This is a genomic window from Kitasatospora sp. NPDC127060 (assembly GCF_042724935.1).
In the GTDB taxonomy this organism is placed as follows: Bacteria; Actinomycetota; Actinomycetes; order Streptomycetales; family Streptomycetaceae; genus Kitasatospora.
In genome coordinates this window covers 1-51,849 of sequence record NZ_JBHXEG010000070.1, presented here as the reverse complement: position 1 = coordinate 51,849, position 51,849 = coordinate 1, and the positions used below count along the sequence as shown (strand labels likewise).

The following is a 51,849-nucleotide window of genomic DNA, read 5'->3' as shown; positions in this document are numbered from 1 at the left end:
CCCCTCACCGCCGTCATCCACACCGCCGGCACCCTCGACGACACCACCCTCACCAACCTCACCCCCCACCAACTCCACACCGTCCTCCAACCCAAGATCGACACCGCCTGGCACCTCCACCAACTCACCACCCACACCCCCCTCAAAGCCTTCATCCTCTTCTCCTCCGCCGCCGGCACCCTCGGCACCCCAGGCCAAGCCAACTACGCCGCCGCCAACACCTACCTCGACACCCTCGCCCACCACCGCCACACCCAAGGACTCCCCGCCACCAGCCTCGCCTGGGGACTCTGGACCGACACCAGCACCATGACCAACACCCTCACCGAGACCGACCACCAACGCCTCAACACCACCGGACTCACCCCCCTCACCACCCCCACCGCCCTCACCCTCTTCGACACCACCCTCCACACCCCCCACCCCCACCTCCTCCTCACCCCCACCGACCGAAACGCCCTACGCCGCCACGCACGCAACGGCACGCTCCCGCCGCTCTTCGACCGGCTGGTCCCCGCCCCGGCCCGACAGGCGGCGGCATCCGCCGGCAGCGCGGCGCTGGCCGAACGCCTCAGCGGCCTGGACGAGAACAAGCGGGGACAGGTCCTGCTCGACCTGGTGCGCACGCACGTCGCGACGGTTCTGGGCCACGAATCGGCCGCCGCCGTCGTGCCGGGCCAGGCGCTCAAGGACCTCGGCTTCGACTCGCTCACCGCCGTGAGCCTGCGCAACCAGTTGTCCGCCGCGACGGGCCTCCGACTACCGACCACGCTGGTCTTCGACCACCCCAGCGCGGCGGCCATCGCGAGCCATCTCGGCGAGCAGTTCGACAACGGCGGTGCGGGTCGGCAGGCGCCGGTCCAGGCGGAACTGGAGCGTCTCGAAGCAGCCGTGGCCGCCACGGACCTGGACGACGCGGGCCGGGACCGACTCGGCGCCCGGCTGCAGGCCCTGCTGCTACGGGTCACCGAGACGCGGGGGACGGCGACGGCCGCCGCGGACGGCGACGATCTCGCGTCGGTGACCGACAACGAACTCTTCGACGTCCTCGACCAGGAGCTCGGGCTGGCAGGGCTGGAGGACCGATGACCGGAGGACCTGCCCAGATGGACGCGGTGAAGGAACAGAAGGTCGTCGACTACCTCAGGTGGACGACCGCGGAGCTGCAGGACACCCGGCGGCGGCTCGCCGAGGTCGAGGCCGCCCAGCGCGAACCGATCGCCATCGTGGCGATGGGCTGCCGCTACCCCGGCGGAGTGCGGTCGCCCGAGGACCTGTGGCAGCTGGTGGCGGACGGCGTCGACGCGGTCTCGTCCTTCCCGCGCGACCGCGGCTGGGACCTCGACGCCCTCTACGACCCGGACCCGGAGAAGGCCGGCACCTGCTACACCCAGGAGGGCGGGTTCCTCTACGACGCCGCCGACTTCGACCCCGAGTTCTTCGGAATCAGCCCCCGCGAGGCGATGGCCGTCGACCCGCAACAGCGCCTCCTCCTCGAAACCGCCTGGGAGACCCTGGAGAACGCCGGCATCGACCCCACCACCCTGCGCGGCAGCCGGACCGGTGTCTTCGCCGGCGTCCTGTACGACGACTACGCCGCCCGCCTGATGGAGCGGACGCCGGAGGGCTTCGAGGGCTTCCTCGGGACCGGGAGCGCGAGCAGCGTGGCGTCCGGGCGGATCGCGTACACCCTCGGCCTGGAGGGCCCGGCCGTCACGGTGGACACGGCGTGCTCCTCCTCGCTGGTCGCCCTGCACCTGGCGGCCCGGGCGCTGCGCGCCGGGGACTGCGAGCTGGCGCTGGCGGGCGGGGTGACCGTGATGGCGACGCCCGGCGTCTTCGTGGACTTCAGCCGCCAGCGCGGCCTGTCACCGGACGGGCGCTGCAAGTCGTTCGCGGCCGGTGCGGACGGCACGGGCTGGGGCGAGGGCGTCGGACTGCTGCTGCTGGAGCGCCTCTCCGACGCCCGCCGCAACGGGCACCCGGTCCTCGCCGTGGTGCGCGGCTCCGCCGTCAACCAGGACGGCGCCTCCAACGGGCTCACCGCGCCCAACGGCCCGGCCCAGCAGCGGGTGATCCGCCAGGCCCTCGCCGACGCGCGGCTGGGACCGTCGGACGTGGACGTGGTGGAGGGGCACGGCACCGGCACCGTCCTGGGCGACCCGATCGAGGCGCAGGCCCTGCTGGCCACCTACGGGCAGGACCGGCCCGCCGAACGGCCGCTCTGGCTCGGCTCGGTGAAGTCCAACATCGGCCACACCCAGGGCGCCGCCGGCGTCGCCGGGGTGATCAAGATGGTGCAGGCCATCCGACACGGGGTGCTGCCCAGGACCCTGCACGCCTCCGAGCCGAGCCCGCACGTGGACTGGACGGCCGGCAGCGTCGCGCTGCTGGCCGAGGCCCGCCCCTGGCCGCACGAGAACCGGCCGCACCGCGCCGCCGTCTCCTCCTTCGGGGTCAGCGGCACCAACGCGCACGTCATCGTGGAGGAGGCGCCCGGCCCCGCCGACGCGACGCCGGAGGGCGCCTCGGCGAACGGCACTTCGGCGAACATCACTTCGGCGAACATCACTTCGGCGAACGGCGCCTCGTCGAACGGCACTCCGCTGGACGGCACTTCGCCGAACGGCACTCCTGTGCACGGCACTTCGATGCACGGCACGGCACCGGACGACACCGCGGCCCGGCCGGTCCCGCTGGTGCTGTCGGCCCGGAACGAACCGGCGCTGCGCGATGCCGCCCGCGAGCTGGCCGCCCGGCTCGCCGCCGACCCGGCGCCGCGCCCCGTGGACGTGGCGTTCTCGCTCGCCACCACCCGCACCGCCATGGCGCAGCGCGCGGTGGTCGTCGGCACGGACCGGGCCGAACTGACCCGCGGCCTGGACGCGTTGGCCCGGGGCGACCTGCTGCCCGGCAACGTGGTGGTGGGCCGCGCCGAGCCCGGGCCGGGCGGGCTCGCCTACCTGTTCACCGGCCAGGGCAGCCAGCGCGCCGGCATGGGACGGGCCCTCGCCGCGGCCCACCCGGTGTTCGCCGACGCCCTGGACGAGGTGTGCGCCGAGCTGGACCGGCACCTCGACCGCCCGTTGCGCCCGCTGCTCTTCGGCACCAAGGACCACCCGGACGCCGCGCTGCTGCACCGGACGCAGTACGCGCAGCCGGCGATCTTCGCCGTGGAGACGGCGCTGTTCCGGCTGCTCGGGCACTGGGGGCTGCGGCCCGACTTCCTGTTGGGCCACTCGGTCGGCGAGCTGGCCGCCGCGCATGTGGCCGGGGTCCTCGGCCTGTCCGACGCGGCCGGGCTGGTCGCCGCACGGGCGCGCGCCATGCAGCGGGCCCGGCCGGACGGCGCGATGGTCGCCGTCGAGGCGGCGGAGGAGGAGGTGCTCGCCACCCTGGTCGGCCGGGAGGCCCAGGTGTCGGTGGCGGCCGTCAACGGACCGTCGGCGACAGTGGTCTCCGGGGACGAGGAGGCGGTCCTGGAGGTCGCCGCCCACTGGCGCGCCGAGGGCCGACGGGTCCGGCGGCTCGCTGTCAGCCACGCCTTCCACTCCCCGCACATGGACGGTGTCCTGGCCGAGTTCGGGGAGGCCCTGGCCAGGGTGGCGTTCGCCGAGCCGACCATCCCGCTCGTCTCCAACGTCACCGGCGGGCTCGCTGATCCGGCCGAACTGCGCTCCACCGGCTACTGGTTGGGGCACGCCCGGCAGCCGGTCCGGTTCGCCGACGGCATCCGCACGCTGCGCGCGGCCGGGGTGACCTGCTTCGTCGAACTCGGGCCGGACGCGGTGCTGACCGCACTGGCGCGCGAGTGCCTGCGCGACCGGGGGGACGGCGGGCCGGCGGACACCGCCGGGACGAACGGCGGGCCGACGGCCGGTGGGCAGTCGAGCGGCGGGCCTGCGGGCGGCGGTCGGACGCCCACGCTGGTGCCCGTGCTGAGCGCCCGCCGGCCCGAGCCGCAGACCGCGCTGACGGCGCTGGCCGCGGTCCACGCGACGGGCCGCCCGGTCGACTGGGCGGCCCTTCTCGCCGGCACGGGAGCCGCGCGCGTCCCGCTGCCGACCTACCCGTTCCAGCGCCGGAGCTACTGGCTCAACCCCGTCGCCGACCCGGCCGGGTCAGGCTCCGGGCCGGGGCAGCGATCCCTGGAGTCCCGGTTCTGGGCGGCCGTCGACGAGCAGGACGCCGAGTCGCTCGGCCGGTCCCTGCGGCTGTCGGATGCCCAACTCGCCTCACTGGCCGAGGTCCTGCCCCTGCTGGGCGTTCATCGGCGGCGCGCCGGGTGGCATCACCGGACGCTCTGGCAGCCCGTCGCGGAGGGCCCGGCGGCGGCCGCCCGGCGGCTGCTCCTGCTGGTGCCCGGCGGTCCGGACGACGACGGTCCGGCGGCCCGGCTGGCCGCCGTGCTCGGCGACGCCGCCGACCGCCTCGTGGTGCCCGCCTCGTTCGGGAGCACCGGGGCTGCCGGGGACGCCGACGGCCTCACCGCACTGGTCGGCGCCGCACTGGTGGGCGCCGGACTCGCCGGACGCCCGGAGGGGACGCCCGGCGCGGTCGTGTCGCTGCTCGCCTTCGCACCGGAGCCCGGCCGGGGCCTGGCGCTGACCGCCGCCCTGCCGCAGGCGCTGGACCGGGCCGGGGTGGACGCTCCGCTGTGGGTGCTGACCACCGGCGCGGTCACGGTCGGCCGGCTCGACCCGCCGGTCTCACCGGACCACGCCGCGGTCCGGGGCCTCGGCGAGGCCCTCGTCGGCGCGCACCCGCACCGTACGATCGGCCTGCTCGACCTGGAGGTGCCGCCGGCACGACCCGGACCGCATGCCCCGGCCGCCCCGCACCGCCCGGACGAGGGGGGATCCGACCGGTCCGCACGGCGGCTGGCCGGCCTGCTCTCCGCGCCTCCGGCCGACCCGCGCCTCGCACTGCGCGGTCCCGGGCTCTTCGCCCGGCGGCTGGCCCGGGTCGCCCCGCCCGAGGACGGCCGCGACCTCCCCCGGTGGCCGGAGGGACCGGTCCTGGTCACCGGAGCCGATCCGGTGCTCGGCGGCCACGCCGTCCGCTGGCTCGCCGAGCAGGGCGCCACCCGGTTGGTCCTGGCCGGCCCGGCGGATCCTGCGGCCGGCGCCGCCGGGCCGGCCGATCTCATCGGGACGGCGGAGGAGTCGGGCGCCGAGGTGACGGTGGCGCACTGCCCGGCCGGCGACCGCGAGGCGCTCGCCCGGGTGGTCGCGCAGTGGCCGCCCACGGCCGTGGTGCACCTCGCCCACGCCGGCGGCGCCTCCCCGTGGGCGGCGGTCGACGCCGCGCTCGCGGTCGACGCCGCGACCGCGCACCTCGACCTGGCGGCGTTCGTGGTGTGCTCCTCGGGGCCGGGCGCGCTCGCCGCCCCCGGCGAGGACGGGCCGGCCCCCGTGCACGCCGCCCTGGCGGCGGTGGCCCGGCGACGGCGGGAACGCGGGGGGCGCGCGCTGTCCCTCGCGTTCGGACCGCTCGCCCCCGACCCCGCCGACACCCCCGGCACCATCGACGCCCCCGATCCCTCCTCCCCCGCCGGCCTCCGGCCGCTGCCGGCGGCCCTCGCCGTCGAGGCGCTCGGCTACGCCGTCCAGCCCGGTGCCGGGGACGTGACGGTGGCCGACCTGGACCGGAGGGCCGAGCCCTGGCCCGGGTCCGACCCGCTCTTCGCCGGCCTGCCCGGCTTCGCCTCCGCCGCCTCCGCCGCGTCCGCACCTGGCTCCGCCGCCGGCTCCCCGGCCCCGGCCGTGGATCCGGCGCTGTCGGCCCGGCTCGCCGCCGCGGACCCCGCCGAACGCGCCGCGATCGTGCTGGAGCTGGTCCGCGCCAAGGCGGCGGAGGTCCTGGGCATCGACGCCGCCGAGGGCGTCGGCCCAGACGCCGATCTGCCCACCCTGGGCCTGTCGTCCCTGGCCGCCCTCGACCTGAGTGCCCAGATGCGCGCCGCAGGACTGGACGTGACACCGCAACAGGTCTTCGACAACCCGACACCCGCCAAGCTCGCCGCGTCCGCGTACCCGGCCCGCTAGAAACCCCGGAGGACACCTCCATGCACCACGACATCGTCATCGCCGGCGCCGGACCGGTCGGGCTCATGCTCGCGTGCGAGCTGCGGCTGGCCGGCGCGGAGGTCGTCGTCCTCGACGGCCGTCCCGGTCCCGAGGCCCACTCGCCGGGCGTGGCCGTCAATCCCGGAGTCATCGAACTCCTGGAGATGCGCGGGCTGATGGAGGCCTGCCGCCCGGACGGCTTCGAGTTCCCGATGGCCCACTTCGCGCACATCTGGCTGGACCCGTCCGCGCTCGCCGACCGCTACCCGTACAACTTCTCGCTGCCGCACGGCAGGCTGGTCCACCACCTGGTGGAGCGGGCGCGGGCGCTGGGTGCGGACCTGCGGTTCGGGCACCGGGTGGTCGGCGTCGAGCAGGACGAGCACCTGGTCGAGACGCGGGTCGAGGGTCCGACGGGCGGGCAGACCCTGCGCAGCCGCCACCTGGTCGGCTGCGACGGGGTGGACAGCGTGGTGCGCCGGGCGGCCGGCATCGCGTTCCCGGGGGACGAAGAGCCCTTCCACGGCACGGTCTCCGACTTCTCGGTGACGTCGGACAGCATCCTGCTCCAGCACCTGGGCGCCCGCGAGTACCCGGCGGGACTGCTGGCGGTCAGCCCGCTGGGGCCGGACACGGTCCGGGTGCTGACGGCCGAGTTCGGCGTGCAGCCGCCCGGCGGGGACGACGCGCCGGGACTGACGGAGGTCCAGGGCGCGGTGAGCCGCCTCGCGGGCATCGCGTTCGCCGGTGAGCCGCCGCTCTGGTCGGCCCGCTGGTCCCATGCGACCCGGCTCGCCGAGCGGTACCGTGCCGGGCGGGTGTTCCTCGCGGGGGACGCCGCGCACCGGCACTTCCCTCTCGGCGGGCAGGCGCTCAGTACCGGCCTGGACGACGCGGTGAACCTGGGCTGGAAGCTCGCGGCGGACCTCGCCGGCCGGGCGCCGGACGGCCTGCTCGACAGCTACCACGACGAACGGCACCCGGTGGGGGCCCGGGCCTGTCTGACGACCCGTGCACAGGCGGCGCTGCTGCACCCGCTGACGCCGTTGCGGGAGGTCTTCGCCGAGCTCATCCGGTTCCCGGACGTCAACGAGTACCTGGTCACCATGGTCGGCGGCACCGACACCCGCTATCCGCTGGGGCAGGCCGGAGCGAACGCCGATCCGCTGCTCGGCCGCCGGCTGCCGGGGGTGGCGGCGTCCGCGCGGGCGGTGCCGGGGCTGGCGGCGGCCTGGGAGGCCGGCCATGCGGTACTGCTCGACCTCCGCGACGGAAGCGACGGAGGTGACGGAGGTGACGGAGGCGACGGAAGCGGCGCCGCCGGCACCGGTACCGGCATCGACCTGGCCGGCGAACTCGCGGGCCGGGAGGGCCTGGTGGACCTCGTCACGGCGAAGCCACTGCCCGCTGTGGACGCCGAGGCGGTACTGCTGCGGCCGGACGGCCGGGTCGCCTGGACGCTACGGGCGGAGGGGGACTCCACGGGCCTCGCCGCCGCCCTCACCGCCCTGTTCGGCGAGCCCGCCGCTTCCTAGTCCCGGTCCGACCGGCCCCGGAAAGCACCACCGGAAGCACCACCGAGAACCACCACCGAGAACCACCACCGAGAACCAGCACCGAGAAGCACCACCGAAGAGCACCCCGAACCGCGCCCCGGGCCGAGCCGCACCGGCGCCGGCCCGTCGGCCCTTAGGACCGATTAAGCGCCACGGCACAGCATGACGGTGGCAGGCGAAAGGACGAACATGGACGTGTACGTGCACTCCGCCGGGACGGTGCTGCCCGGCGCGCCGGTGGACATCCCGGCCCTGGCCCGACGGTTCAAACTGCCCCAGGTCTGGGAGCAGTGGGTCGACACCTTCATCGGCACCCCCCTCCGGCACTACTCGGTGGACCTGGACTCCGGCGAGGTCCGCTTCTCCCTGGCCGATCTCGCGGTGACCGCGGCGCAGCGCGCGCTGACGGCCGCCGGGATCACGGCGGCCGAGGTCGACCTGGTCGTGATGGGCACCTCCTCGCCGGACATGCTGATGCCGGCCACGGTCAACGTGGTCGCCGACCGGCTGGGCATCGACGGGGTGCCCGGCTACCAGCTCCAGTCGGGGTGCGCGGGCGCGGTGCAGGCCCTCGACGTGGCCCGGCACATGCTGGGTTCGGGGGCGTTCCGCACCGCGCTGGTGATCGGCGCCGACTCCTGTGCCAAGCACTTCGACCTGACGTTGGACGTCAGCGCGCTGCCGCCCGGCGAGCAGGTCAACGGTGTGCTGTTCGGGGACGGCGCCGGGGCGGCGGTGCTGAGCACGGAGCCGTCGGCGGAGCCGGTCGCGCTGCGCTGGACGCAGGTGCGGTGCGTGGGCCGGAACCGGCCGCCGGGGCAGACCCTGGACTGGTTCGGCGCGGCGGACCGGCACCTCGACCGGCCCGCGGCGGTCGAGGACTACCAGGCGGTCCGCGATTCCGTTCCCCCGCTGGCGGTGGCCACCCTCGACGAGGTGCTCTCGGAACTCGGCTGGGACCGGGACGAGTTGGACTACATCCTGCCGCCGCAGCTGTCCGGCCGGATGACCGCCGAGATCCATGCCCGGCTGGACGTGCCGGACGCCCGGGAGGTCAGCTGCATCCGCGAGACCGGCAACACCGGCAACGCGCTGCCGTTCTTCCAGCTGGAGCGGCTGCTGCCGCGCATGATCGCCGGTGACCGGGCGGTCGGGGTGGCGATCGAGTCGAGCAAGTGGATCAAGGCCGGGTACGCCCTGGAGAGGGTCGAGCGATGACCTCCGCCCCCGTCGCCCCCTCGGCCCGCGCGGTGGCCGAGCTGCACGCGGCCGGCCGGCTCGCCGACGACTACCCGCGGGTCCGCGGCCTGCTCGCGGACCTGCCGGACGCCGAACTGGCCAGGGCGGGCCAGGTGTTGGCCCGGCTCGACCCCGACGAGGTGCTGCGCGCGCACCCGTCCGCCCCGGTGGTCGGGGTCGCGGTCACCGGGCACCGCACGCTGGGCACCCTGGTCCCCCCGCTGACCGCGGAACTGGCCCGCCACGGCCTGCTGGCACGAACGCACCTGTCCGCTTTCGACGGATGGGTCTTCGACCTCGGCGACCCCGGCAGCGGCCTGTACGCGGCGCGGCCGGACGTCGTGCTGTGCGTGCTGGACCCGGAGGTGGTCTTCGACGAGGTGCCGCTGCCGTGGACGGCCGCGGACGTCGAACGGGTCCTGGACGAGAAGGTCGCGCTGGTGCGCGGCCTGGCGGCCGCGTTCGGCCGCCGGGGCGCCGGCACCCTGGTGCTCAACACGCTGCCGCTGCCGAGGCGCTTCACCGCGCAGCTGGTCGACTACCGCTCCCGGGCCCGGTTGGGCGCGGCCTGGCGCACCGCCAACGCCCGGCTGCTGGCGCTGGGCGAGGAACTCCCCTCGGTGGTCACCCTGGACCTGGACCCGCTGCTCGCCGAGGGGATCCCCGCGGAGGACGCCCGGCTGGGCCGCTACGCCGGGGTCGGCCTGTCGCCGGCCCTGCTGGCCCGGTACGCCCGCGAGGTCGGGCACCTGGCGCGGCACCTCACCGGGCGGACCCGGAAGGCGCTGGTGTGCGACCTGGACGGGACGCTGTGGGGCGGGGTGCTCGGGGACGACGGCGCGGAGGGCGTGGAACTGGGCGAGACCCCCCGGGGGGAGGCGTTCGCCGCGTTCCAGCGGGTGGTCCGGCAGCTCGGCTCGCAGGGCGTCCTGCTGGCGGTGGCGAGCAAGAACGATCCTGAGCCGGTCGCCGCGGCGCTGCGCGACCACCCGGGCATGGTCCTGCGGCCGGACGACTTCGTCCGGGTCGCGGCGAACTGGCGGCCGAAGCCGGAGAACCTCGCCGAGCTGGCGAAGGCCCTCAACATCGGTGTGGACTCCTTCGTCTTCGTCGACGACAGCGCCTTCGAGTGCGGGATGGTCCGGCACGCGCTGCCCGACGTCGCGGTGGTCCGGCTGGACGAGGAGCCCGCCCGGCACGTCGAACGCCTGCTGTCCGACGGCTGGTTCGACACCCGCGAGCTGAACGCGGACGACCGCGCCCGGTCCGCCCGCTACCGGGAGGAGCTGGACCGGCAGAGCTTCCTGGCCTCGTTCGACTCCGTCGCCGACTACCTGCGCGGGCTCGGGGTGCGGGTGCGGTTCGCGCCCGTGACGGAGGCCGAGGTGGCCCGGGCCTCGCAGCTCACGCTGCGGACCAACCAGTTCAACATGACGGGCCGGCGACTCCAGCCGCCCGAGGTGCGGGCGGCCGCGGACGGCGCCGGGAGCCGGGTGCTCGCCATCCGCTCCGCGGACCGGTTCGGCGACAACGGCATGGTCGGCGTGGTCCTCACCCGGGCCGAGGCCGGCGTCGTGCACATCGACAACTTCGTGCTCAGCTGCCGGGTGTTCTCCCGGGGCATCGAGACGGCCTGTCTGAGTGCCGTGCTGGCGGACGCGAAGGCCGCCGGGGCGCACGCGGTGGAGGCCGTGTTCCGACCGGGCCCGAAGAACGCCGGAGCGCGGGACTTCTACCCGGAGCACGGCTTCACCCGGGCCGGCGAGGCGGACGGCGGTGGCGTGGTCTACCGCCACGACCTGTCCGCCATCGCGGCGCCGCCCGCGCACATCGAGTTCACCGAGTCCCAGGAGGAGAGCAGTTGACGACCATCGAGGACTTCATGGTGCTGGTCCGCGACGAGATCGGGCTGCCGCTCGGGCCCGAGGACGCGGGCCTGCCGCTCGACCGGCTCCCGGGCTGGGACTCGGTGCACCTGCTGACCCTGCTGACCGCCCTGGAGCGGGAGACCGGGCGGCCGGTCTCGCTGCCGGACGTCCTGGCGGCGGGCAGCCTGCGGGAGATCCACCGCGTGGCGGTGGGCGCATGAGCGCCGGGCCGTCCGTGCCGGTCGGGCCGGTCGCCAGGGAGCGGCGCCCCACCCTGTACTTCCTCCGGGAGATCCGGTCGTTCGCGCCGGTGCACCTCGACACCGAGGTCGACATGACCCGGGTCGGGGCGCTCCGGGCGGCCGCGCTCGCCGAGGGCCGCCGCTCGTCGTGGCTGAGCTACGTGCTGTTCGCGGCGGGGCGCGCCCTCGCGGCCCACCCGGCAGCCAACGCCGCGATCGCCGGCCGGGTGCGGCCCAAGGTGGCCCGGTTCGCCTCGGTGAACGGCAAGTTCACGATGGACCACACCACGAACGGGCAGCGGGTGGTGCTGTCGGCGGTCGTCCCCGACCTGCAGACGGCGGGCCTGGAGGAGATCCAGCGGCAGGTCGACCACTACACGGGCGGCGACGCCGAACAACTGCCGGAGTTCGCCGGCGCCCGACTGCTGCGCCGCCTCCCGTGGGTGCTCGGCGAGGCGGCGTACCGCTCGCGGGTCCGCCCGCTGCGCGGCCGGGCCGCCGCCGTCGGCACCGTCGCGGTGACCTCGCTGTCCCACCGCGCGGTGGACGGGTTCCACTCGGTCGGCGGGACCACGGTCACGATCGGCCTCGGGCGGATCACCGACCGGCCCGTGGTGCGCGACGGCGCGGTGACGGTGGCGCCCGTGATGCGGCTGAACCTCACCTTCGACCACCGGGTGATCGACGGCGCGGAGGCCGCCGACCTGCTGACCGACCTCAAGCGCCTGCTGGAGGAGTTCGAGGACGAGCCGCCCCGGGACGGCGGCACCAACGACGTCGGCGAGTTGAAGCAGTTCGTGCTGGCGCACACCCGGGGGCAGAAGGTCGCGGACCACGAGCAGGTGCTGGCCCGGATCCGCGACGACGCGGACGGCGAGGGCTCGTGGGCCGCCGAGTGGACCCGCTCGGCCAAGCGGCTGGAGCTCGAAGGCCGGCTGCTGGACGCGTGCCGCCACTACTCGATGGCCCGGTTCCCGTTCGTGGACGGGGCCGCACGCCGCCGGGCGCTGGACGAGACCGTGCGGACCTTCGACGAGTGGCGCCGGAAGGACCCGGACATCGAGCGGTTGGAGGTGGAGCTGCCGAACGGGCGGGTCGCCGCCTGGGCGACCGGGATGTCCGACGGCGTCCGGCGGCCGCTGCTGATCGTCAGCGGCGGCATCGTCACCGTCAAGGAGCAGTGGGGGCCCACGCTGGCCGCGATCCGGCGCCTGGGCATGGCGGGCATCGTCACCGAGATGCCCGGCGTCGGCGAGAACACCCTGCCCTACGACCGGGACGCCTGGCGGATGCTGCCCGGGCTGCTCGACCACGTGGCCGACCGGGCCGACGTGGCCGACTCGTACGCGCTGGCCCTGAGCTTCAGCGGCCACCTGGCGCTGCGCGCCGCGATGGACGACCGCCGGATCAGGGCGGTGTTGACGGCCGGGGCGCCGGTCAACGGCTTCTTCACCGACCGGGACTGGCAGGCCACCCTGCCGCGGATCACCGTGGACACCCTGGCGCACCTGATGGACCGCAAGTCCGACGCCGCGCTCGACGAGTTGCGGGAGTGGGCGCTGCGGCCCGAGCAGCTCGCCGCGCTGGACATCCCGGTCCGCTACGTCGCCTGCGCGCGCGACGAGATCATCCCGGGCTCGGACGTGTCCCTGCTCCGCACCCACGTGCGGGACTTCCGCAGCCTGGTCCACGACGACGTGCACGGCGCGCCCGCGCACTCGGTGGAGACGCAGCTGTGGCTGATCCGGTCGCTGCTGGGGATCCGCGGCGGGAACGTCCCCGCGGCGCTGACCATCGGCCTGCTCTACCGGTTGGCCCGGCTGCGCGGCGGCGCGGCGCGCTGACGGATCCGGGCCGGGCCGCCGGGACCCCGGCGCGGGGTCCCGGCGGTCGGTGCCGCTACGCGGTGGGCGCGGGGAGCGCGGGGGCGATCCGTTCCAGGGTGGACCGGATCGCCTCCGACAGCGGGACGTTCTGCGGTTCGTCGACCCAGAACTCGATCGCGACCCGGACCGCGTTGACCACCATGGTGGCCAGCAGCCGCGGGTAGACGTCGGCGTGCGGGTCGACGCCGAGCCGCTCGGCGATCCCGGCGGCGAGGGCGGCCTCCCGGGCGGCGTGCGCCTTGAGGTACTCGCCGCCGAGCGGCGAGGTCGCGACGGCCAGCCGCACCTTGGTGACGAGGTCGCGGTCCACGTTGTCGCCGGCCAGGAAGGCGGCGAGCATGGCGTTGACGACCGCTTCGAGCAGCGGTTCGTCGGCCGGCCGGTCCCGCAAGTGCTCGCGGATCGCCGCCGACCGGTCGAGGTCGACCGCGTACAGGGCCTCGTTCTTGCTGCGGAAGTAGTTGCCGAACGAACGGGTGGACATGCCGGCCCTGGCCGCGATGTCCTCGACCCGGACGTTCTCCCAGCCCCGTTCGACCGCCAGGCCGAGCGAGACCTCGCTGAGCGCGCGGCGGACGGCGGCCACCTTGCTGTCCCGAACCGTTGGCGTCACGGCCCCAGCGTCGCACGCGGGTTCCGGCCGGGCAAGTTCCGACACCGCAGGGAATTGCCGAGTCGGCAAGAAGTGCCGGGGCCGGGCCCGGGCCGCCGGGGCCGCCTCCGAGCGCTTTCAGGGCCTCTTTAGGCGGGTCGGATGGACTGGGCCCGTCCGGCCGCACAGACCCCCGGGAGTCCATATGCGCGTCCTGTTCACCCCGCTCCCCGTCGGGAGCCACCTCTACCACCAGGTGTCGCTGGCGTGGGCTTTCCGCGCCGCCGGGCACGAGGTGCGGGTCGCCTCGCAGGCGTCCCTCACCACGACGACCCTCAGCACCGGACTGACCCCGGTCGAGGTGGGCGACGACTACGACTTCATGGCCAGCATGTCGGCCATGCCCGAGGCCCACCGGATCTCGGCGGCCGCCCTGATGGTGCTGTCCGAGGACGAGCGGCGCGCGATGGGACAGCGGCGGTCCGGCCCGCTGGTCGAGCTGAACAAGCGGCTGGCGCCGGACCTGCTGCGGTTCGCCGAGCAGTGGCGGCCCGACCTGCTGGTCACCGACCCGACGCTGTTCGCCTCGTCGCTGGCCAGCGCCGTCCTCGGCATCCCGGTCGTCCGGAACATCTGGGGCCCCGACATCCTCTACGGCCACCCGTTGCAGGGGCAGCCCAACACCGGCTCCGAGCGCGAGCAGTGGCACCCCGAGCTGGTCGAGCTGTTCGACCGGTTCGGGGCGGAGGTCCGCAACGACTACGTCACGCAGACCCTCGACCCCTGGCCGGCCAGCCTGCGCACCTTCGGGCCGGCCAAGCCCATGCCCCGCCGCTACGTGGCCTACAACGGCGCGGGCACGGCACCGGACTGGGTGCTCACGCGCACCGGCCGGCCGCGGGTCTGCGTCACCTGGGGGACGACCACCAGCGCGCTCGGCGGCCGCAGCACCGTCCTCCCGCGCGTCGTCGACGCGCTCGCCGGGCTCGACGTCGAACTCGTGGTCACGGTCAGCAGCATCGACCGGCAGAGCCTCGGGCACCTGCCGGACAACGTGCGGGTCGTCGAGAACCTGCCGCTCCACCTGCTGATGCCCAGCTGCGACGCCATCGTCAACCAGGGCGGCACCGGCTCGGTGCTCACGGCCGCCGCGGCCGGGGTCCCGCAGGTGCTCGTGCCGGAGAACTCCGAGACACCGACCAACTCCATCAGCTTCACCGCCAGTGGCGCGTCCGTCCTGCTGGAGCCGGCCGACCTCACCGCCGAGACCGTCACCGCCGCGGTGACGACCGTGCTGACCGACGACGCGGTCCGGACGTCGGCCGACCGGATCCGCGAGGAGATCGCCGCCATGCCGTCGCCCGCCTCGGTGGTCTCCTCCATCGAGGCCCTGGTCGCCGCCTGACCGCGGGGCACCGGTGCGCGGTCCGCCTGGCAGCACCCCAACGGGCGGACCCCACCCGCTCCGCGCCACCCCCTCTCGTCCGTGACACCAGTGACGCCCGCGACGCCCCAGGAGGGCACCTTGCGCATCCTCTTTCTGCCGGTCGCCGCGACGACCACACCGCTGTTCCACATGGTCCCGCTGGCCTGGGCCTTCCGGGCGGCCGGCCACGAGGTGCGGGTCGCCGCCCTGCCGGACCTCACCCCGGCCGTCACCGGCGTCGGCCTGCCCGCCGTCGAGGTCGGGCACGGCTACGAGCTGATGGACGGCGTGATCCGTTCGCGCGGCGGCCACCGGGTGATCGAGGCCCCGGCGAAGGACTGGGACCGGACCGGGCTGGCCGCCCCGGGCGGCCCGCACGGCGGACCGCCCGCCCCCGGCGACCCGGAGGCCGCCCGGCTGGCCGCGCTCCGCAACGCCACCATGGCCCCGCTCGTCGAGGCCGCCGTCCGGATGGCGCCCGACCTGCTGCGGTTCGCCGAGCGCTGGCGGCCGGACCTGGTGGTGGCCGACACGATGGTGTTCGCCGCGCCGCTGGTCGCCTCGGTCCTCGGGATCCCGCTGGTCCGCCAGACCTGGGGGCCGGACGTCATGCGGGTGATCAGCCAGCCGCTGCAGGGCCTGCCCGGCGCGGGGGACGAAGTCCGCCCGTACTGGCCCACCGGGCTCCCCGAACTGTTCGACCGGTACGGGGCGGAGGTCCGCAACGACTACCCGGTCCGCACCGTCGACCCGTGGCCCACCAGCCTCCAGCTGCCGGGCATCCCCGGGCGGCTGCCGATGCGGTTCGTCCCCTACAACGGCTCGGCGGCCGCACCGGACTGGGTGCTCGACCGCCCCGAGCGCCCCCGGATCTGCGTCACCTGGGGCACCTCCACCTCCGCGCTGGCCGGCGACGAGGCGTTCGTCCTGCCGCAGGTGGTGGCCGGGCTCGCCGACCTGGACGTGGAGGTCACGCTGGCGATCAGCGCCGGCGACCGGGCCAAGATCGGGCCGCTGCCCGGCAACGCCCGGATCGCCGAGAACGTGCCGCTCCACCTGTTCCTCCCGAGCTGCACCGCCATCGTCAACCAGGGCGGGACGAGTTCGCTGCTCACGGCGGCCCTGCACGGCCTGCCGCAGGTGATGATGCCGCAGACGGCCGACAACCCGTTCAACGCGGCCAACTTCGCCGCCGGCGGCGCGAGCATCACCCTGGACCCGACCGAGGCGGGCCCGGCGGAGATCGGGGCGGCCGTCGGCCGAGTGCTCACCGAGGACTCCTTCCGGGCGTCGGCACGGAAGGTGCGCGAGGAGATCATGAGCGCGCCGACGCCGGCCGAGATCGTCCACTCCCTCGTGGCGCTGGTCTGACCGCCGAACGCGCCGCACGCGAAACACCCGAGCACCCGGTACGACCGAGGGGCCCGGCACCGAAGCCCCGGACGAGGGGCCCTGGTGCCGGGCCCCTCGTCCGGGGCGGGTGGCCGCCGGAGCGTCAGCAGCCGATGCTCTGCTCGAAGGAGAAGAACCCGTGCGGGTCGTAGGCGTTCTTCGCCGCCACCAGCCGCGGATAGTTCTCGGCGTAGTACGACTGGCGCCAGTCCGGCAGCGCGGGGTCGATGTAGTTCTGGTAGGTCTCGTGCGCGGAGTACCGGTCGGTGACGGCGAAGCCGTGGTCGATCCACGCCCGGGCGGCCGCCTGCTCCTCGTCGGTGGCCTTGTCGGGCGCCACCACGGTCGCCCAGTCCACCGAGAACCGGGCGTCGCGGTGGACGTAGGCGGTCGCGGTCCGGGAGATGTCGGCGGAGACCCCGCCCAGCGCGAAGACGTGCACCATCCGGGCGTGGCCGGCCCGGCGGTCGGCCTCGAAGGCCCCGAGCACATCGGTCACCCCGGTGACCGGCAGGTTGTCCCGGAACAGCCGTGACCGGCTCAGCTGGAACCCGGTGCGGGGCAGGTCCGCCTGCGGGTTGTTGCCGACCCGGTGGCACTGGGCGACCGAACTGGTCGAGCACTTGAACCAGGACATCATGCCGCCGCGGAAGCCCAGGTCCTGCACGTTCCGGTAGGGCGGCGTGTGGCCGATCGCCGCGGCCAGCGCGTTCAGGTGCGGCGTGAGCTCCTCGGGCGAGCCGAGGAAGGTGCCGTCGGTGAGCAGGAACGGCGCGGCGCCCGGGGAGGCGTCGAGCAGGCCGAGCAGGCAGCGGGCGCCGATCGCGTGGGGGGCCGAGTCGGCCAGCCAGCGCTGCCAGCCGTCCAGCACGTCCGCGGCGATGTCCCAGGGCCAGGCGAGCGTGTAGTTGACCATCCGCGGGACGGTGGTGTGGCGCCGCTCGTAGCGGGTGACGATGCCGAAGTTGCCGCCCCCGCCTCCGCGCAGCGCCCAGAACAGGTCGGGCTGCTCCTCTTCGGAGGCGGTCACCACCTTCCCGTCGGCGAGCACGACCTGCGCCGACACCAGCGAGTCGGCGCCGAGGCCGAGCGCCCGGGTCTGCCAGCCGATGCCGCCGCCCTGGAGGTATCCGCCCATGGCCACGGTCGGACAGATCCCGCCCGCGAGTGCCACGCCGTTGGCGGAGGCCTGGTCGACGACGTCCACCAGCTGGGCACCGGGGCCCAGGACGGCGTTCTGCGGGCCGACCAGGATGCCGTTGAGTTGCGACACGTCGATGATCAGGCCGGTGGTGGTCGAGTAGCCGCCGTAGCTGTGCCCGCCGCTGCGCGGGACGGCCGGTATGCCGTGGTGGTGGGCGAAGGACAGGCAGGTCCGGACGTCCTCGACGTCCGCGCAGTAGGCGATGCCGGCCGGGTTCACGGCGTCGAACGCCATGAAGTTCAGCTGCTTGGCGAGCGCGTAGCCGGGGTCCTGCGGCCGGACCAGGCGGCCCTTCAGCCGGTTCCCCAGCCGGCTCCAGTCGGTCGCCTCGGCCACGCTGGCCGGGGCGGCGCCCATCGAGCCGAGGCCCGCCGCGGCCAGCGCCACCGCGCCGCCCTTCAGCAGTGATCTACGAGTGGGCACGCGTTCATCTCCTTGGTCGTCGTTCAGCTTGGTCGTCGTTAGGCTTCGTCATCGTTCGGCTTCCGTCGTTCGGCTTCCGTCGTTCGGCTTCCGTCGTTCGGCTTCCGTCGTTCGGCTTCGTCGTTCAGCGCGGGGCCGTTCAGTGCGGGACCGTTCAGCGCCGGGCCGTGTGCGCGGCGAGCCGCTCGGTCATCAGGTCCACGATCGGCTGCCGGTGCTCGGCCGGGAAGAAGTGGCCGCCGGGGTAGACGTGCAGGTCGAAGTCGGCCGTCGTGTGCCGTTCCCAGGCGCGGACGTCGTCCAGCGAGGTCTTGGGGTCGGCGTCGCCGGCGAGGGCGGTGATCGGGCAGCCCAACGCCACCTCGCCGACGGGCCGGTAGGACTCGGCGGCCTTGTAGTCGGCCCGGATCGCCGGCAGCGCCGCGCGCATCAGCTCGTCGTCGGCCAGGACGCGGCTGTCGGTGCCGCTGAGCCGGGCCACCTCGGCGAGGAGCCGGTCGTCGTCGAAGGTGTGCACCAGCTCGCCGCCCGCCCGGGAGGGCGCGCGGCGCCCGGAGGCGAACAGCCGCACCAGGGACGCCCCCGGGGCGGCTTCGATCCGGCGCGCCAGCTCGAACCCGAGGGTGGCGCCCATGCTGTGGCCGAACAGCGCCACCGGCCGGTCGAGGAACGGGCGCAGCGCGGCGAAGGCGGCGTCGGCGAGGGCCCCGATGTCGTCGATGCAGGGTTCCTGCCGGCGGTCCTGGCGGCCGGGGTACTGCGCCGCCAGGACGTCCGCACGCTCCCCGACCGCCTGGGCGAACGGGAAGAAGTAGCTGGCCGAGCCGCCCGCGTGCGGCAGGCAGACCAGCCGCACCGGCGCCTCCCGGGCCTCCGGGACGTACCGCCGGAACCAGCGGGCACCCTCGTCCGAGACCGTCGTCATCGGTTCCCCTCCTGTCTCTGCGGCCGTCTCCGCGGCCGTCCCGTCCACCGGCCCGCGGAGTGCCCGACGCTCCCCTCCGCCATTACCGGAATGATCGTACGACCTTCCTACCAAAGCGAGTTGAGGCAGGCGAGCAGGGTCCGCGCCTGGACGTTGACGCAGTTGCGGTGCTGCACCCAGGTCAACAGTTGACGGACCGTCATCCAGCGGAAGTCGGGGTGGGGCTCCATGGCCTCCGGCAGGTCGTCGCAGTCGACGACCAGGTAGCGGCACTCGGCGTGGTAGAAGCGGCCGCCCTCCTCGGAGAGCACGACGTCGTAGCGGACGTTGTCGGTCGCGCCGACCACGTAGTCGTAGAAGCGGGGCCGCCGCTCCGGCGGAGCGTCCGCGTAACTGGCGGGGCTGCACTGGACGGTGGGGCCGAGCTCCACGACGTCCAGGAAGCCGGGTTCGACCGCGGCGCGCATCAGGACGTGCAGGACCCCGTCGATCCGGCGGGTCAGGAAGGCGACGACGCCGACGTCGACGGGGGCCAGCAGGGGCTGGTGCCACGCGTCGACCTCGCGCTGGCCGCGCACCGAGACGCCGATGATGCGGAAGTGCTTGCCCTGCCGGTGCGCGATGTCACTGTCCGACACCCGCCATTCCCGCAGCTCGGTCAGTTCGACCGGTCCGACCGCGAGGTCGGTGTCGACCCGCACGTCGTTGAGCCAGCCGGAGATCTCGGCGTCGGTGTGGCGGCCGTCGGTGTCGGCGGCCCGCAGGGAGCGCCACAGGTCGGCGGCGAACTCCGGGTCGGGCGCGCCCGCCGACGGGCCGCCCGCCTGCTCGCCCACCCGGTCACCGGCCGGCCCGCCCGGACCGTCCGGCGGTCCGTACGGGGCGATCGGCAGGCAGGCGAGGACCGTCCGGGAGTCCATGTTGACCAGGTTCGGCACGGCCAGCAGCCGCCGGATCTGACCGTACGTCAGCCAGCGGAAGTTGTCCCTGACTTCGACCTCGTCGGTGGTCTCCACGACCATGTTGCGGTTGCGCTTGCCCAGGAACCAGGCACCCTGCTCGGACTGGAGCACATCGGCGAGCACCCGGCCCCGGCCGGCCCGCAGGAAGTGGTCCAGGTACGGGATGGCCGCTCCGCCGTGCACCTTGGTGTAGTTGCTCCGGGTGGCCTGCACGGTCGGCGACAACTGGAGCTGTCGGCGGTTTCCCGGCTCGATCTTGGCCTGCACCAGGAAGTGCAGGACGCCCCCGAACTCCTTGGCCAGCAAGCCGAGTATGCCGACCTCGGGCTGGTGGATGAGCGGCTGCTGCCAGGCCTGCCGGTCGGGCCCGGCCGACGTGACGTCCGCCCCCTGGATGCTGAAGAACTTCCCGCTGTCGTGGACGAGCGAGGCCTTGCCCTCGGTGAAGTGCCAGCCCTTGAGCTCGGCCAGTGGGACCCGCTCGACCGTCATCCGGTCGGTCCGCTCGCGCTCGCCGAGCCAGGCCGCGAACTCCTCGTTCGTCGTCAGCACACCCTCGGTGGCCAGCCCCGACCGCGTGACGCGCGGACCGTCGGGCAGGACCTCGGCCGACGCGGACGGCCGACTGAGAATTTCGCTCATTATTCACCCCTCTACAGAAGCGCCGGCACATATTGTCCCGCCCCGCTTTAAATTCACGCTAAAACCGGCCGAATTCCCACCGGATCCCGCCGTTCCGGTGCCCGGATTTAGCATCGCCCAAGGCCCCCGTTAGCGTCCGGTGCGATTCTCGGCGGCAATTCCTATTGACCGATGCGAGGCGGGGAAAGCGGATGAATTCCGACTCGGCTGATCTGGGCCCGACGGCCAACGAGGCGAAGCTGCGCGACTATCTGAATCGGACGACCGCCGGTCTCCGTCAGGTGCGCCGACGCCTCGCGGAGGTCGAGGACCGGGAGCACGAGCCCATCGCGGTGGTGTCCATGGGCTGCCGCTTCCCCGGCGGGGTGGACTCGCCGGAGGCGCTCTGGGAGCTGCTGCTGTCCGAGCGGGACGCCGTCGCCCGCGTCCCCGGCGACCGCGGCTGGGACATCGACGACATCTACGACCCCGACCCCGACGCCCCGGGCAAGAGCTACACCCGGGACGGCTCGTTCCTGGAGGGCGCCGACCGGTTCGACGCCGACTTCTTCGGGATCAGCCCCCGCGAGGCCCTCGCGATGGACCCGCAGCAGCGCCAGCTGCTGGAGGTCGCGTGGGAGACCTTCGAGCGGGCCGGGATCCCGCCCGCGACGCTGCGCGGGACCCGTACCGGGGTGTTCGTCGGCAGCATCGGCCAGACCTACGACCAGAGCCTGGCGCCGGCCGTCGACCAGGTCGAGGGCTACGTCCTGACCGGCACCCAGAGCAGCATCATGTCCGGGCGGATCGCCTACGCGTACGGGCTGGAGGGCCCGGCGCTCACGGTGGACACCGCGTGCTCCTCCTCCGCGGCGGCCCTGCACCTGGCGATCCGGGCGCTGCGCGGCGGCGAGTGCGACCGGGCGCTGACCGGCGGGGTCACCGTCATGGCCACCTCCGCCTGGTACACCGAGTTCAGCCGCCAGCGCGGCCTGGCACCGGACGGGCGCTGCAAGCCGTTCGCCGCCGCCGCCGACGGCCTGGGCTGGGGCGAGGGCGTCGGCCTGCTGATGCTGCGGCGGCTGTCGGACGCCCACCGGGACGGCGACCGCGTGCTGGCCGTGCTGCGCGGCTCGGCGGTCAACTCGGACGGCGCCAGCAACGGCCTGACCTCGCCCAACGGGCCGTCCCAGCAGCGGGTGATCGAGCTGGCACTGGCCGATGCCCGGCTGACCGCCGGGGACGTCGACGCCGTCGAGGCGCACGGCACCGGCACCACGCTCGGCGACCCGATCGAGGCCCAGGCGCTGCTCGCCACGTACGGGCAGGACCGGCCCGGCGGCGAGCCGCTCTGGCTCGGCTCCGTGAAGTCCAACATCGGCCACCCGCAGGGCGCCGCCGGGGTGGCGGGCGTCATCAAGATGGTGCTCGCGCTGCAGCACGGGCTGCTCCCGAAGACCCTGCACGTCGACGCCCCGACGCCGCACGTGAACTGGGACGCGGGCAACGTCCGGCTGCTGACCTCCGCGCGGCCGTGGCCGGAGAGCGGACGGCCGCGCCGCGCCGCCGTCTCCTCGTTCGGTGTCGGCGGGACCAACGCGCACATCGTCCTGGAGGCCGCACCGCCGCGCCCCGAGCGGGCCGCCGACCCGGGCCCGACCGCACCGGGGGCGGCCGCCTCCGACGCCGCCCCCGACGCCGCGCCCGCCGAGGCCGCCGCCCCGCCCCTGCTGGCCGAGGGCGCCCTCCCCTGGCTGGTCTCGGCCCGCAGCGAACGCTCCCTGCGCGGCCAGGCCCAGCGGCTGCTGGACTTCGCGACCGCCCGCCCCGAGCTCCCGTCCGCCGACGCCGCCCACGCGCTGGCCGTCGAGCGCGAGCACCACGAGCACCGCGCGGCGGTCGTCGCCGGCACCCGTGAGGAACTGTTGGAGGGCTTGCGGGCGCTGGCCGACGGCAAGCCCGGCGCCCATGTCGTACGCGGCCGGGGCACCGCCGCCCGAACGGTGTTCGTGTTCCCCGGGCAGGGTTCCCAGTGGGCGCGCATGGCGGTCGACCTGCTCGACGACTCCGCGGTCTTCCGCGAGCACCTGCACGCCTGCGCCGACGCCCTCGCCCCGTACACCGACTGGTCGCTCCTCGACGTGCTGCACGACGCGCCGGGCGCACCGACGCTGGACCGGGTCGACGTGGTGCAACCGGCGCTGTTCGCCGTGATGGTCTCGCTGGCACGCGTGTGGCAGGCCGCCGGGGTCAGGCCGGACGCGGTGGTGGGCCACTCCCAGGGCGAGATCGCGGCCGCCCACATCGCCGGGGCGCTCTCGCTGGACGCCGCCGCACGGATCGTGGCGCTGCGCAGCCGCGCCCTGCTCGACCTGGCCGGTACCGGCGGCATGGCCTCCGTGCCGCTGCCGGCGGCGGAGACCGCGCGGCTGCTGGACCGCCCGGACCGGCGGAGCCTGAGTGTCGCCGCGGTCAACGCGCCGGGCACCACGGTGGTGGCGGGCGCGCCGGAAGAGCTGCGGGAGCTGGTCGACGCCTGCCGGGCCGACCGGGTCCCGGCCCGGCTGATCCCGGTCGACTACGCCTCGCACACCCCGTTCGTGGAGGCCGTCCGGGAGCGGATCGGGGAGGCGCTGGCCGGGATCGTGCCGCAGCCGGTCGGCATCCCGTTCTACTCCACCGTCACCGCGGCACCGCTCGGCGCGGACGAGGCCCTCGACCCGGCGTACTGGTACCGCAACCTGCGGCAGCCGGTGCGGTTCGAGGAGACCACCCGGGCTCTGCTGGCCGACGGGCACACGCTGTTCATCGAGGTGAGCGCGCACCCGGTACTCACCGCCGCGATCCAGGAGACGATCGAGGACGGCGGCGCCGAGGCGGTCGCGCAGGGCACGCTCCGGCGCGACCACGGCGGCCGGGCCCGGCTGCTGGAGTCCTTCGCCGAGGCGCACGTCAACGGCGCCCGCCCGGACTGGGCGCGGATCGCGCCGGGCCGGCCGGCGACGCCCGTCGACCTGCCGACCTACGCCTTCGCCGGGGAGCGCTACTGGCCGGAGGCGGCCGGGGCGGCCGGCGACGTCCGGTCGGCCGGGCTGGGCTCGGCGGACCACCCGCTGCTGGCGGCCGAGACCGTGCTGGCCGACGGCACCGGCCACCTGTTCTCCGGGCGGCTGTCGCTGCGCACCCATCCGTGGCTGGCCGACCACGCGGTGCACGGCTCGGTGATCGTGCCGGCCACCGCGTTCGCCGAACTCGCCCTGCACGCGGCGTTCCGGGTCGGCTGTGGCGAGCTGGCCGAGCTGACCCTGCACGCCCCGCTGGTCCTGCCCGGGCGGAACGCGGTCCGGATCCAGGTGATGGTCGGCGCGCCGGGGCCGGACAGCGCGCGCGCCGTCGGCATCCACTCGCGGCCGGAGGACGACGGCCCGGACTCCGAGGACGTCCCGTGGACCCGCCACGCGACCGGGGTCCTGGCCCCGTCGGCGCCGCCGGCGGAGCAGCCCGCCGAGGAGTGGCCGCCGCCGGGGGCGACCCGGTTGGAGACGGCGGAGGTGTATCCGCGGCTCGGCGCCCTCGGCCTGGAGTACGGCCCGGTCTTCCAGGGGCTGCGGGCCGCCTGGCGGCTGGGTGACGACCTGTTCGCGGAGGTCGAGCTGCCCTCGGGCGCGGACGTCCGGGGGTTCGCCCTGCATCCGGCACTGTTCGACGCCGCGCTGCACGTGACGGCGCTGAGCGGCGCCGAGCACGACGGCCGGACCAGGTTGCCGTTCGCCTGGCGCGGGGTGGCCGTGCACGCCGTCGGGGCGACGGCGGTGCGGGTGCGGCTCACCCTGTCCGGGCCGGACACCGTCGGGCTGTCGATCACGGACCGGAGCGGCGCTCCGGTGGCCTCGGTGGAGGCGCTGACCGTGCGGCCGCTCGCCGACGGGCAGGGCGCCGCGCCGGTCGTCCGCCGGGACGCGCTGTACCGCCTCTCCTGGCAGCCGGTGACGGCCACCGCCGAGCGGGAGGACCCGGCCGACTGGGCGGTGCTCGGCGCGTTCCCGCACCCCGTCGAGTGGCTCGGGGGGCGGCCGCGGGCGGCCGACGACCTCGCGGCGCTGCTGCGGGAGGCCGACGCGGGTGTGCCGCTCCCGGCGACGGTGGTCGTGTTCGCCGCGGCGGAGGACCGGGCCGGAGCCGGAGCCGGAGCCGGTCCGGACGCCGGCGCCGGCGCCGGGGACCCGGTCGACGGCGCCCACGCCACCACCCATCGGATCCACCGCCTGGTCCGGCAGTGGCTCGCCGACGAGCGGCTGGAGGAGAGCCGACTGGTCGTGGTCACCGAGCACGCGGTCGCCGTCCGGGCCGGGGAGCACGTCACCGGCCTGGCCACCGCCCCCGCCTGGGGCTTCCTGCGGGTCGCCCAGCTGGAGCGGCCGGACCGGTTCGCCCTGGTGGACCTCGACGGCCGGGAGTCCTCCGTACGGCGGCTGCCCGAGGCCCTCGCCGCGCAGGAGCCGCAGCTCGCCCTGCGGGACGGCTCCGCCTTCGCGGCCCGGCTGGTCCACGCCGACACCGAGGCGCTGCTGACCCCGCCCGCGGACGCCGCCGCCTGGCGGCTGTCGACCACCGCGGCGGGCACCGTCGACAATCTCGTCCTGGAGCCCTCCCCCGCCCTCGAACGGCCGCTGGCGGCCGGGGAGGTGCGGGTCGCCGTCCGGGCCGCCGGGGTGAACTTCCGCGACGTGCTCATCGCGCTCGGCCTGTACCCGGGCGAGGCGGCCATCGGCAGCGAGGCCGCCGGCGTGGTGCTGGAGATCGGCCCGGAGGTCACCGGCCTCGCGCCCGGCGACGCCGTCATGGGGCTGTTCCCGGAGGGCGCGGTCGGCCCGGTGGCGGTGGCCGACCGGCGCGCGCTGACCCGGGTGCCGTCCGGCTGGACGTTCGTCCAGGCCGCCGCGGCGCCGGTCGCGTTCCTGACCGCCTACTACGCGCTGCACGACCTGGCGGGGCTGCGGCCCGGACAACGGCTGCTCGTGCACGCCGCCACCGGCGGGGTCGGCATGGCCGCCGTCCAGCTGGCCCGGCACTGGGGCGCGGAGGTCTTCGCGACCGCGAGCCGCCCCAAGTGGGACGCGCTCCGCGCGGCGGGCTTCGACGACGCGCACATCGCCGACTCCCGGACGCTCGGCTTCGAGGAGGAGTTCCGGGCCGCGACCGGCGGGGAGGGCGTCGACGTCGTCCTGGACTCGCTGGCCGGCGAGTTCGTGGACGCCTCGCTCCGCCTGCTGCCCCGCGGCGGGTCCTTCCTGGAGATGGGCAAGACCGACGTCCGGGACGCCGACCAGGTGGCGACCCGGCACCCGGGCGTCGCCTACCGGGCGTTCGAGACGGTCGAGGCGGGCCCGGACCACGTCCGGGGGATGCTCGCGGAGCTGGGCCGGCTGTTCGACGAGGGGGTCCTGCACCCCCTCCCGGTCAGTGCCTTCGACGTCCGCCAGGCACCCCAGGCGTTCCGGCTGATGAGCCAGGCCAAGCACACCGGCAAGCTCGTCCTCACCGTCCCCCGGCCGCTCGCCGCCGACGGCACCGTACTGGTGACCGGCGGCACCGGCACGCTCGGCGCGGCGGTCGCCCGGCACCTGGTCGCCCAGCACGGCGTCCGGCACCTGCTGCTGGTGGGCCGGCGCGGCCCCGAGGCGGCCGGCGCCGCCGAACTCCGGGCCGAACTCGCCGGGGCGGGCGCCGAGGTGACCGTGCTGGCCTGCGACACGGCCGACCGGGAGGCCCTGCGCCGGGTGCTCGGCACGATCCCGCCCGAGCACCCGCTCACCGCCGTCGTGCACTCCGCGGGCGTCACCGACGACGCCGCCGTCACCGTCCTGGAGCCCGGTCAGCTCGACCCGGTGCTCCGCCCCAAGGTCGACGCCGCCTGGCACCTGCACGAGCTCACCCGCGACCTCGACCTCACCGCCTTCGTGCTGTTCTCCTCGCTCGCCGGCACCCTCGGCAACCCGGGGCAGGCCAACTACGCGGCGGGCAACACCTTCCTGGACGCGCTGGCCGCGCACCGGCACGCGCTGGGCCTGCCCGCGGTCTCGCTCGCCTGGGGCCTGTGGGAGAGCGCCAGCGGCATCACCGCCGACCTCTTCGCGGAGAAGCAGCACGCCGTCGCGCACAGCCTGCTCACCACCATGTCCGACGCCGAGGCGCTCGCGCTGTTCGACGCCGGGCTCGCCGGGGGCCGCGCCGACCTCGTCCCGGCCGGCATCAACCTGGCCGCGGTCCGGGCGGCCGCCGAGACCCGGGCGGCGCCCGCGGTGCTGCGCGGCTTCCTCCGCCCCGCCCGCCGCCGGGCCGGCGGCCGGACCGCCACGCAGGGCTCGCTGGCGCGGGAGCTCGCCGGCCGCTCCGAGGCCGAGCAGCGCGGTCTGCTGCTGGACCTGGTGCGCGGCAACGTCGGCGCCGTGCTCGGCCACCCCGCGCCGGAGACGATCGACCCCCGGCGCCCGTTCCAGGAGATCGGGTTCGACTCGCTGACCGCCGTCGAACTCCGCAACCGCCTGAACGTCGAGACCGGCCTGCGACTGCCCGCCACCCTGGTCTTCGACCACCCGAGCGCGGCCGCGCTCGCCGAGTACCTGCGCGAACGGCTGGGCGGCCGGACCGAGGGCGCCGCCGTCCGCGTCCGGGCCGCGTCCGGCGGCGCCGACGACCCGGTCGTGATCGTCGCGATGGCCTGCCGCTACCCGGGCGGTGTCCGGTCCCCGGAGGAGCTGTGGGACGTCGTCGACACCGGCCGGGAGACGGTGGCGGGCTTCCCCGAGGACCGCGGCTGGGACCTGGACGGCCTCTTCGACCCCGACCCCGACCACCCCGGCACCTCGTACGTCGACCGGGGCGGCTTCCTGGAGGAGGCCGGGCACTTCGACGCCGAGTTCTTCGGCATGAGCCCGCGTGAGGCGCTGGGCACGGACCCGCAGCAGCGCGTCCTGCTGGAGACCGCCTGGGAGGCCCTGGAGCGGGCCGGCATCCCCGCCGGGACGCTGCGGCGCAGCCGTACCGGCGTCTTCGTCGGCATGACGTCCTACGGGTACCCGGCCAGCGCGTCCCGGGAGGCGGAGGCGGTCGAGGGCTACCTGCTGACCGGTGCGGCCAGCAGCGTCGCGTCCGGCCGGATCGCCTACGCCCTCGGCCTGGAAGGCCCGGCGATGACCGTCGACACGGCCTGCTCGTCGTCGCTGGTGGCGCTGCACCTGGCCGCGCAGTCGCTGCGCAACGGCGAGTGCGACCTCGCGCTGGCCGGCGGCGTCACCGTGATGCCCTCGCCGAGCGTCTTCGTCGGTTTCAGCCGCCAGCGCGGCCTGGCGCCGGACGGGCACTGCAAGCCGTTCGGAGCCGGCGCCGACGGCACCGTCTTCTCCGAGGGCGTCGGCCTGCTCCTGGTCGAACGGCTGTCGGACGCCCGGCGCAACGGGCACCAGGTGCTCGCGGTGGTGCGCGGCTCGGCCGTGAACTCCGACGGCACCAGCAACGGCCTGACCGCCCCCAACGGCCCCTCCCAGCAGCGGGTGATCGAGCAGGCCCTCGCCAATGCGGGCATCACCCCGGCGGACGTGGACGCCGTCGAGGCGCACGGCACCGGCACCACGCTCGGCGACCCGATCGAGGCCCAGGCGCTGCTGGCCACCTACGGGCAGGACCGGCCCGCCGACCGGCCGCTCTGGATCGGCTCGGTCAAGTCCAACATCGGCCACACCCAGCAGGCGGCCGGCGTGGCGAGCGTGATCAAGACGGTCCAGGCGATGCGGCACGGCCGGCTGCCGGCGATCCTGCACGTCGACGAGCCGACGCCGCACGTCGACTGGGAGTCCGGAGCCGTCTCGGTGCTCACCGGGACGGTGCCGTGGCCGGAGACCGGACGGGCCCGGCGGGCGGGCGTGTCCGCGTTCGGCATCAGCGGCACCAACGCCCACATCATCCTGGAGCAGCCGGCCGCCGCCGACCGCGCCACCGCGCCGGCACCCGCCGCCGCCGGCCCGGCCGTCCTGGTACCGGACCCGCGGGGCGCGGCCGCGCTGCCCTGGCCGGTGTCGGGCAGGACGCCGGCGGCGCTGCGCGGTCAGGCCACCCGGCTCGCCGGGTACGCGGCGGGCGGCGCGGCCGAACCGGCCGACACCGCCTGGGCGCTGGCCACCGGCCGGGAGGCGTTCGAGCACCGCGCCGTCGTCCTCGGCCGCGACCGCGACGACCTGGCCGCGGCGCTGGCGGCCCTCGCCGCCGACCGGCCGCACCCGGCACTGGTCCAAGGCCCGGACACCGCGTCCGGGCCGGGCCGAACCGTCCTGGTCTTCCCCGGCCAGGGCTCGCAGTGGGACGGCATGGCCCTCGACCTGCTGGAGCGCTCACCGGTGTTCGCCGCGCACCTGACCGCCTGCGCCGAGGCGATCGACCACCACACCGACTGGTCGCTGCTGGACACCCTGCGCGGCGGCCCGGGCGCGGCCGACCTGTCCCGGGTGGACGTGGTCCAGCCCGCGCTGTTCGCGGTGATGACCTCGCTGGCCGAGCTCTGGAAGTCCGCCGGTGTCGTCCCGGACGCGGTCGTCGGCCACTCCCAGGGGGAGATCGCCGCGGCCTACGTGGCGGGGGCGCTGTCGCTGGACGACGCGGCGCGCGTGGTCGCGCTCCGCAGCAAGGTCCTGACCCGGCTCGCCGGGACGGGCACCATGGCCTCGGTGCCGCTGCCCGCCGAGGAGGTCTCCACCCGCCTGGCCGAGGCCGACGACGTCCACCTGGCCGCGGTCAACGGGCCGGACAGCACGGTCGTCGCGGGCGGCGCGGACGCCGTCCGGGCGTTCGTCGAGCGGTACCGGGCCGAGGGCGTCCGGGCCCGGCTGATCCCCGTCGACTACGCCTCGCACACCCCGCACATCGACGCACTGCGCGACGAGCTGCTGGAGGTGCTGGCCCCCGTCAGCCCGCGGACCGGCACCGTGCCCTTCTACTCCACCCTCACCGGCGCGATCATCGACACCGCCGAACTGGACGCCGACTACTGGTACCGCAACCTGCGGCACACCGTCCGGTTCGCCGAGGCCACCGAGGCGCTGCTCGACAGCGGCCACCGGCTGTTCGTCGAGTCCGCGCCGCACCCGGTGCTGACCGTCGGCATGCAGCAGACCATCGAACGCGCCGACGTCCCCGCGCAGGCCCTCGGCACGCTGCGGCGCGACGAGGACGGCGGCCGCGAGCTGCTGGCCGCCCTCGCCCGGGCCTACACGCACGGCGCCCCGGTCGACTGGACGACGGTGCTCGCCCCCGCCGCCGCCCGGCCCGACCTGCCGACGTACGCGTTCCAGCGCGCCCCGTACTGGCTCAAGCCCTCGGCGGTGGCGGGCGACGTCACGTCCGCCGGGCTGGCCGACACCGGGCACCCGCTGGTCTCGGCCGGACTGTCGGTCGCCGCCGACGGCCGGCGGATCCTCAGTGGGCGGGTCTCGCTGCGCACCCACCCGTGGCTGTCCGACCACCGGGTGGAGGACGCCGCCCTGGTGCCCGGCACCGCCTTCGTCGAACTGGCGCTGTACGCGGCGCGCGAGACCGGCTGCGCGGCGGTGGACGAGATCACCCTGCTCGCGCCGCTGGTGCTGCCCGAGCAGGGCGGTGTCCACCTGCAGGTCGTCGTCCTGGCCGAGGAGGACGGCGCGCGCGCCGTCACGGTGCACTCGCGCCCCGAGTCCGACGACCCCGACGCGGAGTGGACGCTCCACGCCACCGGGTCGCTGACCGCGGCCTCGGGGCCGGCGGCGGAGCCGCTGACCGTGTGGCCGCCGGACGGGGCCGAACGGCTCGACGCCGACGCCGCGTACGACCGCTTCACCGCCAAGGGCCAGGTCTACGGGCCGGTGTTCCAGGGGCTGCGGGCGGTCTGGCGGCGGGACGGTGACCTCTACGCCGAGGTCGCCCTCCCCGAGGACGTCGACCCGGAGGGGTTCGGCGTCCACCCCGCACTGCTCGACGCCGCCCTGCACGCCCTGATGGCGGTGCCGCCCGCACCGGACGACGCGGCCGACGGGTCGACGGTGCTGCTGCCGTTCTCGTGGACCGGTCTCTCGCTGGAGGCGGCCGCCGGCCGCACGCTGCGCGTCCGGGTGCGGTCCGGCGCCGACCGCTCCGTGGGCCTGGACCTGGCCGACGGCGCCGGCCGGCCGCTCGGGCGGATCGGGGCGCTGCGGCTGCGGCCGCTCGTCCAGGGCCCGGGCGGGCTCGGGGCCGGCCGCGGCCGGGGGCCGCTGTTGGCCACCCGGTGGGTCGAGGCCGGCCCGGCCGGAGACGCCGCGCCGTCGCTGGTCCTGGTCGGCGAGACCGGCATCACCGGCGGCCGCGCCCCCCGGTACCCCGATCTGGACGCGCTGCGCGCGGCCGTCGCGGACGGCGCCCCGACACCGCGCGCCGTCGTGGTGGACTGCGGCGCCGCGCAGGCGGGGTCGGGCGACCCGGCCGAGCGGACGCACCGGGCGACCCACCACGCGCTGGACCTGGTCCAGCGGTGGCCGGCCGAGGAGGCCTTCGCCGGGGCGACGCTGGTCCTGCTCTCGCGCGGCGCGGTCGCCGTCACGGACCGGGACGACACACCCGTCACCGCGCACGAGGACGTGCCGGACCTCGCGGCGGCCGCCGTCTGGGGGCTGGTCCGCAGCGCCCAGTCGGAGAACCCGCTCGGCTTCCAGCTCGTCGACGTGGACGCGGACACCACCGAGGACGCGCTCACCGCGGCGATCGCCGCCGGGGAGCCGCAGGCCGCGGTGCGCGGGGGCAGGGCCTACCTGCCGCGGCTGGCCCGGCCGGCTGCGGCTCCGCCCGTACCCGCGCCCTCGACCGCGCCCGTGCCGGTGTCGGCGCCCTCGTCCTTCGGGCCGGGCGGCACGGTCCTGGTGACCGGCGGCACCGGCACCCTGGGCGGCCTCGTCGCCCGGCACCTGGTGACCGCGCACGGCGTCGACCACCTGCTGCTGGTCAGCCGCGGCGGCCCGCTGGCGGACGGCGCCGGCGAACTGGCCGCCGAACTCGGCGGCCTCGGCGCCACCGTCACCGTCACCGCCTGCGACACGGCGGACCGCGAGGCACTCGCCGCGGTGCTCGCCGCGATCCCCGGCGAGCACCCGCTGACCGCCGTGGTCCACGCCGCCGGGACACTGGACGACGCGACGGTGGCCGGGCTGACCCCGGAGCGGCTGGACGGCGTGCTGCGCCCGAAGGCCGACGCCGCGTGGCACCTGCACGCCCTGACCGAGCACCTCGGGCTGTCGGCGTTCGTGCTGTTCTCCTCCGCCGCGGGCGTCCTCGGCGCCCCAGGCCAGGCCAACTACGCCGCCGCCAACAGCTTCCTCGACGCGCTCGCCGCCCACCGGCGGGCCCGGGGGCTGCCCGCGGTGTCCCTGGCCTGGGGCCCGTGGGAGCAGACCAGCGCGCTCACCGCGCGGACGGAGGGCGCCCGGGAGACCGGCGCGGCCCGCCGCGGCCTCGTCCGGCTCACCACGCCGGACGCGCTCGACCGGTTCGACGCCGCCCTCGACGCGGGCCCCGCGGCCCTGGTCCTGGCCGAACTCGACCTGCGGGCACTGCGCGCCCAGGCGGCCGCGGACGCCTTGCCGCCGGTCCTGCGCGGGCTGGTCCGGGTGCCGCCGCGCCGGGCGGACGACACCGGCCCCGCCCTCGCCGAGCGGCTGGTCGGCCGGGACCCGGCCGACCAGCAGGCCCTGGTGGTCGAGGTGGTGCGCGGCCACACGGCCGCCGTCCTGGGCCACGGCTCCCCGGCCGGCCTCGCCACCGACCGCGCCTTCCAGGAGCTGGGCTTCGACTCGCTGACCGCGATCGAGCTGCGCAACCGGCTCAACCGGGCGACCGGGCTCACGCTGCCGGCCACCCTGGTCTTCGACTACCCGACGGTGGGGGCGCTGGCCGCGTACCTGAGGGAGCGCCTCGCCCCGCCGGAGCAGTCGCCGGCCGAGACGGTGCTCGCCTACCTCGACCAACTGGAGGCGGCGTTGGCGGCGTTGCCCCAGGAGGACGCGGACGCGTCGATCGACCAGCGCCTGCGGCTGCTGGCCTTCCGCCCGAGGACGGCATCCGGCGGTCCGAAGGACGCGGGCGCGGCGAACGGATCCGGGAACGGATCCACGGGCGGACCCGCGAACGGGTCCTCGAACGGTGCCGCCGACGGCACGGCGGACGGCGCGGGCGGCGCCGGGATCGGTACGGCCTCGGCCGACGAGCTGATGGACCTGATCGACCGCGAGTTCCGCCAGGGGTGACCGTGGCCAGGGGGCGCGGCTCCGGCCGCGCCCCCTGACACGGAGCCGTCACCGGCCTCACGGGCCGGAACAACAACGGACCCCCTGGGCGAGGACATGATCCTCGCCCAGGGGGTCCGTTGTTGTTCGGCCCGGGCCGCCCGGGCGGTGCCGCGTCCTCAGCCCGCCAGTTCGGCCAGGTCCTCGGCGGTCAGCCGCAGGCCGGCCGCGGCGACGTTCTCCTCCAGGTGCCCCAGGACGCTGGTGCCCGGGATCGCCAGCACCGCCGGCGAGTGGGCGAGCAGCCAGGCCAGCGCCACCTGCTGGGTGGTCGCGCCGTGGCGGGCGGCGACGGCCGCCACCCGGGCCGGGTCGATCTTCTCGCCGCCCCCGCCGAGCGGGAAGAACGGCACGTAGGCGATGCCCTCCTTCTCACAGATCGCGAGGAGGTCGGCGTCGGCCCTGCGGTGCACGTGGAACTGGTTCTGCACCGCGGCGACCGGGGCGATGGCCCGGGCCTCGGCGAGCTGGACCGCGTCCACGTTGCTGACGCCCAGGTGCCGGATCAGCCCCTCGGCGCGCAGCTCGGCCAGGGCCTTGAAGCGGTCGCCGACCGACTCTCCGCCCGGCTCGCCCATACCGCCGACCCGCAGGTAGACCAGGTCGAGGCGGTCCACGCCGAGCCGGCGCAGGTCCTCCTCGACCAGGCCGCGCAGCTGCTCGGGGGTGGCCTCGGCGGTGGGCATCACACCGCCCTCCAGCATGGGGCCGACCTTGGTGGCGATCACCAGGTCGTCGCGGTACGGGGAGAGCGCCTGACGGATCGTCTCGTGCGACTGGAGGTCGCCGAAGCCGTAGAAGCCCGCGGTGTCGATGTGGTTCACGCCGAGTTCGACGGCGCGGCGCAGAACGGCGGCGGCCGACTCGGGGTCGCGCACCGAGCCGCCGAGGGCGATCCGCATCGCTCCGAAGCCGAGCCGGTTGACCCGCAGGTCACCGCCGAGCAGGAAGTCTCCGGCGGAGGCGGCCGTGGTGGTGGTCATGTGTGTGCATCCTCGGGTTGTCGGTTGGACGGGTCAGGTCGGAGCAGGTCGGAGCAGCCGGAGCAGGTCGGAGCAGGTCGGCTCCGAAGAGCTGGGTCGGTACCGGTCCGGGGGCGCCCGCCCGGAGCGCGCCGAGCGGCGCGGACGCGGTCGGCCCGGCGGTGCGGACACCGCCGGGCCGCCGCACGGGCCGGTCAGGCTCCCTGCGGCTGGGCGACCTCGGTCTCCTTCTTCGGCGCCGGCGCGGGCGCCAGCACCGTCTTCGGCAGGAACAGGGTCGGCACGACCGCCAGCGCCAGGAAGCCGACGCTCCACCAGAAGGTGGTGCTGTAGGCGTCCGCCAGACCGGCCGGGGCGACGGTGCCGTCGGGCGCCTTGGTCTGGTCGGACAGCTGGATCTGGAGCACCACACTGATCACGGCGGTGCCCGCCGACAGGCCGAGCTGCTGGAAGATCCGCGAGGCACCGGTCGCCCGGGCGATCTGCTGCGGCGGCAGCCCGACGTAGAGCGCGGTCGACATGGTCAGCACCACCATCGCCAGGCCCACACCGGAGACCAGCATGGCGGTGAGGATGAGGACCCGCGAGGTGCCCGCGTCGAACTGCGTGAAGAAGGCGGAGCCCGCGATGGCGATGACGATGCCCACCGCGCCGACGAGCCGGGGGCCAAGCTTGTTGAACACCCGGCCGAGCAGGACGGAGGTGACCACCGAGCCCACCCCGAAGGCGACCAGCAGCAGACCGGTGCTCATCGGGCTCTCGCCGTGGACCTGCTGCAGGAACAGCGGCTGGATGATGCCGGCACCCATGGTGAGCCCGACCAGCAGCAGCAGGGTGCAGGACGTCGCGAAGCCCCGGTACTTGAACATCTGCATCGACACCAGCGCGTCGACGTTCGGCCGCGCGGCGTGCACGCCGAACCCGGCGAGCAGCGCTCCGCCGACCGCGAGCAGCGCGATCACCTGGCCGCTGCCGAACCCGACCGTGCCCGCCCGGGAGAAGCCGTAGACGACGGCCACCAGACCGGGGACGAGCAGCAGCACCCCGAGCACGTCCAGCTTGGCGGCGGTCTCCGCCCTCATGTTCGGCAGGTTGCGGCCCGCCACCAGGAAGGCGATCGCGCCGATCGGGATGTTGATGAAGAACATCCACCGCCAGTCGAAGCCGTCGACGATGACCCCGCCGAGGACCGGGCCGAGTGTCGGGCCGATCATGCCGGGGATCGCCATCAGGGCGACCAGCTTCGCCCGGTGCTCCATGCCGGCGAGCCGCATCAGCATCGCCTGGCCGACCGGGACCATCATCCCGCCGCCGAGGCCCTGCACCACGCGGGCCACCACCAGCATCCAGATCGAGCCGGACAGGCCGCACAGGACCGATCCGACCAGGAAGACGGCCATCGAGACGATCCACATCGTCCGGGGCCCGAAGCGGTCCGCCGCCCAGCCGGCGAGTGGCATGCCGACCATCAGGGCGAGCAGGTAGGCGGTCACCACCCACTGCAGGGTCGCCACCGAGACCGACAGGTCGTGGGAGAGCGTGTTCAGCGCCACGCTGACCATGGTCCCGTCGAGCTGCATCACCAGCAGGCCGAGCAGGACGACCCCGGCGACCCTCAGCAGCTCGGGTGGTAACCCCTGGCTCTTGCCGGCGGGCTGGACGTCACTCGAACTCTGCGCCATCAGACTCCCTCGCGAACGTCCGCATATCCGGGCCTTTCGATCACGGCAACAGGCTCCCACACGCTTGCGTGCCACGCAACCAATTGCCGATCCTGCAGAAATCTGCTGATCACCTGGAGGTGTCCACCCGGGACCCGACCGCCCGCCCGAACCGCCCGAACCGCCCGGGACCGCCGCCCGAACCGCCGGCCGGGCGGGTCGGGAGGGTTCAGCCCTCCTTTAGCGCGCCGGGCTTCCATGGGCCACCAGCATCCCGAGAGGTGACCCCGTGCGTATCCTTTTCGCCCCGCTCCCCCGAGCTCCCCACCTGTACTTCGTCGCGCCGCTGGCCTGGGCCTGCCGGGCGGCCGGGCACGAGGTGCGGATCGCGGCGCCACCGGACCTCACCGAGGCGGTGGTCCGGGCCGGGCTGACCCCGGCCGAGATCGGCGCCGGACCGCGCGCGGCGGAGCCCGCGGCGCCCACCGCCCCCGGCGGCCGGCCCGCCACGCCCGGCCTCCTCGCCGAGGCGTCCGACGACGAGCGGCGCAGGCTCCTCGACCTCAGGTTCGCCCCGCTGGTCGACACGGCCGTCCGGACCGCCCCCGACCTGGTGCGGTTCGCCGAACACTGGCGCCCCCAGCTCGTCGTCGCCGATCCGATGGCCTTCGCGGCCCCGCTGGCCGCGGCGGCCCTGGACATCCCGCTGCTGCGCCACCTCACCGGGCCCGACATCATGCACCGCACCCACAATCCGATGCACGGGCCGACCACCGGCGACGAGTACACCCCCAACTGGCCCACCGGGCTGGCCGAGCTCTACGCGGAGTTCGGCGCGGCGATCCGCGACGACTACGCGTCGGGCAGCATCGACCCCTGGCCGGGCAGCGTGCAGGTACCGGACGCGCCCGCCCGCATCCCCGTGCGCTTCGTCCCGTACGACGGCGCCGCCGCCGCGCCCGACCGGACTCCGGAGCCGAGCGGCCGCCCGCGGGTCTGCGTCAGCTGGGGCGAGCGGGGCGAGCCCGACGGCGGGGCCGGAGAGGCGCCCGTCCTCACCCGGGTCCTCGACGCGCTCGCCGCCCGGGACGTCGACGTCGTCCTCACCGGCAGCGGGATCGACCGGGTCCGGCACCGCCCGCTGCCGGACCGGATCCGCCTCGCCGACGACCTGCCCCTGCACGCGGTGGTGCCCGCCTGCGGCGCCGTGATCAGCGAGGGCGGCACCAACACCATCCTCACCGCCGCCTCGTTCGGCGTCCCCCAGGTCCTGCTCCCCCTGGTGGAACGGCCGCCCAACGCGGCCAACTTCTGCGAGAGCGGCGCGGGCATCACCCTGAGCGGCACCGGAGCCGACACCGAGGCCATCGGCGCCGCGGTCGACTCGGTACTCGCCGACGGCGGGATCCGGGCCGCCGCCCGGAAGATGCGCGACGAGATCGCCGCCGCCCCGTCGCCCGCCGACCTGGTGCGCACCCTGGAGGAGCTGGCCTGACCGCACCTGCCGGCACCGGCCCGGCGGGACGCCTCCCGGCCTCGGAGGCGTCCCGCCCGCCGGTCGCCGTTCACGACCGCCGAGCGGACACGGTCATCTTCTTGACGCCGTAGAACTCCGAGTCGTGGAACACCGCGTCGCCCGTGGGCCGCAGCTCGCTGAAGGCGTCCAGGAGTCCGTTGAGGGCGATCTCGGTCTCCAGCCGGGCCAGCGGGGCACCGAGGCAGAAGTGGATGCCGTGGCCGAACCCGACGTGGCGGTTCGGGTCACGGTCGATGTCGAACCGCTCCGGCTCCCGGAACTGCCGCTCGTCGTGGTTGGCCGAGAGGATCGACGGCATGACGATCCCGTTGGCCGGGATGACGCCGCCGGCCAACTCCAGCTCCTCGGTGGCGATCCGCAGCGCCCGGGGGAACGGCGGGCGCCACCGGACGACCTCCTCCAGCGCCGCGGGCACCAGGGACCGGTCGGCCCGGATCCGGGCCTCGGCCTCCGGGGTGTCCCCCAGGCAGAGCAGGGTGTTGCCGAGCAGCAGGGTGGTGGTGATGTGGCCGGTGTTGAGCAGCAGGGCCGCGAAGGTGGCCACCTGGAGGTCGGTCAGCCGCTCCCCGTCGAGCTCCGCCGCGGCCAGCGCGCCGAGCACGTCCCCGGTGGACCGCTCCGAGCGCCGGCGCCGGACCTCGGCCACCAGGTACTCGTCGAGCTCCTTGGTGGTGTCCGCGATGGCCTTGGCCGCGGCCTCGTCGGACTCCGAGTCGTCGGCCCGGATGCCGAGCAGCCGGTCGGCGCACTCCCGGAAGAACGCCCGGTCGGCCGGCGAGATGCCGAGCAGTTCGGCGATCACGATGACCGGCAGCGGGTAGGCCAGGTACTCGACGAAGTCGAAGGTGTCGTCCGGGGCGGCGGCCAGCAGCTCCCCGACGATCTCCCGGATGCGGGGCCGCAGGGCGGCGACGGTCTTCGGCGTGAACGCCTGGCTGACCAGCTGCCGCAGCTTCCGGTGGTCCGGCGGATCCTGCCAGGGCAGGTTCGCGCTGAGCTTCTCCTCGCCGAAGACCGGCATGAGCCGGCCGATGTTCGACGAGAAGCGCGCCGGGTCGGAGAACACCTCTTGGACGTCGGTGTACCGGAAGACGAAATAGTGGCCGCGCTCGTCCTGCCAGAGCGGCTGCTCGTCGCGCATGCGCCGCATCCATTCCAGGAGTTCGGCGCCACCGTCGGTGAACAGCGGCATCCGGACGGTTTCGCCCGTGCTCATCACACCTCCCGTATCGGGCCGCGGGATTCCGGCGAATTCCGTTTCGCGGCCCGCGACAGCGGCCCAATTTAGCAACGAAGCGGCGGCCTGTCTCGGGTCGGAATACCCCGGATCGAATATTAGTGAGATTTTAGATTTCACCGTTAGCCTGGCACCCGCCATGGACGAACGAATTCCGACGCACCCGCGGCACCGGTAGTCCCAGGATGCCGGTATTCCCGCGATGTCGGTAATCCCGCGGCGCCGGAAAACCGACGACTCCGGCCGTGCCGCACCGCCGCCGAAACAGGAGCTGCCATGACCGAGGCCACGTCGGCACCGCCCAGTGGCGACCTTCCCCAGGTGCCCGACTTCCCGATGCCGCGCGGCTGCCCGCTCGACCCGGCGCCGATGTACACGCGGCTGCGCACCGAGCGGCCGGTCACCCAGGTCGCGCTGCCGAGCGGGCAGAAGGCCTGGCTGGTCACGAGCTACACGCACGTGCGCGCGCTGGTGACCGATCCGAGGATCAGCTCGGACCACCACCACCCCAACCTGCCGCTGCTCGTCCCGCTCGGCCCCGCCGAGGGGGGCTCCCAGGGCGGGGAGTCCCACGGAATGGGCAACACCCTGGTGGGGCTCGACCCGCCGGAGCACTCCGCGCCGCGGCGGATGGTCATCTCCGAGTTCACCGTCCGGCGCGTCCAGGAACTGCGGCCCCGCATCACGGAGATCGTGGAGAGCTGCATCGACGACCTGATCGCCGCCGGCCCCGGCGCCGACCTGGTGGCCATGGTCGCGGTGCGCGTGCCCTCGATGGTGCTGTCCGAACTGCTCGGCGTCCACCCGCCCGAGCGCGAGTTCTTCCACACCCGCACCTCGGCGATGCTCAGCCGCGCGAGCACCCCCGAGGAACGCCGGACCGCCATGGTCGAACTGGCCACCTTCATCGACGGCCTGATCCGGGAGAAGGAGCAGGAGCCGACCGACGACGTGCTCGGCCGGCTCATCGTGAACAACCGGGAGACCGGGGTGTTCACGCACATGGGCCTGCTCCAGATGGCCTACCTGCTGCTGGTCGCCGGCAACGAGACGACGGCGAACATGATCGCGCTGGGCACCACCGGCCTGCTGGAGAACCCGGCGGTCGTGGCCGAGCTGATCGCGGACCCGAGCCGGATCGGCCGGACCGTCGAGGAACTGCTCCGGTACTTCACCATCTCGGACGTGCTGCTCCGGACGGCCCGCGAGGACATCGAGATCGACGGCGTGACGATCCGCAAGGACGACGGCGTCCTGCTCGGGCTGGGCTCGGCCAACCGGGACGAGAGGGTCTTCGACAGCCCCGACCGGCTGGACATCCACCGGGGCGCGCGGCACCACATGGCGTTCGGCTACGGCATCCACCAGTGCCTGGGCCAGAACCTCGCCCGGGCGGAGCTGGAGATCGTCTTCACCACGCTGTTCGCGCGGCTGCCGGGCCTGCGGCTGGCCGTACCCGTGTCGGAGCTTCCGTTCAAGCAGGACTCCAACACCTACGGCCTGCACGAGCTTCCCGTCACCTGGTGACCGCCTACCCGGCGCCGGCCGAACCGGGCAGCGCCGGGCAGGCCCCCGACGGTCCCGGCAGCCCCGACCACCCCCACCATCCGACCGGAAAGGACACCCCCGTGCGCATCGTCGTCGACCGCGACGTCTGCATCGGCGCCGGCCAGTGCGTGCTCACCGAGCCCCGCGTCTTCCAGCAGAACGACGAGGACGGCATGGTCGAGCTGCGGACCGACCGTCCGGACACCGGCACGGCCGAGACCGTGCTGACCGCCGTCACCCTGTGCCCGTCCCGGGCGCTGTCGATCGAGGCCTGACCGCCCGCAGCGAGGAGGCCGCCGGCCCCGGCGGCCTCCTCCGACGTCTGCCCCGGCGCTCGCCGGTCGTCGCCGGCCGTGCGCCGGCCTCCCCCGACGGGCCGTCGGACACCGATGACGGGAGAAGCCATGGAGACCGAGCAGCCGTCCCCCCTGGCCGGTACCGGCCTGCGCGGCCTGGTCGGCGACCGGGCCGCCGAACTCGGCGGCCGGCACCGCTGGCACCAGCTGGAGTGCGACCTCACGGACGCCGCCGCGGTGGACCGGGCGGTCGCCGGGAGCCCCGCCGAGGTGGTCGCGCACTTCGCCGCGTTCACCGACCTCGACGCGGCGGCGGCGCAGACCGGCGACCGCAGGGGCCCCTGCTACCGGGTGAACGTCGACGGGACCGCGAACCTCGCCGCCGCGTGCCGCCGGCACGGCCGCTACCTGATCCACGTCTCCACCGACTACGTCTTCAGCGGCGACCAGGAGGAGCCGTACCGGGAGACCGACCCGCCCGACCCGCTGGACTGGTACAGCCGGACCAAGCTCTGGGCCGAACGCGAGGTGCAGGAGTCCGGCTGCGCGTTCTCCGTCCTCCGCCCCTCCTTCCCGTTCCGGGCCCGCTACCGGCGCAAGGGGGACCTGGTCCGCACGCTGGTCGACCGGCTCGCCGCCGGGCGGATCCCGCCGATGTTCGACGACACGCTGGTGACCCCCACCTTCGTCGACGAGTTCGCCGCGGCCGTCGAACGGGTGGCGGAACTCCGGCCGCCGGACGGGCTGTTCCACTGCGCGGGCGGCAGCTCGTTGTCCCCCTACGAGCTCACGCTGGCGGTGGCCCGCACCTTCGGCCTCGACGCCGCCCCCGCCGCCCGCGGCCGCCTCGCGGACTACCTGCGCGACGCCGGACGCCCGTACCCGCGCTGGCTGAACGTGTCCAACGAGCACGCGACCCGGGTGCTCGGGGTGCGGTTCTCCCGCATCGAGGACGCCCTGGCGACCATGCGGGACCAACTCGCCCTCAGCGGGGAGCTCCCACGAACTCCCTGATCGAGCCGACCACGTAGTCGATCATCTCGGGGGTGATCCCGGGGTACACCCCGATCCAGAAGGTGTCCTCGGTGACGATGTCACTGACCGACAGGTCCCCCGACACCCGGAACGTGACGCCCGCGTACGCCGGATGACGCGTCAGGTTGCCGCCGAAGAGCCGGCGGGTCGCGATCCGCCGCTCCTCCAGGAACGCCACCAACTCGCGGCGGGTGTACGGCGCGTCCCGCTCGACGGTCAGCACGAAACCGAACCAGCTCGGGTCGGAGCCCGGGGTCGGCTCCGGCAGCAGCAGGCCGGGGACCCCGTCCAGCCCCTCCCGCAGCAGCCTCCAGTTGCGGCGCCGCGCCGCGCCGAACTCCTCGATGCGGCGCAGCTGGGTCACGCCCATCGACGCCTGCAGGTCGGTGCTCTTCAGGTTGTAACCGACGTGGGAGAAGATGTACTTGTGGTCGTAGCCCTGCGGGAGGGTGCCGAGCTCCTGGTCGAACCGCTTCAGGCACCGGTCGTCCTCGCCCGGCTCGCACCAGCAGTCCCGGCCCCAGTCGCGGATCGACTCCACCAGCCGCGCGAGCGCCAGGTCGTTGGTGACCACACAGCCGCCCTCGCCGACCGTGATGTGGTGGGCCGGGTAGAAGCTCACCGTCGAGAGGTCACCGAACGTGCCGGTGAGCTTTCCCCGGTAGCGCGAGCCGACCGCGTCGCAGTTGTCCTCGATCAGGAACAGGTCGTGCCGGCGGGCCAGTTCGGCGACCTCCTCGGCGGCGAACGGGTTGCCGAGCGCGTGCGCGGTCATGATCGCCCGGGTGCGCGGCCCGATCGCGGCGGCGATGGCCTCCGGTGTCGGGTTGTAGGTGCCGAGTTCGACGTCGACGAAGACCGGCACGAGCCCGTTCTGGAGGACCGGGTTGACGGTGGTGGGGAAGCCCGAGGCGGCGGTGATCACCTCGTCGCCGGGGCGCAGCCGCAGGTCCCCGAGCTGCGGTGAGGTCAGCGCGGTCAGCGCGAGCAGGTTCGCCGACGACCCCGAGTTGGTCAGGTGGGCCTTGCGCCGCTTGAAGTACCTGGCGAGGTCGCGCTCGAAGCGGCGCGCGCTCGGCCCCGCCGCGATCCGCATGTCCAACGCCGCCTCGACCAGCGCCGCCCGGTCCTCCTCGTCCAGGACCGCGCCGGAGGTGAGCACCGGTGTCTTCCCCGGGACGAACTCTCCGTCGGTCTGGCTGTGGTGGTAGTCCCTTACCAGCTTCAGGATCGCTTCCTTGTCCTCACCCATGTGGTGGTACCTCCGTAGCCGTTGTCGGTGCGGCGCGTTCCCGCCGGGCGGATCGAGGGCGTGGCTCGGGTCTGCCGGGGCTCCCGGCAGACCGGGGGTACAGGTGTTTCGACCGGCCGGGCCGGCAGGAGCTCCGGGCCGGTCCGGGCCGGTCCGGGCAGCGGGCACCGGCGGCGCGACCGATCGGCCGGGCGCTCCCCAGTGCAGTCGCGCGGGCTAAAGGACGGCTGAAGGACGGTCGCCGTGGCCGCCGGGGCCGATCGCCAGGGCGTGGCGCAGGGCCTCGCGCAGCACCTCGGCGAACGACGGGGCGTTGGTGCTGCTGAGCCAGTACCGGCCGGCCACCCGGACCGCCCCGGCGACCACGGCTGCCGTCACCGCCGGGGCCAGTTCCCAGCGTTCGGCGCCGGTGCGCTCGGCGATCGCGTCGGCCAGCGGCTCCTCGGCCATGCTGAACGCCTTCAGCGCCTCGCCCTGCAGGGCGGGCGTGGACATGATCATGGCGAGCCCGGCCCGGTCGGGTTCGGGGTCGGCGAAGACCTCGACCACCACCGCGATGATGGCCTCACCGAGCGGCTCCTCCGCGGGTCTGGCCCGCAGCGCCCCGCCGAGGCGGCGGGACTGGTCGGTCTGGGCGGCACAGATCGCCTCCTCCCGACTGGAGAAGTAGTTGTTGTACGTCCGGGGGGCGACTCCGGCGGCCTCGGCGATGTCGCGCACCCGGACCAGGGCCAGCCCGTCGGGGCCCTTCTCCACCGCCAGCCGCAGCGCGGCGGCACCGATCGCCTCGCGGGTGGCCTGCTTGGTGCGGGCCCGCATGTCCAGGGGTTCGTCTGCGGTCATGGCTGGTCAGGGGGCTGGCCGGAACGTTCCGGACGATCAGCCGGCCCCCGTCCTCCTCTCGTCGCCCGAAGCCTACGCACTGGCCCGGCCCGCTCGGACACCCGCTCTCCCTGCGGGCCGGTGCCCGACCCCCGTCACCAGGACGCCCTCGGGCAGGCTCACGACGGGGCCTCCGCGGTGGTGTCGACCGGCGCCGGGGCGACCGCGGTGAACCGCCCGTAGCCGCCGCGGAACAGCACCAGCGGCCCGGCCTCGGAGGTGTCCCCGGCCTTGGCGAGCCGGTGCACCCGGGCGACCACGATCATGTGGTCACCCGCCGGGTGCTCGGCCTCCACCGAGCACTCCAGCCAGGCCAGCGCACCGTCGAGGACCGGCATCCCCGAGGGCGACGCCGACCAGGCCACCCCGTGGAACTTGGAGTCCCCGCTGGCGGTGGCCAGCCGCCGGGCCTGCCCGTACTGGCCGGCCGCCAGGAAGCAGATGCCGTGCTGCCGCCCGCCCCGCACCCGGGGCCAGCTGGTACTGGTGTGCGCCACGCAGAACGCCACCAGCGGCGGGTCGAGCGAGACGGACGTGAACGAGCTGACCAACAGCCCGACCGGCACCCCGTCGTCCATCCCGGTCACCGCCACCACACCGGTGGCGAAGTGGCCCAGAACCCGCCGGAAGTCGGCCGGGTCGAGCGCGTCGTCCCGGGGCTCGTCCAGCAGGTCGTTCAGTGCTTCGATACGGTTCGCTGCCATCCGGATCCTTCCACGGGTGCTCCCTGAACCGCCGTCCTGGCCGCTGTCCCGGCCATGTTCTCCGGCAGGGCTAATACAGGCCTTGCCTCCGGCTAGGGTCTGTCCGGCTCAGAGCCTCCGCCCGCACGTCCGGGGTGGACGGACGCACTTAGCCCCGACTTAGCGGCCGTTCCGAGAATCGACCTCCACGGGCTGGGAGACCGGCGCCGACGGACGGTGGAGGAATCGCAATGCCGCACCGCGCGAGATGGCGCATCGCCCCCGCAGCTCTGCTCCGCTGGTGGCAGGGGGTCGGAGACCTGGCGTACCTGATGGGCTGGGCATCCCCGCCCCACGACCACCGTCCGGGCGCCGCACCCGTGCCCGACGCCGACGGCGCCGCCCCGCACCCCGCGCCACCCCCGGCCCTGCCGCCCGGCCACCCCGAACGCCTCGCCACCGACCGCATGAGCCCCCTCGAACGCCGGCTCTGGGAAGAACTCGTCCTCCGCTTCCCCCGCTGATCCCCCGTCGGCCCCCGGAGGCCCGCCACACCCGCCCCATCCGTCCCGGGCCGGCCAAAACCCTTCGTCACGGCCGTCTCGACGCCGTACCGTGGTCCGGTCGATGATCTTGGCGCGGGAAGGGCGGGCACACGGCATGCAGCAGTACCAGGGGTGGGTCGACGAAGGCTACGGCGCCGTCGCGGACGCCTTCGCCGGCAACTTCGCCGAGTTCCCCGAACTCGGCTCCGCCGTCACGGTTTTCGTCGGCGGCCGCAAGGTGGTCGAGCTGTGGGGCGGCACCGCCGACGAGCGGACCGGCCGGGCCTGGGCTCAGGACACCGTCGTCCCCGTCTTCTCCTGCGCCAAGGGCGCGGTCAGCATCAGCGCCCTGCTCCTCGCCCAGCAGGGCCGGCTGGACCTGGACGCCCCGATCGCCCGCTACTGGCCCGAGTTCGCGCGCCACGGCAAGCAGGGGATCACCACCCGGATGATCCTCGGCCACCGGGCGGGGATCCCCGTCCTGGACGCCTCGCCCTCCTTCGAGGAGATCGCCGCATGGACGCCGGTGATCCGCGCGATCGAGCAGCAGCTGCCGCTCTGGGAGCCGGGAACCACCTACGAGTACCACGGCCATGTGCTCGGCTTCGCGGTCGGCGAGGTGATCCGCCGGATCACCGGACTGACCCCGGGCGCGTTCCTGCGCAAGGAGATCTCCGAGCCGCTCGGCGGCCTGCCGCTGTGGATCGGCCTGCCGGAGAGCGAACTCCCGCGCCTGGCGCGGCTGGTGGAGGCTGACGGGCGCCGCCCGATGCCCGGGCCGGAGCACCTGCTGACCCGGATCGTCACCATGAACGGCGCCCTGGTCTTCCCCGGCCTGGACGTGCCGCACGGCTGGAACGACCCGGCCCTGCACGCGATCGAGCTGCCCGGCGCGGGCGCCGTCGCCTCCGCCACCGGTCTGGCCGGCCTGTACGCGGCCGCGGCCACCGGGCTGGACGGCGGGCCCCGGCTGCTCTCGCCGGACACCGTGACCGACGCGCTGCGCGAACTCTCGTCCGGCCAGGGCTTCCTGGGCTTCGACATGGGCGCCCGCTGGGGCTCCGGCCTGCTGCTCGACTCCCCCGCGTTCCGCCCGCTCCTCGGCGCGCGCAGCTTCGGCAACGATGGCGCGGGCGGCCAGTTCGCCTTCGGGGACGACGAGTTCGGCGTCGGCTTCGCCTACGTGGCGAACCGGATGATCGGCCACGGCGACGCCCGGGCCAACCGGCTGATCGAGGCGGTGCGCGGGTGCCTGGGGTGACGGACTTCCTCGACCGGCTCACCCGGCTCTTCGCCACCGGCGCCCTGGGTGAACTGCGCTACGGCGCCCCGCTGTCCGAACTCTCCGCGCGCTACGGCGACCCGTGGGACGGCGGCCGGATCCACCGCGAGCGCCGTTGGCCGCACGCCTTCGGCTTCGGCGACGTGCTCACGGTGTTCTGCCGCTGCCGGCAGCTCCGCTCGGTGTCCCTGGCGACCTGGCAGGGTGAGCTCGACCTCCCCGTGGACGGCGGCGGGACGCGGACCTACCGGACCGCCGTCGTCGAGTCCGAACTGACCGCCGCGCTCACCGCGGCGGGCTGCACGTGGCGGACGGTGGAGTACGAGAACCTGCCCGACCAGCGGACCTTGGAGTTCTCGCCCGTCGAGGACGTCTGGGTGGCCCTGATCCTCACCGACCGCGAGAACCGGGAGGACCCGCCGCTCGCGGACTGGATGCTCTACAAGGTGATGATGTGGGGCTGGGACCACGTCGACTGCCCGGGCCCCGACCCGTCTCTCCCGGACGACGGCTGGGGCGCGTCCGAACGCTGAGCCGGCGCGGGGCCGTTCCGTCCCCTGTGCGGAACGGCCCCGCGCGGACCGGCTACTTGAGCAGGAAGTCGTAGACCGCCTGCCGCCCGGCCGGGTCGGCCGCCCGGGTCTGCACCGAGTGCGCCGCACCCGGGACGATCACGACCTTCGGGTCGTGCGTCAGCGTCGCCTGCTGGTACAGCCACTCGTACGGGGTGGAGAGGTCCCGGTCCCCGCCGAGCAGCAGCACCGGCACGTTCGGCAGCTTGCGGTGCGCCGGCGGCAGCGGCGGCACCTGCTCGCGCGGCCAGTCCAGGCAGACCAGCAGGCTGCCCAGCCCGGTCGCGGTGGCCGGGTCGTACGGCCAGGTCTGCTCGGCCGTCAGGTTCTTCCGGGTCCGCTCCAGCGCGGCCGCCCGGCCCGCCACGGGGGTGTCCGAGGAGCCCCACGGGTAGCGCCCGTCGGCGCACAGGGTGGCGGCGTGCAGGCCCTGGCTGAGCAGTTCGGCCGGGGCGGCGTCGTTCCTGTGGACGTCGTCGATGAAGGCCTGGAGCTTCTGCGGGTTGCCGCCGGCCGCTTCGTGCAGGGCTTCCGGCACCCCGCCGTAGTCGGGGTCGGCGAACTCGTAGCTGGTGAGCGCGTCGAGGATCTGCGCGCCGTTGCCGTACTTCCGCACGGTGGCGGCGAGGTCGGCGGCCGGGTCGGTGGTGCAGCCGGTGGCCTGGCAGGCGGTGCGCAGCACCCGGGCGGTGGCGGGCAGCGCGACCAGGTCCATCGGGTCGTAGCCGCCCTGCGGCACGACCGAGTCGAGCACCAGCCGGTCCACGTGCGCGGGGTGGGCGAGGGCGTAGCGCTCGGCGACGAAGGTGCCGTAGGAGACGCCGTCGAGGGTGAGCCGGCGGTCGCCGAGGGCCTGGCGCAGCAGGTCGATGTCGCCGACGGTGTCGGCGCTGCTGTAGTAGCGGGCGTTCGGGCCGAGGGCGGTGGCGCAGTCGGCGATGGACTGCTTGCGGGGCACGGCGAGGTCGGAGGATCCCATGTCCTCCTGGAGGCCCGGGCACTGGAGCGCCCGCTGTCCGGTGCCGCGCTGGTCGTACATGACCAGGCGGTAGTCCTTGAGGACGGGTTCCAGCTTGCTCGCGATCTTGCGCATCAGCGGGACGCCGGGCTGGCCGGGGCCGCCGGCGAGGAAGAGCAGGTCGCCCTTGGGGGCGTCGGCGTTGCCGGTCATCGCCACGTCGATCTGGAGGGTGCCGGGCGTGCGGCCGCTGTGGTCGAGTGGCACGGTGAGGGTGCCGCAGGTGAATTCGGGCGCGCTCTGGCAGGGTGCCTGCCCGGTGATGCCGCCGCCGTGGTGCTGCGGTTCGGCCGGGGCGGCGACGGCGGGGCCGGCCAGGGTGGTGCCGGCGACCACCGCGACGGCGCCCAGCAGGGCGGCGACGCGGCCGCGCGTGCTCGTCATGTTCGTCGGGGTTCCTTCCGCTCGCGCCGCGTCCGTGCTGGCGCGGTCACGGGAGAAGCCTGCGCCGGGGCGACTTCGAAGGCGAGCATTCGTGCCAGGATTCGACCAGGGTCGAAGGGTTGACGACCGAAAGGGCGACAAAGCCGACCGTTCCGGCGGGCAGGAAGCCGACCGGACAGAGGGGTGGACAGCATGATCCGGCTCACGATCGACTCGACCGGGCTCGCCCGCACCCGGTTCGTCGTCTCGCCGTTGCACGAGGCGGTCAACACCCTGATGGCCTCCGGCCTCAACTCCCGTACCGGCCCCTACGCCTGGGTGGGCCGGACCCGCCGGGTGCTGCGGCGGGAGGGGCTGGAGCTGCTGTCCGGGCTCGCGCTGGAGCGGTCGGGGGGCTACATCCCCGACTTCCTCTCCCCCCACCCGACCGGCCCCGAGCCGACGGTGGCGGAGCAGCTGGAGGCCGTCCGCCGCACCCCGCCCGAGCGGGTGCGGGCCGAGCTCGACACCGCACTCCACGGCCTGGCCTCGGCGAAGCTGAGCGGTCGCCAGCTGCCCGACGTGGTGCTGCGCACGCTGGCGCGCGGCCCGCGCCACTTCGCCGAGCGGGTCGCGGACGAGCTGGGCCGGTACTGGGAGGCGGCGCTCGCCCCGCACTGGCCGGACGCCCGGGCGGTGCTGGACGCCGAGATCGACCGGCGCGGCCGCCACCTCGCCCGGTACGGCTCCGGCTCGCTGTTCAACTCCCTGACACCCCGGCTCTCCTGGGCGGACGGGCTGCTCCGGCTGGAGAGCCGCTTCGAGGTGAACCTGCCGGCCCGCATGGTGCTGCTGATGCCGACGCTGGTGAGCCAGGAGATCCACGTGATCCTCGACCCGGTCGACGGCGTGGACCGGGCGCCGACCCTGATGTACCCGATCACACCGTCCGTGCCGGTGCCCCGGGCTCCCGCGCCCGCCCTGGCCCAGCTGGTCGGGCCGACCCGGGCGGACCTGCTGGCCGCACTGGTCGACCCGACGACCACCGCCGCCCTGGCCGCCCGGCACTTCCTCAGCGCCGGAACGGTCTCGTACCACCTGGGGGTGCTGCACCGCTCGGGGCTGGTCAGCCGGGTGCGCAGCGGGCGGGAGGTGCTGTACCGGCGGACGCCGCGCGGGGAGGAGCTGGTGACGGCGCGCTGAGGAGCGCACCGCGAAGGGCGTATGAGCGGGCGTGTGCTCCTGATCTCGCGCCCCTCAGGTCCCTTTCACACCGACGCGCGCGGGAGCACCACCCGCACCCATTCCTCCGGCTGCGACAGGTGCGGAGCGTGACCGGCGCCTCGGTAGAGGTGGCGTTCCGCCTTCTCCAGGGCGAGGTCGATGATGTCCAGCACCTCGCCGTACATCGGCGGACTGTCGTCGCTCTGCGTGAGCAGCACGGGCTCGTTGAAGTCGCCGAGCGCGGTCAGGTCCAGATCCAGCGCGTCCGGGTCCCGCAGCTCGTCCAGGTAGGTCGGGGCGTTGCGGATGAAGGTGTGCCGCACCGGCGCGGGCAGCTGGGCCCACGCTCCCGGTCCGAAGGCGACCGTCTCCACGAACAGCTCCGCCGCCGCGGCCGACTCCGCCTGCTCCAGCAGCTCCCGGACGGCGGCGATCCGGCCGGCGAGTGCGGCGGCGATCGGCCGCAGCTCCGGGTCGGTGAGCAGGACGCCGGTGCCCGGCGGCTCGTGCACGGCGATCCCGCGCAGCAGGTCGGGGCGGACGGAGGCGAGCCGCAGCGCGATCAGCGCGCCGTACGAGTTCCCGCAGACGAAGGCCGGTGCGAGCCCGAGGCCCTCGATCAGCCCGGCCAGGTCTGCGGCGTCCTCGTGCACCGAGCCCTGGGTCAGCGGGTCCTCGCTGCGGCTGTGGCCCCGGCGGTCGTAGGCGACGACGGTGGTGGACTCGGCGAGACCCGGCATCACCCGGGCCCAGGTGTCACCGTCGGTCCACGAGCCGTGCACCAGGACGACGCCGGGGCCTTCGCCTCGGGCCTCGTAGTGCAGCCCGACCCCGTTCACCCTGATCTCGGCCATCACGAGCCTCCCGATGTCGGCGGTGCTCCCTCACCAGCCTGACACAGGCGCGCGGAACGGACAGTCCGGTCAGATCGGGGACTCGAAGAGGTGCGGCTCCCAGTGGCCGAGCCAGGAGGAGGTGGAGGAGGGCTGGTCGAGGCCCTCGGTGGACTCGTCGTAGGGGAGGAAGGAGGTGGGCGCGAACCAGCCCTCGCCGGGGTCGATGCGCAGGCGGAGCAGGCACAGCGGGCGGTGCAGGGCGAGGTAGGTGCGCAGGTCGCCGGTGGAGGGGTGGTGCTGCTCGTAGCGCTCCTGGACGCAGCGGCAGATGGTCAGGATGTCGGTGTCGGCGAGGAGGAGGTAGCGGGGGCCGGGGCCGAGGTTCACGCACAGTCGTCGGCGGGCCTTCCGGCGCTCGCCGTAGCGCAGGTTCTGGTGGTTGTCGACATGGAGGCCGGGGCGTCGGCCCGACTCGGGGAGGACGTGGGTGGTGGACTGCCCGGGCGGGTCGTCGGTGTCACCGAGGGTGATCGGGAGCGGGTCGCCGAGGGTCTCGACCATCGCGGCGACGGTGTCGCGGTCGGTGACGGTGTCGGGGAGCCGGAACAGTTCGATCAGACCGGAGGCGGGGGTGAAGTAGCCGGGGGCGAACCGCTCGGGGTAGCCGCCGGGCAGGGGCTCCCAGGCGGCCGGGTCGGGGACGACGGCGCAGGTCTCGTAGTCGGGCTCGAAGTAGAGCCGGCGGGGGCGGCCGTAGTCGCAACGGGCGTGCAGGGCAGCGGGGTTGCGGAAGGCGATCGCGGCGGGGTGCATGGCGGGTGGACTTCCTTGCGGGGTGGTCGGTGGGGTGGGGGTCAGGCGAGGAGGACGCGCGCCCAGACGCGCTTGCCCGAGCCCCGGCGGACGACGACGCCGAAGTCGAGCGAGAGCTCGCGGACGAGCTGGATGCCCCGGCCGCCCTCGTTGAAGCGGCGCAGCCGGGGCTTCTGGAGCGGCAGGTCGAAGCGCGGGTCCCACACTTCGAGGCGGCAGTCGCCGCCGAACTCCTGGAGGTAGAGGCGGACTTCGCCGTCACCCTGGCAGGCATGGACGACGGCGTTGGTGACGAGCTCGGAGCCGATCAGGACGAGGTCGTCGACCTTGTCGCCGCAGTAGCCCCAGAGGGCGAGTTGGTTGCGGATGTGGCGACGGGCGATGCGGACCGATGTGGAGTGCTCGGTGAGGGTGAGCTCGGAGGTGCGGAGGAGAGGTGTGCTCAACGCGGACATGGGTGCCCCTTCGCTTCGACACGACGTCAGGTACGTGTCTGTGCGGTCACGTTGAGTGTGGAGGAGTTCGATTTGAGTTTGCAACCCAAACAGCTCCAAAGGAGAAACAAATTAGTTGATCTTGATCGTGGCTAGACTGGACCCACACCCAAGGGAGGGCAGCGTTGGGCACGGACCCGTCAGTGATCAGGAACATCCGACTCGGAGAGGAACTGCGGCAGTGGCGGCTGGAGAACAACAAGACGCTGGCCGAAGTCACCGCCGGCTTGAGAGGCTGGAATCCGGCCCGGCTGAGCAAGATCGAGCGAGCCCGTCTACCAGTGAGCGCAGCCGACTTGGCCGCCTACCTGGACCATTGCGGAATCAGCGGGGATGACCGTGCCGAGATCGAGCACCTCGCCACCGACGGTCCTTCGAAACACTGGTGGGAGGACCACGAGTTCGCCGACACCATCAGCGCCGCGTTCGCGGAGTTCCTCGGACTCGAAGCCGATGCGACACACATGCTCGACTACTACCTGTCCGCGTTCCCCGGCCTGCTCCAGACCGAGAGCTACGCGCGAGAAGTGATCGCCGCCGGTCTCGACGGGCTCAGCGACGACCAGAGTGAAGCCGCCGCAGAGATCCGAGTCCTACGCCAACGGCGGCTGACCGAGGAACCCCGGATCAACCTGGAGGCGTACTTCGGCGAGGTCGCTCTTCTGGTCGGCGGCGATCGCGACATTCTGGCTGGTCAGATCCGTCATGTCATAGAGGTGGCACAGCAGTCGAACGTAACCCTGCGCATGGGCCCGCTGAGCGCAGGTCGCCAAGCAATGCTCTCTTCCGGCCTCACACTGATGCACTTCTCCGGTGAAGAGAGCTTCGTCTTCATCGAAGCCGCCG

General features: G+C 74.5%; 32 protein-coding genes and 1 pseudogene. 19 read left to right on the top strand and 14 right to left on the bottom strand.

All coding sequences use genetic code 11. From position 1 onward, the window contains the following. From ACFWIS_RS30735 to ACFWIS_RS30705, 7 genes and pseudogenes are all read left to right on the top strand, one after another. Nucleotides 1-1,089: beta-ketoacyl reductase (locus ACFWIS_RS30735; RefSeq protein ID WP_380524058.1), on the top strand; the 1,089-nt coding region annotated here is incomplete at its 5' end. 68 nt (nucleotides 1,090-1,157) lie between these two features. Beyond that, a pseudogene (locus tag ACFWIS_RS30730) lies at nucleotides 1,158-6,047 on the top strand (beta-ketoacyl synthase N-terminal-like domain-containing protein); the annotation flags it as partial. Nucleotides 6,048-6,067: 20 nt separating this feature from the next. Continuing rightward, nucleotides 6,068-7,603, top strand: coding sequence for an FAD-dependent monooxygenase (locus ACFWIS_RS30725; RefSeq protein ID WP_380461395.1), 1,536 nt, complete (start codon nucleotides 6,068-6,070; stop codon nucleotides 7,601-7,603). Between the two features lie 210 nt (nucleotides 7,604-7,813). Further along, complete coding sequence (locus ACFWIS_RS30720; protein ID WP_380461394.1) at nucleotides 7,814-8,842, top strand: 3-oxoacyl-ACP synthase III family protein; 1,029 nt, start codon at nucleotides 7,814-7,816, stop codon at nucleotides 8,840-8,842. After that, complete coding sequence (locus ACFWIS_RS30715; RefSeq protein ID WP_380461393.1) at nucleotides 8,839-10,728, top strand: HAD-IIIC family phosphatase; 1,890 nt, start codon at nucleotides 8,839-8,841, stop codon at nucleotides 10,726-10,728. The genes ACFWIS_RS30720 and ACFWIS_RS30715 overlap by 4 nt, the downstream gene beginning before the upstream one ends. After that, nucleotides 10,725-10,952: an acyl carrier protein gene (locus ACFWIS_RS30710; protein WP_380461392.1), complete on the top strand. Its 228-nt coding sequence runs from the start codon at nucleotides 10,725-10,727 to the stop codon at nucleotides 10,950-10,952. The genes ACFWIS_RS30715 and ACFWIS_RS30710 overlap by 4 nt, the downstream gene beginning before the upstream one ends. Next, complete coding sequence (locus ACFWIS_RS30705; RefSeq protein ID WP_380461391.1) at nucleotides 10,949-12,817, top strand: 2-oxo acid dehydrogenase subunit E2; 1,869 nt, start codon at nucleotides 10,949-10,951, stop codon at nucleotides 12,815-12,817. The genes ACFWIS_RS30710 and ACFWIS_RS30705 overlap by 4 nt, the downstream gene beginning before the upstream one ends. Before the next feature lie 55 nt (nucleotides 12,818-12,872). On the opposite strand, the gene ACFWIS_RS30700 is transcribed toward ACFWIS_RS30705, so the two are convergent. Then, nucleotides 12,873-13,472, bottom strand: a complete 600-nt coding sequence (locus tag ACFWIS_RS30700; RefSeq protein WP_380461390.1) for a TetR/AcrR family transcriptional regulator — start codon at nucleotides 13,470-13,472, stop codon at nucleotides 12,873-12,875. Nucleotides 13,473-13,656: 184 nt separating this feature from the next. Here ACFWIS_RS30700 and ACFWIS_RS30695 point away from each other — a divergent pair, with 184 nt between their 5' ends. Beyond that, nucleotides 13,657-14,856, top strand: coding sequence for a nucleotide disphospho-sugar-binding domain-containing protein (locus ACFWIS_RS30695; RefSeq protein ID WP_380461389.1), 1,200 nt, complete (start codon nucleotides 13,657-13,659; stop codon nucleotides 14,854-14,856). A gap of 120 nt (nucleotides 14,857-14,976) precedes the next feature. Then, the gene (locus tag ACFWIS_RS30690) at nucleotides 14,977-16,248 is read left to right on the top strand and encodes a nucleotide disphospho-sugar-binding domain-containing protein (RefSeq protein WP_380461388.1); all 1,272 of its coding nucleotides are present in this window, start codon (nucleotides 14,977-14,979) and stop codon (nucleotides 16,246-16,248) included. A 124-nt stretch (nucleotides 16,249-16,372) separates the two neighbouring features. Here ACFWIS_RS30690 and ACFWIS_RS30685 read toward each other — a convergent pair whose 3' ends face one another. The 3 genes from ACFWIS_RS30685 to ACFWIS_RS30675 form a co-directional block, all read right to left on the bottom strand. Next, entirely contained in the window at nucleotides 16,373-17,896 is a 1,524-nt protein-coding gene (locus ACFWIS_RS30685) for an FAD-binding oxidoreductase (RefSeq protein ID WP_380461387.1), read from the bottom strand. Between the two features lie 154 nt (nucleotides 17,897-18,050). Further along, nucleotides 18,051-18,821: a thioesterase II family protein gene (locus ACFWIS_RS30680; protein ID WP_380461386.1), complete on the bottom strand. Its 771-nt coding sequence runs from the start codon at nucleotides 18,819-18,821 to the stop codon at nucleotides 18,051-18,053. Between the two features lie 107 nt (nucleotides 18,822-18,928). After that, complete coding sequence (locus ACFWIS_RS30675) at nucleotides 18,929-20,425, bottom strand: NDP-hexose 2,3-dehydratase family protein (protein ID WP_380461385.1); 1,497 nt, start codon at nucleotides 20,423-20,425, stop codon at nucleotides 18,929-18,931. Nucleotides 20,426-20,616: 191 nt separating this feature from the next. Here ACFWIS_RS30675 and ACFWIS_RS30670 point away from each other — a divergent pair, with 191 nt between their 5' ends. Further along, nucleotides 20,617-32,703, top strand: coding sequence for an SDR family NAD(P)-dependent oxidoreductase (locus tag ACFWIS_RS30670; RefSeq protein ID WP_380461384.1), 12,087 nt, complete (start codon nucleotides 20,617-20,619; stop codon nucleotides 32,701-32,703). Nucleotides 32,704-32,861: 158 nt separating this feature from the next. Here ACFWIS_RS30670 and ACFWIS_RS30665 read toward each other — a convergent pair whose 3' ends face one another. Together ACFWIS_RS30665 and ACFWIS_RS30660 are read right to left on the bottom strand one after the other, a co-directional pair. Further along, entirely contained in the window at nucleotides 32,862-33,725 is an 864-nt protein-coding gene (locus ACFWIS_RS30665; RefSeq protein ID WP_380458501.1) for an aldo/keto reductase, read from the bottom strand. 194 nt (nucleotides 33,726-33,919) lie between these two features. Continuing rightward, a complete protein-coding gene (locus tag ACFWIS_RS30660; protein ID WP_380458503.1) occupies nucleotides 33,920-35,407 on the bottom strand; it encodes an MDR family MFS transporter in 1,488 nt (495 codons plus the stop codon). A gap of 268 nt (nucleotides 35,408-35,675) precedes the next feature. On the opposite strand from ACFWIS_RS30660, the gene ACFWIS_RS30655 reads away from it, so the two are divergent. Beyond that, nucleotides 35,676-36,881: a nucleotide disphospho-sugar-binding domain-containing protein gene (locus ACFWIS_RS30655; RefSeq protein ID WP_380458505.1), complete on the top strand. Its 1,206-nt coding sequence runs from the start codon at nucleotides 35,676-35,678 to the stop codon at nucleotides 36,879-36,881. A 70-nt stretch (nucleotides 36,882-36,951) separates the two neighbouring features. Here ACFWIS_RS30655 and ACFWIS_RS30650 read toward each other — a convergent pair whose 3' ends face one another. Next, nucleotides 36,952-38,139 carry a cytochrome P450 gene (locus ACFWIS_RS30650; protein ID WP_380458507.1) on the bottom strand — a complete coding sequence of 396 codons (1,188 nt, stop codon included), beginning with the start codon at nucleotides 38,137-38,139 and terminating at the stop codon, nucleotides 36,952-36,954. Nucleotides 38,140-38,436: 297 nt separating this feature from the next. On the opposite strand from ACFWIS_RS30650, the gene ACFWIS_RS30645 reads away from it, so the two are divergent. From ACFWIS_RS30645 to ACFWIS_RS30635, 3 genes are all read left to right on the top strand, one after another. Next, the gene (locus tag ACFWIS_RS30645) at nucleotides 38,437-39,687 is read left to right on the top strand and encodes a cytochrome P450 (RefSeq protein ID WP_380458509.1); all 1,251 of its coding nucleotides are present in this window, start codon (nucleotides 38,437-38,439) and stop codon (nucleotides 39,685-39,687) included. Next, nucleotides 39,684-39,983: a ferredoxin gene (locus ACFWIS_RS30640; protein ID WP_380458511.1), complete on the top strand. Its 300-nt coding sequence runs from the start codon at nucleotides 39,684-39,686 to the stop codon at nucleotides 39,981-39,983. The genes ACFWIS_RS30645 and ACFWIS_RS30640 overlap by 4 nt, the downstream gene beginning before the upstream one ends. Nucleotides 39,984-40,112: 129 nt before the next feature. After that, nucleotides 40,113-41,018 carry an SDR family oxidoreductase gene (locus ACFWIS_RS30635; RefSeq protein ID WP_380458513.1) on the top strand — a complete coding sequence of 302 codons (906 nt, stop codon included), beginning with the start codon at nucleotides 40,113-40,115 and terminating at the stop codon, nucleotides 41,016-41,018. On the opposite strand, the gene rfbH is transcribed toward ACFWIS_RS30635, so the two are convergent. The 3 genes from rfbH to ACFWIS_RS30620 all read right to left on the bottom strand — a co-directional run bounded on the left by rfbH (nucleotide 40,990) and on the right by ACFWIS_RS30620 (nucleotide 43,877). Further along, nucleotides 40,990-42,291, bottom strand: coding sequence for a lipopolysaccharide biosynthesis protein RfbH (gene rfbH / locus ACFWIS_RS30630; RefSeq protein ID WP_380458515.1), 1,302 nt, complete (start codon nucleotides 42,289-42,291; stop codon nucleotides 40,990-40,992). The two genes, ACFWIS_RS30635 and rfbH, sit on opposite strands and share 29 nt — an antisense overlap. A 216-nt stretch (nucleotides 42,292-42,507) precedes the next feature. Next, on the bottom strand, nucleotides 42,508-43,134 hold the full coding sequence (locus ACFWIS_RS30625; protein WP_380458517.1) for a TetR/AcrR family transcriptional regulator: 627 nt from the start codon (nucleotides 43,132-43,134) through the stop codon (nucleotides 42,508-42,510). Between the two features lie 158 nt (nucleotides 43,135-43,292). Then, a complete protein-coding gene (locus ACFWIS_RS30620; RefSeq protein ID WP_380458519.1) occupies nucleotides 43,293-43,877 on the bottom strand; it encodes a flavin reductase family protein in 585 nt (194 codons plus the stop codon). Nucleotides 43,878-44,107: 230 nt separating this feature from the next. On the opposite strand from ACFWIS_RS30620, the gene ACFWIS_RS30615 reads away from it, so the two are divergent. The 3 genes from ACFWIS_RS30615 to ACFWIS_RS30605 all read left to right on the top strand — a co-directional run bounded on the left by ACFWIS_RS30615 (nucleotide 44,108) and on the right by ACFWIS_RS30605 (nucleotide 46,216). Then, nucleotides 44,108-44,380: a hypothetical protein gene (locus ACFWIS_RS30615; RefSeq protein ID WP_380458521.1), complete on the top strand. Its 273-nt coding sequence runs from the start codon at nucleotides 44,108-44,110 to the stop codon at nucleotides 44,378-44,380. A gap of 103 nt (nucleotides 44,381-44,483) precedes the next feature. Beyond that, nucleotides 44,484-45,662 (top strand): serine hydrolase domain-containing protein, encoded by a 1,179-nt coding sequence (locus ACFWIS_RS30610; protein ID WP_380458522.1) that lies wholly within the window; start codon nucleotides 44,484-44,486, stop codon nucleotides 45,660-45,662. Further along, nucleotides 45,659-46,216 (top strand): hypothetical protein, encoded by a 558-nt coding sequence (locus ACFWIS_RS30605; protein WP_380458524.1) that lies wholly within the window; start codon nucleotides 45,659-45,661, stop codon nucleotides 46,214-46,216. Before ACFWIS_RS30610 ends, ACFWIS_RS30605 begins: the two co-directional genes overlap by 4 nt. Nucleotides 46,217-46,268: 52 nt before the next feature. Here the strand turns inward: ACFWIS_RS30605 and ACFWIS_RS30600 are convergent, their stop codons facing one another. Then, complete coding sequence (locus ACFWIS_RS30600; RefSeq protein WP_380458526.1) at nucleotides 46,269-47,657, bottom strand: alpha/beta fold hydrolase; 1,389 nt, start codon at nucleotides 47,655-47,657, stop codon at nucleotides 46,269-46,271. Between the two features lie 192 nt (nucleotides 47,658-47,849). Between ACFWIS_RS30600 and ACFWIS_RS30595 the strand changes: the two genes are divergently transcribed. Further along, nucleotides 47,850-48,839: a helix-turn-helix domain-containing protein gene (locus ACFWIS_RS30595; RefSeq protein ID WP_380458528.1), complete on the top strand. Its 990-nt coding sequence runs from the start codon at nucleotides 47,850-47,852 to the stop codon at nucleotides 48,837-48,839. A 65-nt stretch (nucleotides 48,840-48,904) separates the two neighbouring features. On the opposite strand, the gene ACFWIS_RS30590 is transcribed toward ACFWIS_RS30595, so the two are convergent. The 3 genes from ACFWIS_RS30590 to ACFWIS_RS30580 all read right to left on the bottom strand — a co-directional run bounded on the left by ACFWIS_RS30590 (nucleotide 48,905) and on the right by ACFWIS_RS30580 (nucleotide 50,964). After that, the gene (locus tag ACFWIS_RS30590) at nucleotides 48,905-49,714 is read right to left on the bottom strand and encodes an alpha/beta fold hydrolase (RefSeq protein ID WP_380458530.1); all 810 of its coding nucleotides are present in this window, start codon (nucleotides 49,712-49,714) and stop codon (nucleotides 48,905-48,907) included. Between the two features lie 69 nt (nucleotides 49,715-49,783). Continuing rightward, nucleotides 49,784-50,509, bottom strand: coding sequence for a hypothetical protein (locus ACFWIS_RS30585; RefSeq protein ID WP_380458532.1), 726 nt, complete (start codon nucleotides 50,507-50,509; stop codon nucleotides 49,784-49,786). A gap of 41 nt (nucleotides 50,510-50,550) precedes the next feature. Continuing rightward, nucleotides 50,551-50,964: an ATP-binding protein gene (locus ACFWIS_RS30580; protein WP_380458534.1), complete on the bottom strand. Its 414-nt coding sequence runs from the start codon at nucleotides 50,962-50,964 to the stop codon at nucleotides 50,551-50,553. A 182-nt stretch (nucleotides 50,965-51,146) separates the two neighbouring features. Between ACFWIS_RS30580 and ACFWIS_RS30575 the strand changes: the two genes are divergently transcribed. Continuing rightward, a partial coding sequence (locus ACFWIS_RS30575) for a helix-turn-helix domain-containing protein (RefSeq protein ID WP_380524056.1) occupies nucleotides 51,147-51,849 on the top strand: 703 nt, incomplete at its 3' end.

What these genes read in the sequence shown, in the direction of transcription:
- rfbH (WP_380458515.1), bottom strand. Translation starts at nt 42,291, where the DNA reads ATGGGTGAGGACAAGGAAGCGATCCTGAAGCTGGTAAGGGACTACCAC.
- ACFWIS_RS30650 (WP_380458507.1), bottom strand. Translation starts at nt 38,139, where the DNA reads ATGAGCACGGGCGAAACCGTCCGGATGCCGCTGTTCACCGACGGTGGC.
- ACFWIS_RS30680 (WP_380461386.1), bottom strand. Translation starts at nt 18,821, where the DNA reads ATGACGACGGTCTCGGACGAGGGTGCCCGCTGGTTCCGGCGGTACGTC.
- ACFWIS_RS30595 (WP_380458528.1), top strand. Translation starts at nt 47,850, where the DNA reads ATGATCCGGCTCACGATCGACTCGACCGGGCTCGCCCGCACCCGGTTC.
- ACFWIS_RS30705 (WP_380461391.1), top strand. Translation starts at nt 10,949, where the DNA reads ATGAGCGCCGGGCCGTCCGTGCCGGTCGGGCCGGTCGCCAGGGAGCGG.
- ACFWIS_RS30725 (WP_380461395.1), top strand. Translation starts at nt 6,068, where the DNA reads ATGCACCACGACATCGTCATCGCCGGCGCCGGACCGGTCGGGCTCATG.
- ACFWIS_RS30580 (WP_380458534.1), bottom strand. Translation starts at nt 50,964, where the DNA reads ATGTCCGCGTTGAGCACACCTCTCCTCCGCACCTCCGAGCTCACCCTC.
- ACFWIS_RS30615 (WP_380458521.1), top strand. Translation starts at nt 44,108, where the DNA reads ATGCCGCACCGCGCGAGATGGCGCATCGCCCCCGCAGCTCTGCTCCGC.
- ACFWIS_RS30645 (WP_380458509.1), top strand. Translation starts at nt 38,437, where the DNA reads ATGACCGAGGCCACGTCGGCACCGCCCAGTGGCGACCTTCCCCAGGTG.
- ACFWIS_RS30715 (WP_380461393.1), top strand. Translation starts at nt 8,839, where the DNA reads ATGACCTCCGCCCCCGTCGCCCCCTCGGCCCGCGCGGTGGCCGAGCTG.
- ACFWIS_RS30620 (WP_380458519.1), bottom strand. Translation starts at nt 43,877, where the DNA reads ATGGCAGCGAACCGTATCGAAGCACTGAACGACCTGCTGGACGAGCCC.
- ACFWIS_RS30585 (WP_380458532.1), bottom strand. Translation starts at nt 50,509, where the DNA reads ATGCACCCCGCCGCGATCGCCTTCCGCAACCCCGCTGCCCTGCACGCC.
- ACFWIS_RS30625 (WP_380458517.1), bottom strand. Translation starts at nt 43,134, where the DNA reads ATGACCGCAGACGAACCCCTGGACATGCGGGCCCGCACCAAGCAGGCC.
- ACFWIS_RS30720 (WP_380461394.1), top strand. Translation starts at nt 7,814, where the DNA reads ATGGACGTGTACGTGCACTCCGCCGGGACGGTGCTGCCCGGCGCGCCG.
- ACFWIS_RS30675 (WP_380461385.1), bottom strand. Translation starts at nt 20,425, where the DNA reads ATGAGCGAAATTCTCAGTCGGCCGTCCGCGTCGGCCGAGGTCCTGCCC.
- ACFWIS_RS30670 (WP_380461384.1), top strand. Translation starts at nt 20,617, where the DNA reads ATGAATTCCGACTCGGCTGATCTGGGCCCGACGGCCAACGAGGCGAAG.
- ACFWIS_RS30635 (WP_380458513.1), top strand. Translation starts at nt 40,113, where the DNA reads ATGGAGACCGAGCAGCCGTCCCCCCTGGCCGGTACCGGCCTGCGCGGC.
- ACFWIS_RS30695 (WP_380461389.1), top strand. Translation starts at nt 13,657, where the DNA reads ATGCGCGTCCTGTTCACCCCGCTCCCCGTCGGGAGCCACCTCTACCAC.
- ACFWIS_RS30600 (WP_380458526.1), bottom strand. Translation starts at nt 47,657, where the DNA reads ATGACGAGCACGCGCGGCCGCGTCGCCGCCCTGCTGGGCGCCGTCGCG.
- ACFWIS_RS30665 (WP_380458501.1), bottom strand. Translation starts at nt 33,725, where the DNA reads ATGACCACCACCACGGCCGCCTCCGCCGGAGACTTCCTGCTCGGCGGT.
- ACFWIS_RS30590 (WP_380458530.1), bottom strand. Translation starts at nt 49,714, where the DNA reads ATGGCCGAGATCAGGGTGAACGGGGTCGGGCTGCACTACGAGGCCCGA.
- ACFWIS_RS30610 (WP_380458522.1), top strand. Translation starts at nt 44,484, where the DNA reads ATGATCTTGGCGCGGGAAGGGCGGGCACACGGCATGCAGCAGTACCAG.
- ACFWIS_RS30660 (WP_380458503.1), bottom strand. Translation starts at nt 35,407, where the DNA reads ATGGCGCAGAGTTCGAGTGACGTCCAGCCCGCCGGCAAGAGCCAGGGG.